50 protein-coding genes (1 of these 50 running past the window's edge) are annotated in these 57,671 nt (G+C 71.6%); 25 read left to right on the top strand and 25 right to left on the bottom strand.

The window, feature by feature from the left end:
* The 5 genes from ABT288_RS26370 to dmpI all read left to right on the top strand — a co-directional run.
* Positions 1-194, top strand: part of the annotated coding region (locus ABT288_RS26370; protein WP_351612381.1) for a GlnX family signal transduction membrane protein (this coding region is incomplete at its 5' end). 856 nt of the annotated region lie to the left of the window's left edge; 194 of its 1,050 annotated nt are in view.
* The gene (locus ABT288_RS26365) at positions 191-1,495 is read left to right on the top strand and encodes an extracellular solute-binding protein (RefSeq protein ID WP_351612378.1); all 1,305 of its coding nucleotides are present in this window, start codon (positions 191-193) and stop codon (positions 1,493-1,495) included. The genes ABT288_RS26370 and ABT288_RS26365, both read left to right, overlap by 4 nt.
* Positions 1,496-1,552: 57 nt before the next feature.
* On the top strand, positions 1,553-2,665 hold the full coding sequence (locus tag ABT288_RS26360; RefSeq protein ID WP_351612375.1) for a winged helix DNA-binding domain-containing protein: 1,113 nt from the start codon (positions 1,553-1,555) through the stop codon (positions 2,663-2,665).
* A 23-nt stretch (positions 2,666-2,688) separates the two neighbouring features.
* Positions 2,689-3,555 carry a LysR family transcriptional regulator gene (locus ABT288_RS26355; RefSeq protein WP_351612372.1) on the top strand — a complete coding sequence of 289 codons (867 nt, stop codon included), beginning with the start codon at positions 2,689-2,691 and terminating at the stop codon, positions 3,553-3,555.
* Between the two features lie 92 nt (positions 3,556-3,647).
* The gene (gene dmpI, locus ABT288_RS26350) at positions 3,648-3,830 is read left to right on the top strand and encodes a 4-oxalocrotonate tautomerase DmpI (protein ID WP_076090755.1); all 183 of its coding nucleotides are present in this window, start codon (positions 3,648-3,650) and stop codon (positions 3,828-3,830) included.
* Positions 3,831-3,944: 114 nt separating this feature from the next.
* On the opposite strand, the gene ABT288_RS26345 is transcribed toward dmpI, so the two are convergent.
* The 3 genes from ABT288_RS26345 to ABT288_RS26335 form a co-directional block, all read right to left on the bottom strand.
* Complete coding sequence (locus ABT288_RS26345) at positions 3,945-4,736, bottom strand: S1 family peptidase (protein WP_351612369.1); 792 nt, start codon at positions 4,734-4,736, stop codon at positions 3,945-3,947.
* Positions 4,737-4,944: 208 nt separating this feature from the next.
* Positions 4,945-7,803 carry an ATP-binding protein gene (locus ABT288_RS26340; protein WP_351612367.1) on the bottom strand — a complete coding sequence of 953 codons (2,859 nt, stop codon included), beginning with the start codon at positions 7,801-7,803 and terminating at the stop codon, positions 4,945-4,947.
* A gap of 152 nt (positions 7,804-7,955) precedes the next feature.
* Entirely contained in the window at positions 7,956-8,786 is an 831-nt protein-coding gene (locus ABT288_RS26335) for a helix-turn-helix transcriptional regulator (RefSeq protein WP_351612364.1), read from the bottom strand.
* A gap of 151 nt (positions 8,787-8,937) precedes the next feature.
* Between ABT288_RS26335 and ABT288_RS26330 the strand changes: the two genes are divergently transcribed.
* Both ABT288_RS26330 and ABT288_RS26325 read left to right on the top strand, forming a co-directional pair.
* Positions 8,938-10,611: an AMP-binding protein gene (locus ABT288_RS26330; protein ID WP_351612363.1), complete on the top strand. Its 1,674-nt coding sequence runs from the start codon at positions 8,938-8,940 to the stop codon at positions 10,609-10,611.
* The gene (locus ABT288_RS26325; protein ID WP_351612360.1) at positions 10,608-12,224 is read left to right on the top strand and encodes an AMP-binding protein; all 1,617 of its coding nucleotides are present in this window, start codon (positions 10,608-10,610) and stop codon (positions 12,222-12,224) included. The genes ABT288_RS26330 and ABT288_RS26325 overlap by 4 nt, the downstream gene beginning before the upstream one ends.
* A 273-nt stretch (positions 12,225-12,497) precedes the next feature.
* Here ABT288_RS26325 and ABT288_RS50305 read toward each other — a convergent pair whose 3' ends face one another.
* Positions 12,498-13,310, bottom strand: coding sequence for a ribosomal eL19 family protein (locus tag ABT288_RS50305; RefSeq protein WP_450860885.1), 813 nt, complete (start codon positions 13,308-13,310; stop codon positions 12,498-12,500).
* Here ABT288_RS50305 and ABT288_RS26315 point away from each other — a divergent pair.
* Positions 13,216-13,425 (top strand): hypothetical protein, encoded by a 210-nt coding sequence (locus ABT288_RS26315; RefSeq protein WP_351612354.1) that lies wholly within the window; start codon positions 13,216-13,218, stop codon positions 13,423-13,425. The genes ABT288_RS50305 and ABT288_RS26315 overlap by 95 nt on opposite strands.
* Before the next feature lie 300 nt (positions 13,426-13,725).
* Positions 13,726-15,513, top strand: coding sequence for a glyoxylate carboligase (gene gcl, locus ABT288_RS26310; protein ID WP_351612352.1), 1,788 nt, complete (start codon positions 13,726-13,728; stop codon positions 15,511-15,513).
* A gap of 244 nt (positions 15,514-15,757) precedes the next feature.
* On the opposite strand, the gene ABT288_RS26305 is transcribed toward gcl, so the two are convergent.
* The 19 genes from ABT288_RS26305 to ABT288_RS26215 all read right to left on the bottom strand — a co-directional run bounded on the left by ABT288_RS26305 (position 15,758) and on the right by ABT288_RS26215 (position 35,658).
* The gene (locus tag ABT288_RS26305) at positions 15,758-15,991 is read right to left on the bottom strand and encodes a hypothetical protein (RefSeq protein WP_351612350.1); all 234 of its coding nucleotides are present in this window, start codon (positions 15,989-15,991) and stop codon (positions 15,758-15,760) included.
* A gap of 421 nt (positions 15,992-16,412) precedes the next feature.
* On the bottom strand, positions 16,413-17,870 hold the full coding sequence (locus tag ABT288_RS26300) for a catalase (protein ID WP_351612349.1): 1,458 nt from the start codon (positions 17,868-17,870) through the stop codon (positions 16,413-16,415).
* Between the two features lie 161 nt (positions 17,871-18,031).
* Positions 18,032-18,925, bottom strand: a complete 894-nt coding sequence (locus ABT288_RS26295) for a 2-hydroxy-3-oxopropionate reductase (protein WP_351612347.1) — start codon at positions 18,923-18,925, stop codon at positions 18,032-18,034.
* A gap of 44 nt (positions 18,926-18,969) precedes the next feature.
* Entirely contained in the window at positions 18,970-19,809 is an 840-nt protein-coding gene (locus ABT288_RS26290; protein WP_351612344.1) for a TIM barrel protein, read from the bottom strand.
* Positions 19,810-19,959: 150 nt separating this feature from the next.
* Positions 19,960-20,748, bottom strand: coding sequence for an Rv1363c family protein (locus tag ABT288_RS26285; RefSeq protein WP_351612341.1), 789 nt, complete (start codon positions 20,746-20,748; stop codon positions 19,960-19,962).
* 34 nt (positions 20,749-20,782) lie between these two features.
* On the bottom strand, positions 20,783-21,256 hold the full coding sequence (locus ABT288_RS26280) for an Rv1363c family protein (protein ID WP_351612338.1): 474 nt from the start codon (positions 21,254-21,256) through the stop codon (positions 20,783-20,785).
* 11 nt (positions 21,257-21,267) lie between these two features.
* Positions 21,268-22,542, bottom strand: a complete 1,275-nt coding sequence (locus ABT288_RS26275; RefSeq protein WP_351612335.1) for an MCE family protein — start codon at positions 22,540-22,542, stop codon at positions 21,268-21,270.
* A complete protein-coding gene (locus ABT288_RS26270) occupies positions 22,539-23,822 on the bottom strand; it encodes an MCE family protein (RefSeq protein WP_351612332.1) in 1,284 nt (427 codons plus the stop codon). Before ABT288_RS26270 ends, ABT288_RS26275 begins: the two co-directional genes overlap by 4 nt.
* Positions 23,819-24,937: an MCE family protein gene (locus ABT288_RS26265; protein ID WP_351612329.1), complete on the bottom strand. Its 1,119-nt coding sequence runs from the start codon at positions 24,935-24,937 to the stop codon at positions 23,819-23,821. Before ABT288_RS26265 ends, ABT288_RS26270 begins: the two co-directional genes overlap by 4 nt.
* Positions 24,934-25,935, bottom strand: coding sequence for an MCE family protein (locus ABT288_RS26260; protein ID WP_450860883.1), 1,002 nt, complete (start codon positions 25,933-25,935; stop codon positions 24,934-24,936). The genes ABT288_RS26265 and ABT288_RS26260 overlap by 4 nt, the downstream gene beginning before the upstream one ends.
* Before the next feature lie 242 nt (positions 25,936-26,177).
* Positions 26,178-27,218, bottom strand: coding sequence for an MCE family protein (locus ABT288_RS26255; protein WP_351612326.1), 1,041 nt, complete (start codon positions 27,216-27,218; stop codon positions 26,178-26,180).
* A complete protein-coding gene (locus ABT288_RS26250) occupies positions 27,215-28,471 on the bottom strand; it encodes an MCE family protein (RefSeq protein WP_351612324.1) in 1,257 nt (418 codons plus the stop codon). Before ABT288_RS26250 ends, ABT288_RS26255 begins: the two co-directional genes overlap by 4 nt.
* A 4-nt stretch (positions 28,472-28,475) precedes the next feature.
* A complete protein-coding gene (locus tag ABT288_RS26245) occupies positions 28,476-29,291 on the bottom strand; it encodes an MlaE family ABC transporter permease (protein WP_031224546.1) in 816 nt (271 codons plus the stop codon).
* A gap of 3 nt (positions 29,292-29,294) precedes the next feature.
* A complete protein-coding gene (locus ABT288_RS26240) occupies positions 29,295-30,065 on the bottom strand; it encodes an MlaE family ABC transporter permease (protein ID WP_351612321.1) in 771 nt (256 codons plus the stop codon).
* A complete protein-coding gene (locus tag ABT288_RS26235) occupies positions 30,062-30,991 on the bottom strand; it encodes an ABC transporter ATP-binding protein (protein ID WP_351612318.1) in 930 nt (309 codons plus the stop codon). Before ABT288_RS26235 ends, ABT288_RS26240 begins: the two co-directional genes overlap by 4 nt.
* A 126-nt stretch (positions 30,992-31,117) precedes the next feature.
* Complete coding sequence (locus ABT288_RS26230) at positions 31,118-32,125, bottom strand: RNA polymerase sigma factor (RefSeq protein ID WP_351612315.1); 1,008 nt, start codon at positions 32,123-32,125, stop codon at positions 31,118-31,120.
* A 53-nt stretch (positions 32,126-32,178) separates the two neighbouring features.
* On the bottom strand, positions 32,179-33,264 hold the full coding sequence (locus ABT288_RS26225) for a lytic transglycosylase domain-containing protein (RefSeq protein WP_351612313.1): 1,086 nt from the start codon (positions 33,262-33,264) through the stop codon (positions 32,179-32,181).
* Between the two features lie 142 nt (positions 33,265-33,406).
* A complete protein-coding gene (locus ABT288_RS26220; RefSeq protein WP_351612310.1) occupies positions 33,407-34,897 on the bottom strand; it encodes a sensor histidine kinase in 1,491 nt (496 codons plus the stop codon).
* Positions 34,894-35,658, bottom strand: coding sequence for a response regulator transcription factor (locus ABT288_RS26215; protein ID WP_351612308.1), 765 nt, complete (start codon positions 35,656-35,658; stop codon positions 34,894-34,896). The genes ABT288_RS26220 and ABT288_RS26215 overlap by 4 nt, the downstream gene beginning before the upstream one ends.
* 407 nt (positions 35,659-36,065) lie before the next feature.
* On the opposite strand from ABT288_RS26215, the gene ABT288_RS26210 reads away from it, so the two are divergent.
* Genes ABT288_RS26210 through ABT288_RS26195 form a run of 4 tightly spaced genes read left to right on the top strand, consistent with a single transcriptional unit; the run spans position 36,066 to position 41,884 of the window.
* Entirely contained in the window at positions 36,066-37,640 is a 1,575-nt protein-coding gene (locus ABT288_RS26210) for an IucA/IucC family protein (RefSeq protein WP_351612306.1), read from the top strand.
* A 37-nt stretch (positions 37,641-37,677) separates the two neighbouring features.
* On the top strand, positions 37,678-39,372 hold the full coding sequence (locus ABT288_RS26205; protein WP_351612304.1) for an IucA/IucC family protein: 1,695 nt from the start codon (positions 37,678-37,680) through the stop codon (positions 39,370-39,372).
* Positions 39,369-40,580: a type III PLP-dependent enzyme gene (locus ABT288_RS26200; protein ID WP_351612301.1), complete on the top strand. Its 1,212-nt coding sequence runs from the start codon at positions 39,369-39,371 to the stop codon at positions 40,578-40,580. Before ABT288_RS26205 ends, ABT288_RS26200 begins: the two co-directional genes overlap by 4 nt.
* A complete protein-coding gene (locus ABT288_RS26195; protein WP_351612298.1) occupies positions 40,577-41,884 on the top strand; it encodes an MFS transporter in 1,308 nt (435 codons plus the stop codon). Before ABT288_RS26200 ends, ABT288_RS26195 begins: the two co-directional genes overlap by 4 nt.
* A 42-nt stretch (positions 41,885-41,926) precedes the next feature.
* Here ABT288_RS26195 and ABT288_RS26190 read toward each other — a convergent pair whose 3' ends face one another.
* Positions 41,927-43,243 (bottom strand): MptA/MptB family glycosyltransferase, encoded by a 1,317-nt coding sequence (locus tag ABT288_RS26190; protein WP_351612295.1) that lies wholly within the window; start codon positions 43,241-43,243, stop codon positions 41,927-41,929.
* Between the two features lie 67 nt (positions 43,244-43,310).
* Positions 43,311-43,529 carry a hypothetical protein gene (locus ABT288_RS26185; protein ID WP_351612292.1) on the bottom strand — a complete coding sequence of 73 codons (219 nt, stop codon included), beginning with the start codon at positions 43,527-43,529 and terminating at the stop codon, positions 43,311-43,313.
* 339 nt (positions 43,530-43,868) lie between these two features.
* Here ABT288_RS26185 and ABT288_RS26180 point away from each other — a divergent pair, with 339 nt between their 5' ends.
* The 12 genes from ABT288_RS26180 (at position 43,869) to ABT288_RS26125 (ending at position 57,530) form a co-directional block, all read left to right on the top strand.
* Entirely contained in the window at positions 43,869-46,373 is a 2,505-nt protein-coding gene (locus ABT288_RS26180; protein ID WP_351612290.1) for a transglycosylase domain-containing protein, read from the top strand.
* 283 nt (positions 46,374-46,656) lie between these two features.
* Entirely contained in the window at positions 46,657-47,505 is an 849-nt protein-coding gene (locus ABT288_RS26175) for an ABC transporter permease (protein WP_351612289.1), read from the top strand.
* Between the two features lie 121 nt (positions 47,506-47,626).
* The gene (locus ABT288_RS26170; RefSeq protein ID WP_502972823.1) at positions 47,627-48,463 is read left to right on the top strand and encodes a COG4705 family protein; all 837 of its coding nucleotides are present in this window, start codon (positions 47,627-47,629) and stop codon (positions 48,461-48,463) included.
* A 648-nt stretch (positions 48,464-49,111) separates the two neighbouring features.
* Complete coding sequence (locus tag ABT288_RS26165) at positions 49,112-50,317, top strand: COG4705 family protein (RefSeq protein WP_351612287.1); 1,206 nt, start codon at positions 49,112-49,114, stop codon at positions 50,315-50,317.
* Positions 50,318-50,613: 296 nt separating this feature from the next.
* A complete protein-coding gene (locus ABT288_RS26160; RefSeq protein WP_351612284.1) occupies positions 50,614-50,862 on the top strand; it encodes a hypothetical protein in 249 nt (82 codons plus the stop codon).
* Entirely contained in the window at positions 50,859-51,227 is a 369-nt protein-coding gene (locus ABT288_RS26155; RefSeq protein WP_351612281.1) for a helix-turn-helix domain-containing protein, read from the top strand. The genes ABT288_RS26160 and ABT288_RS26155 overlap by 4 nt, the downstream gene beginning before the upstream one ends.
* Before the next feature lie 127 nt (positions 51,228-51,354).
* Positions 51,355-51,867: a 2-oxo-4-hydroxy-4-carboxy-5-ureidoimidazoline decarboxylase gene (gene uraD, locus ABT288_RS26150; RefSeq protein ID WP_351612278.1), complete on the top strand. Its 513-nt coding sequence runs from the start codon at positions 51,355-51,357 to the stop codon at positions 51,865-51,867.
* A 4-nt stretch (positions 51,868-51,871) separates the two neighbouring features.
* A complete protein-coding gene (gene uraH / locus ABT288_RS26145; protein ID WP_351612275.1) occupies positions 51,872-52,264 on the top strand; it encodes a hydroxyisourate hydrolase in 393 nt (130 codons plus the stop codon).
* Between the two features lie 7 nt (positions 52,265-52,271).
* Complete coding sequence (gene pucL, locus ABT288_RS26140) at positions 52,272-53,195, top strand: factor-independent urate hydroxylase (protein ID WP_351612272.1); 924 nt, start codon at positions 52,272-52,274, stop codon at positions 53,193-53,195.
* A 64-nt stretch (positions 53,196-53,259) separates the two neighbouring features.
* On the top strand, positions 53,260-53,850 hold the full coding sequence (locus tag ABT288_RS26135) for a solute carrier family 23 protein (RefSeq protein WP_502972822.1): 591 nt from the start codon (positions 53,260-53,262) through the stop codon (positions 53,848-53,850).
* A 67-nt stretch (positions 53,851-53,917) separates the two neighbouring features.
* A complete protein-coding gene (locus ABT288_RS26130) occupies positions 53,918-55,303 on the top strand; it encodes an 8-oxoguanine deaminase (protein ID WP_351612269.1) in 1,386 nt (461 codons plus the stop codon).
* A gap of 859 nt (positions 55,304-56,162) precedes the next feature.
* Complete coding sequence (locus ABT288_RS26125; protein WP_351612266.1) at positions 56,163-57,530, top strand: nucleobase:cation symporter-2 family protein; 1,368 nt, start codon at positions 56,163-56,165, stop codon at positions 57,528-57,530.
* Positions 57,531-57,671: the final 141 nt, after the last annotated feature.

Raw genomic sequence — 57,671 nt, 5'->3', positions numbered from 1 at the left:
GCGAACTGCTCGACCGCCCGCTGACCGGGCGGCTCATCACCGACGCCGGACGGCACACCGCGTCGTACCTGGCGCACACCGGTTTCCGCGCTTCGGCCGCGGTCTGGATCCTGATAGGAGGCATCCTGCTCATGGCCCTCGCCGAGACGGGACTGCGGCGGCACATCGACGACTACCGGTTCAGGCCCCGGTGAGCGCCCCGCAGGGCGGCCCCGCGACGCCGGCCGCCGCCCCTCGTGCCCGCCGCGTCCGCACCCTGACCGTGGTGGCGAGCTGCCTGGTCCTGCTGGCGGCGGCCGTGGTGTTCGCCGTACGCGCCATCGGCCAGGAGCCGACCGTCACGCTGCTCGCCAACTGGACCGACACCGACGAGCGCAACTTCCGGGAGTCGGTCATCGAGCCCTTCGAGCGCAAGCACCACATCCACGTCGACTACCAGGGCAGCTCCGCCGAGAGCCAGGTGCTCGGCGCCGATGTGGAGGCCGGGACACCCCCGGACGTGGTGGTGCTGACCGGTCCCGGCGAACTCGCGGACTACGCCCGGCAGGGACAGCTGAAACCGCTGGACGACCTCGTGCCCCGGGCCGCCTTCGGCGCGTCCTGGACCACGCCGCTGGACGGACACGTGTACTGGTTCCCGCTCAAGGCCGACCTGAAGTCCATCGTCTGGTACCCGGCCGGCACGAGCGAGCGGCAGCGCGCCGAGGCGGCGGGCGAGCCCGGCCAGTGGTGCGTCGGCATGGGCTCCGGTGCGACCAGCGGCTGGCCCGGCACGGACTGGATCGAGGACATCCTGCTCCAGCAGTACGGCCCCGGCACCTATCAGCGCTGGGCGCGCGGCGAACTGCCCTGGACGTCCAGGGAGGTGCGGTCGGCCTGGACCACCTGGGGGCGGCTGATGGGAGCCGGCGGGGACCGCGAGCTGGTCCGGCGCGAGTTGAAGACGCCGTACCAGGACGCGTCGAAACCGGTTACCGGCAACCCGCGTGGCTGCACCCTGGAGCACCAGGCGTCCTTCATCCGCACCCAGGAGCCCTGGAAACAAGCGGACGGCCGTTACGAGCCCTCGGCCCGGCGGATCCCCGGGGCCAGGGCGAGCGACGCCTGGGAGGTCTCCGGTGACCTGGTCGCCCTGCTGCACGACACCCCGGAGGCGAGGACGCTGATCCGTGACCTCGCCTCGGCGGACGCCCAACGCGCCTGGAACGCGAAGGAATCCGGTTTCTCGGTCAGTCCCGAGGCACAGCCGGCCCCCTCCGCCTCCGGCGCGGCCTGGCACCGGTCCCTCGCGGCGACCCTCCTCGACGACCGGGCGGTGCACTGCTTCGACGCCTCCGACGCGATGCCGCCCTCGGTGCGCGACGCGTTCGCCGAGGCGACGATCGAGTTCCTCGCCCACCCCGACCATCTGAACGCCCTGCTGACCTCCCTGGACACCCTCAGCCGCACCCCGGGCCTGACCTGGGTCCCCTCCGTGTGCGACCGGGCACCGTGAAGGGCCGGGCGAGCCTCGCGGACAGAAGCTGTCCGCGATCCCGGTTAGCGTGCCGCCATGACGAAGAGCAGTGCGACGAAGGCCGCCCCCCTCCTGGACGTCCGCGCCCTCAACCGCGCCACGCTGGAACGCCAGCTGCTGCTGCGCCGCTCGGCGCTGTCCCCGCTGGATGCCGTGGGGCATCTGCTCGGTCTCCAGGCGCAGAACGTCAAACCGCCGTACTACGCCCTCGCCGCCCGCCTCGACGGCTTCGCGCCGCAGGAGCTGTCCGCGCTCATGGCCGGCCGCGAGGTCGCCCGGATCGTCACCCTGCGCTCGACCCTGCACACCCACACCGCCGAGGACTGCCTGAGTCTGCGGCCCCTCGTCCAGCCGGCCCGCGTCCGCGAGCTGAACGCGTTCCGGGCGGGCCTGCCCGGCGTCGACCTGGACCTGCTGGCCCGCCTCGCCCGCGAGCTGGTCGAGGCCGAGCCGCGGACCATGGCCCAGCTGCGGCAGGCGCTGAGCGCCCGGTGGCCGGACGCCGACCCGCGGGCCCTCGCCGTCGCCGCCCGCTGCACGCTGCCCCTGGTCCAGGTCACCCCGCGCGGACTGTGGGGTCGCAGCGGCCAGGTCGCCCTCACCACCGCCGAACACTGGCTCGGCCGCCCGTCCGGCCCGGCCCCCGAGCCGGACGCCGTGGTCCTGCGCTATCTCGCCGCCTTCGGCCCGGCGTCCGTCAAGGACATGCAGACCTGGGCCGGGCTCACCCGCCTGAGGGACGCCTTCGAACGGCTCCGCCCCCGGCTGCTCACCTTCCGGGACCCGCACGGAGCCGAGCTCTTCGACCTCCCCGACGCCCCGCGCCCCGCCCCGGACACCCCGGCCCCGCCCCGCTTCCTGCCCGAGTTCGACAACCTCCTGCTCTCCCACGCCGACCGCGGCCGCGTCATACCCGCCGAGCACCGTGGCCGCCACTGGCAGGGGAACCAGGCCCACCGCACCCTGCTGGTGGACGGTTTCCTGGCGGGCCTGTGGAAGCTCGACCCCGACGCCCTGGTCATCGAGCCCTTCGCCGAGCTGACCAGGGCCCAGCGGGACGAGGTCACCGCGGAGGGGGAGCGGATGCTCGCGGTCCTGCACCCGGAGGCGTCGTACGACATCCGCTTCGGGACGGTCGTACGGCCCTGAGACCCAGCCTCTACAGTCGGCCCATGGAACTCCGCCAGCTCAGCTATTTCGTCGCCGTCGCCGAGGAGTTGCACTTCGGGCGGGCGGCCGAGCGGCTGCACATCGTGCAGTCGGCGGTCAGTCAGCAGATACAGCGGCTGGAGCGGGAACTGGGGGCCGAGCTGTTCGACCGGTCGCCGCGCCGGGTGCGGCTGACCGGCGCGGGGGAGCGGCTGCTGCCCGAGGCACGCGCGGTGCTCGCGGCGGCGGAGAGGGCGCGGGCCGCGGTGGCCGCGCCCGCCGGGCTGCGCCTGGGCACCAGCACCGGGCTCGGCGCGCATCTGGACCGGGTGCTGGCCGCGTTCGCCGAGCGGGCACCCGAGGTGCCGGTGGAGCTGGTCTCCCTGCCGGCCGGGGAGCGGCTCGCCCGGGTCGCGGCGGGCCGGCTGGACGCCGCGTTCGTGCGTTCGGCCGACCCCCCGGCGGGCGTCCGCGTGGTGCCGCTGTGGCCGGATCCGCTGGTCGCCGCCGTGCCGGCCGCGCATCCGCTCGCGCGGCAGGCCGAGATCGAGCTCGCCGACCTCGCCGGCCTGCCCCTCGCGCTCGCCCCGCGCAGCGCCAACCCCGCCCTGGTGGACCTGGTTCTCGGCGCCTGTCACGCGGCCGGGTTCGAGCCGGTGCCCGGAAAGGCCGGCGGCACTCTGCACGACACGCTCGCCACGATCGGGGCCCGCCCCCTGTGGACGGTCGTCTTCGCCTCCCACGCGCGCGTGCTGGCCACGCCCCGGGTGGCGTACGTACCCTTCCGCGCACCGGGACTGGCCCTGGAGACCGGTCTCGCCGTACCCGCCGACGCCCCCTCCCCGCACCTGGAGAAACTGCTCCTGGCCTGCGCCGATCACGAAAACTGATCGCTGCGGTCGCGGACTGCTTCTTGGTCGGGGACGCGCGCCGCGATGGACTGGACCCACCGAACAGGAACACCGGTCGAGGGAGTTCAGTCATGCCGATCGTCACCATCCAGCAGGGCCCGCGCGACGTGGAGCTCAAGCGGGAGCTGGTCAAGCGGGTCACCGACGCGTTCGTCGACGCGTACCGGATCCCGGCGGAGACCGTGCAGGTGTGGATCCACGAGGTCCCGGCGGACAGCTGGGGCGCGGCCGGGAAGCTCACGGCCGACAAGTAGCCCCGCGTTCCACGGGGGTGAACGTGGAGAGGGGGGCGCTGCGGGCCGCTCGTGGTGGCTCGCAGCGCCCCCCTGGCATCTACCTGAGGGGTGCTCAGGTGTCCTTCTTCCGGGTTACGAGTTGACCTGCGCGGTCACGAGGTCCGAGAAGGTGGTCAGCCGGGTGTACACACCCGGGTAACCGGCCTCCGCGCACCCCTCTCCCCAGGAAGTGATCCCTGCCAGGACGCCCCCGATGAGCAGGGGACCGCCGCTGTCGCCCTGGCAGGTGTCTACGCCGCCGGTGGTGAGTCCGGCGCACACCATGTCGGACTGGACGAAGTCCGAACCGTAGGAGCTCTTGCAGCTGGAGTCGGACACGATCGGGACGGTCGCGGTCCGCAGCTGGTTGGAGGAGCTGCCGTTCTCCGAGGTGGTCCCCCAGCCGAGGATCCGGGCCGTGGCGCCGGCCGCGTACACGTCCGTCTGGGAGGAGGAGACGTACGACGCCGGTGTGTACGGCATCGACGTCTCCAGGGTCAGCACGGCCACGTCGTCGCCGTTGGTGGCGTCCGTGTAGCCCGGGTTGACCCAGATCTTGCTGACCTTGCTGACCGTGCCGTCGGTGCCGTTGAGATCGGTCCGGCCGCCGACCACGCGGACGTTTCCGGCGGACTCGCCCGCCATGCAGTGCGCGGCCGTCACGACCTTGGTGGCGGCCACCAGCGTGCCGCCGCAGAACTGGTTGCCGGACGCGTCGGTGATCTGCATGACGAACGGGTACGCCGCCGTCGTGGTGGTCGTGCCGCCGACGATGGGCTGCGGGGCGGCGCTCGCCGTGGGGGAGGCGAGCAGCACGGTCGCCGCGGCGGCGGCGCCCGCCGCCAGGGTCGCGGCGGTCTGTCTTGCACGTCTGGGCCCGAACATGAGTCTCCTCAGTGGGGGTTGCACCGGTGGGGGATCGCACGGGTGTGGGGGGTTCGGTACGGGGGTCGCGGGACCGACCCCCGTAGGCCCGGGCGAGCGGCACGCCCTTTACGCTAGGACTCGGAACCCTCGGCTCCCAATGAGGGAACCCCCTAGCGGGTTGGGTGAGGGAAAACCCTCGGTCCGGTTCAGTTAACCGGCCGCGTTCTCACTTCGCGCGGCGAGCCGCCGCCAATCGGACGATGTCGACCCGCGAGCGGATCCCCAGCTTGCGGTAGACCCGGGTCAGGGTCGCCTCCACCGTCTTGACGCTGATGAACAGCCGGGCGGCGATCTCCCGGTTGGTCGCGCCCTCCATGACCAGCGCGGCGACCTGACGCTCCATCGCGGCCAGCACGTCCAGCGCGTCCAGGGCGTCCGGCACGGCGAGCGCGGGTTCCGGAGCGGGGGCGGCGAGGGATTCGTCCACCTGGCGCAGCCAGGGCAGCGCCCGGCAGCGGCGGAACATCCGGGTGGCCTCGTCGTACGCCGAGGAAGCTGTGCCTGTTCGGGCCTCCGGGGCGCCGAGGCCCGTGACCGGGCGGGTGCCGCGCAAGCGGGCCAGCGCGAACGCGGCCCGCGCCTCCTCCAGCCCGTAGCCCAGCTTGCCGAGCCGGTCCTGAGCGGACGTCAGCTGGGCGATCGCGGCCTCCGGGTTCCCCTGGGCGGCCCGCACCAGGGCCTCGGAGCGGTCCAGGACGGCGAGGACGCTGTCCCGGCCGAGCCTCAGGGCGTGCTCGCGGCTCGCGTCGATGACGTCCTGCGCCTCGGCCGGTTCACCGATCCGGACCAGCGCCTCGGCGAGATCGCCCTGCCAGCGGCCGCGCGCCGGGTCGGTGATGCCGAGCCCCAGCTCCAGCGTCCGCACCCGGCGCAGGGAGCGCACGGTGCCCGCCGGGTCCCCGGCCACCAGCTGGGCGTATCCGAGCGCGCCCAGGGCCCGGGAGAGGTACATCTGGTCGCCGTCCTCCTCGGCGTGCTCCACCGCCTCCCGGGCGAGCGCCAGGGCCCGGTCCACGTCGCCGCCGGAGGCCTCGGCGAGCGAGGTGAGCATCGCCGAGGCGGTCTCGCCGATCCCGGAGTCCCGGGCGAGACGCAGGCTCTCGCGGGCCAGCTCCAGGGCGCGCCCGCAGTGCCCGGCGCGCAGCTCGGTCTCCGCGAGGCCGCGCAGGAAGTGCACCTCGCTCTCCACCGAGCCGCGCCGGCGCACCTCGCGCAGCAGCGCGGTGACCGTCGCCCGGGCCTCGGCCAGCTGGTCGCCCATGACCAGCCAGCGGAACCGGGCGCTGCCCGCCCCGTTGTGGTGACAGGCCACCCGGGGGTCCTGAGGCTCCTTCAGGGCGCGTTTGATGGTGCGGGGCGCCTCCGGGTGGCCCATCAGGGTCTCGGTCTGCGCCTGGAAGGCGAGGGAGAGCAGTTCGGTGCGCCGGTCCGTGCCGCGCGCGGCCAGCTCGGCGGCGTGCGCGGCGGCCTCGCGGGCCTCGGTGAAGTCGCCCTCGACGATCAGCGCCCGCCAGGCCAGCTGGTAGTGGACCAGGGCCAGCAGCCGGGGGTCGTCGCCGGCGTCGGCGAGGGCCTGCGGGAAGACGGCGTCGACCTCGGCCATGGTGTGGCCGGCGGTGTCGATGACGATGATCCAGGCCCGCACCCGGTCGGCGGGCACACTCGCCTTGGACAGCACCTCGCGGGCGATGTCCCGGGCCAGGTCGATCTCGCCCGCGGTGATCGCGTCCTCGGCGGCCTGCAGCCTGCGCTCCTCCTGGCTCGGCACACCGTCGGCGGGGGTGTGCCGGGCGGCGAGCAGACCCAGGTGGGCGGCGACCGAGGGGGCGCCGCGGTCCCGGGCGAGGGCGGCGGCCTCGGCGAGCCGGGCGGCCACGTCCGGGTCGGTGCCGGTGGTGGCGAGGGCCAGGTGCCGGGCCCGTTCGATCGGGTCGGAGGCGGCCGTGGACAGGGCCGCGTGCGCGGCGCGCCGCTCGTGCGCGGGCGCCTCCGCGTACAGCGCGGCCGATATCAGCGGGTGGGCGAACCGTACGGCGGGTGCGTCGGGCTCGGTGGCCAGCAGCCCGAGTTCGGCGGCCTGGGCGCATTCGGCCTCGGCGTTGGACCGGCCGGCCGCGTGCAGCAGCGCCGGGGTGGGGCGGGCGCCGGCGCTGGCCACCAGCAGGGTGCGGCGGGCCTCGACGGACAGCATGTCCAGGCGGCTGAGCACCAGGGCCCGCAGGCTGGTCGGCACCGGCAGCGGCTCGCCCGGCCTGGGCGGGGTGGGGCTGTCGGCGAGGGCGCGGCCGAGTTCCAGGGCGAACAGCGGGTTCCCGCCGCTGGTGCGGTGGATCTCGCGGAGGGTGGAGCGGGGCAGGTTGCCGTGGCCGCGGTGGTCGAGCAGCTGGGCGACCCGGGCGCGGGAGAGCGGGCCCAGCCGGACCGCGAGGGTGCCCGGCGGGCAGGCGCGCAGATGCCGGTCGTACTCCTGGCTCTCCTGACCCTCGGTGCGTACCGCGCACAGCAGTTGCACGGGGGTGCCCTCCAGGCGGCGGGCGGCGAAGCCGAGCAGTTCGGCGCTGGCCGGGTCCAGCCACTGCAGGTCGTCGGCGACGACGAGGACGCCGCCGTGCGCGGCGAGTGCGCGCAGCGCGGAGAGCACCGCGAGGCGCAGGGCGAGTCCGTCGCGCTGGAGGCTGGACTCGCCGCGGCCGGTGAGTGCCGACTCCAGGGCGGTGCGCTGGGCGACGGGCAGCCGCGGGGAGACGTCGTCGAGGACCAGGCCGAAGAGGTCGGCGAGGGCCAGGAAGGGGAGATGGGATTCGGACTCGGTGGCGGAGCAGCGCAGGACGGTGCGGGCGGTGGCGCCGTATTCCTCGGCCAATGCCCGCAGGACGGTGGATTTCCCTATTCCGGCGGGACCGTGGAGCAGCACGCTGCCGCCCGAGGCGAGTTGGTCACGGGCGCCGGCGAGCAACTCCTCGCGGCCGATGACCAGGTCGGGGCGGCACCTGGCAGGCTCCTGGAAGTCCCGTCGCACGGTCACCGCTCCCCTCGTGTGTCGTGTCCGGGCCAAATTCTAGGCAACGATCCTTGAAATTCGGACGGAAGCCGTGGTGAGGGAAATAACAAACGGTCAAGCATAGGGAAATTCAAGGCGTCCCCGCTTGAATGAACGGGTTTCCCGGCTGCCCTCCGTCACGGCAGCAGTCCCGCCCTGCGGGCCGCGGTCGCCGCCTCCCCTCGGGTGTGCGCGCCCAGCTTCCGCATCGCCGAGCGCAGATAGCCCTTCACCGTCTCCGCACGCAGCCCCAGCCGCTCGGCCACGGCCGCGTTGGTCGCCCCCGCCGCCACCCAGGACAGCACGTCCAGTTCGCGCGGCGCCAGGGTAACGCCCCCCTTCCGTGGCGGCGCGGTCAGCAGTCCGCAGGCCGCGAGCAGTTCGGCCCGCAGATCCGGATCGCTGATCCGGGAGGCCAGGGCCCTCAGCGCCGCATGCGCCTCCCGCACCTGTTCCCAGGCGGCACCCTGGTCGCCGCCGGCGGGCTCCGGCCGAGCCGCGGCCAGCAGTCCGCGCGCCTGGTCCCGCACCACCAGCGCCTGCTCCAGGTCCCGGGCGACGGCCATGGCCGCGCCGAGCGTGCGGTCGCCGAGGGGCTGGGCCGAGCGCAGCGCGCCGTAGAGCACGCCGCGCACCCGGCGCCGTACCACCACGGGCACCGCGACGACCGAGCGGATCCCCTCCGCGGCCACCGGGACGTCGTACTCGTGGCTGATCTGCCGGGAGCTGGAGTAGTCCGTCACCGCGCACGGCCGGGCCAGGGCCACCGCCTTGCCGCCGAGTCCGTTGCCGGAGGTCACCGCGAGCGAGCGCAGGGCCGTCGTGGTCGTGCCGCTCAGCTCGCTGATCCGGATCTGCGGCCGGCCGGACTCGACCAGGCCGCCGAAGGCGACCGGCAGCCCCGTGAGGTGGCGCAGCCGGGCGAGCGCACCGCCGATCTCCACCGTCCCCGCCGCGTCTGCCGTCACGTCTTCGCCCCTTCTGCCGTCCCCACCCCCGTTCGGGGGTAGTGAGACCTGCATCACGGATTAGACGATGCCAGAGAGCCGCCCGGCAATGGTCGGAACAGCGGGAGTGAGCCGCAGGCCCAGGGCGCGCCGGTGACGCGAGGAGTGTGTGATGACGACGGTGACCGAGTCGTTCCGTGAGGCCCGGGACTTTCTGCTGGCGCACCGGGAGGACTATGCCGCCGCCTGTGAGGGCTTCGCCTGGCCACGGCCGGCGCACTTCAACTGGGCACTGGACTGGTTCGACGTGATCGCCGCCGGCAACGACCGGACCGCGCTGCACATCGTCGAGGAGGACGGCGGCGAGACGCGGGTGTCCTTCGCCGGGATGTCCGAGCGGTCGAACCGGGTCGCGAACCACCTGCGTGCGCGGGGTGTCGCCGCCGAGGACCGGATCCTCGTCATGCTCGGCAACCAGACCGAGCTGTGGGAGACCGCGCTGGCCGCGATGAAGCTGCGCGCGGTGGTCATCCCCGCCACCCCGCTGCTCGGTCCGGCCGACCTGCGCGACCGGGTGGACCGGGGCCGGGTGAAGCACGTGATCGTACGGGCCGAGGACGCCGCGAAGTTCGCCGAGGTGCCCGGCGACTACACCCGGATCTCGGTCGGCGGCCCGCCGCAGGAGGGCTGGGAGCCGTACGAGGACGCGTACACCGCCCCCGCCGAGTTCCTCCCCGACGGCCCCACCCTGGCCGACGACCCGCTGATGCTCTACTTCACCTCCGGTACGACCGCCCGCCCCAAGCTCGTCGAGCACACCCACACCTCGTACCCGATCGGGCATCTGGCCACCATGTACTGGATCGGCCTGAAACCCGGTGACGTGCACCTGAACATCTCCTCGCCGGGCTGGGCCAAGCACGCCTGGTCCAATCTGTTCGCGCCGTGGAACGCCGAGGCGACCGTCTTCCTCTTCAACTACACACGGTTCGACGCGGCCCGGCTGATGGCCGAGATGGACCGGGCCGCAGTGAGCACCTTCTGTGCCCCGCCGACCGTGTGGCGCATGCTCATCCAGGCCGACCTGGGCCTCCTGGCCACCCCGCCCCGCGAGGTGGTGGCCGCCGGCGAGCCGCTCAACCCCGAGGTCATCGAACAGGTCCGGCGGGCCTGGGGCGTGACCATCCGGGACGGCTTCGGGCAGACGGAGACCGCCGTGCAGGTCTCCAACAGCCCCGGCCAGCTGCTGAAGACCGGCTCCATGGGCCGCCCGAGCCCCGGCTACCGCGTCGAGCTCCTCGACCCGGTCTCCGGCGCGCCCGGTGCCACCGAGGGCGAGATCGCCCTCGACCTGTCGGAGCGTCCGGTCGGCCTGATGACCGGCTACCACGGCGACCCGGACCGCACGGCCGAGGCCATGGCGGGCGGCTACTACCGCACCGGGGACATCGCCTCCCGCGACGAGGACGGCTATCTGACGTACGTCGGCCGCGCGGACGACGTCTTCAAGGCCTCCGACTACAAGATCAGCCCGTTCGAGCTGGAGAGCGCGCTGCTGGAGCACGAGGCGGTGGCCGAGGCCGCCGTGGTGCCCGCGCCGGACGAGCTGCGGCTCGCGGTGCCGAAGGCGTACGTCGTGCTCGCCGAAGGCTGGGAGCCCGGACCCGGCACCGCGAAGGTCGTCTTCGAGCACTCCCGCCAGGTGCTCGCCCCCTACAAGCGCATCCGCCGGCTGGAGTTCGGCGCGCTGCCCAAGACCGTCTCCGGCAAGATCCGCCGGATCGAGCTGCGCGAGGCGACGGCCCAGGGCTCGGAGCACGAGTACCGCGAGGAGGACTTCCGGTGACCGCATCGCTGTCGTACCCGCACGGAACATCGCTGTCGTACTCGCACGGAACCGGTTCCACCGCCCTGCTCGGCGACACCATCGGCGCCGGCCTGGACCGGGCCGTGGCCGCCTGGCCGGACCGTGAGGCCCTGGTCGACGTGCCCTCCGGGCGGCGTTGGACGTACGCCGAATTCGGCGCGGCCGTCGAGGAGTTGGCGCAGGCGCTGGTCGCGAGCGGAGTCGTCAAGGGCGACCGGGTGGGCATCTGGGCGGTCAACTGTCCGGAGTGGGTCCTGGTGCAGTACGCCACCGCCCGCGTCGGCGCGATCATGGTGAACATCAACCCGGCCTACCGCACCCACGAGGTCGAGTACGTTCTCAACCAGGCCGGGATCTCGCTGCTGTTCGCCTCCCTGAGCCACAGGACCAGCGACTACCGCGCGATGGTCGAGGAGGTGCGCGGCAGGTGCCCTGCGCTGCGCGACGTCGTGTACATCGGCGACCCGAGCTGGGAGGCACTGCTCGCGCGGGGCACGGGTGACGCCCCGTACGCGGAACTGTCCTGCGACGACCCGATCAACATCCAGTACACCTCGGGGACCACCGGCTTCCCGAAGGGCGCCACCCTGTCCCACCACAACATCCTCAACAACGGTTACTTCGTGGGCGAGTTGATCGCCTACACCGAGCAGGACAGGATCTGCATCCCGGTGCCCTTCTACCACTGCTTCGGCATGGTCATGGGCAACCTCGCGGCCACCTCGCACGGCGCCTGCATGGTCATCCCGGCCCCCTCCTTCGACCCGAAGGCCACCCTGGAGGCGGTGCAGCAGGAGCGCTGCACATCCCTCTACGGCGTCCCGACCATGTTCATCGCCGAGCTCAACCTCCCCGACTTCGCCACGTACGACCTCTCGACCCTGCGCACCGGCATCATGGCGGGCTCGCCGTGCCCGGTGGAGGTGATGAAGCGGGTCGTCGCCGAGATGCACATGGCGGAGGTCTCCATCTGCTACGGCATGACCGAGACCTCCCCGGTGTCGCTGCAGACCCGACGGGACGACGACCTGGAGCACCGCACGGGCACCGTCGGCCGCGTGCTGCCGCACCTGGAGGTCAAGGTCGTCGACCCGGCCACCGGCGTCACCCAACCACGCGGCACGGCGGGGGAGTTGTGCACCCGCGGCTACAGCGTGATGCTCGGCTACTGGAACGAGCCCGAGAAGACCGCCGGGGCCGTGGACGCGGGCCGCTGGATGCACACCGGGGACCTGGCGGTGATGCGCGAGGACGGGTACGTCGAGATCGTCGGCCGGATCAAGGACATGATCATCCGTGGCGGCGAGAACATCTACCCGCGTGAGATCGAGGAGTTCCTCCACGCCCACCCGAAGATCAGGGACGTCCAGGTCGTCGGGGTGCCGCACGAGAAGTACGGCGAGGAGGTCCTGGCCTGTGTGATCCCGTACGACGCGGCCGACCCGCTCACCCTGGAGGAACTGCGCGCCTTCTGCCGGGACCGGCTCGCGCACTACAAGATCCCCAGCCGGCTGCGGATCCTCGACTCCTTCCCGATGACGGTGTCCGGGAAGGTGCGCAAGGTCGAACTGCGGGAGGCGTACGGGGCGTGAGACGGCCGGAACCGGGCATGTGCTACCTGCTCGAGGACGGGCCCCGGAGGAGCGCGCTGTCGGCGGCACACTCGGCCGGGACCCGTCGGCAGGCATGCGAAGCCTGATGACACAGCCGACCGCCGCGCCCACCGTGGCGGGGCTGTCCCGGAGGTGTCGCCGCGTCGGGCGTGCCCGAGAGCAGGCGCGGCGCGGGGAAGTACGCGGGACCCCGCCGTGCTCGTCCGAGCTGAGGCCGGTTCGCCGGTGGTGACAGGGTGGCCCGGGGGCGTGTCAGGTCCGTCGGTTCCGTGGTCGGGGGTCCGGTTCCGGCGCTCCGTCGGTGTTCAGTGTGTCGGCGTGGTCGTTCACCGGCTGCGGGACGCCCGCGAGGTCCAGGACGAAGAGCGGGATGCCCAGGGCGTCCGCGCGGGCCCGGGCGTCGTCGGTGTAACCCGCGAGGGAGAAGTACACACAGTCCGCGGACTCCGTCATCGACGTCAGCCACAGGCACTCCACGTCCCGCGGCGCCGCCGGGCGCACGGTCGGGTCCACCTGGGCCAGCAGCCCGTGCGCGGCGAGCCCGATGCCGTTCGGTGGCCGCTGGTCGGCACGGCGGATGTCCCGGTAGCCGAGCCAGCGCAGATAGAGCGCGGCGACGGTGACGGCGTCGCGGGCGGTGCGGATGGCGCGCGGCGGGAAGGCGGGGCGGTGGGTGGAGTGGCGGTCCGGGAACCCCGGCTCGGCCGCCGCGGACGGCGTGCCGGGGTACGACGAGGGCATCCCGGTCTGACCGGGCGGCATCCCGGACTGTGACGACGGCGTCCCGGCTGCTGCCGACGGCGTCCCGGAAACGGCAGGCGGTGTGCGGGGATCTGCCAGGGGTGCACGGGGGTCTGACCCGGGTGCGCGAGGGTGTGCCGGGCGTGTCCGGGGGGCTGCCGGGGGTGTGGCCCGGCCTTCCGGCGACGTCTGGGCGTCTGCCCGCGGCGTGCCAAGGGCTGTCGGAGGCGTGATCGCCACCGGGACGCGCAGGACCGTGCCGCAGGAGCAGCCCAGCTCCGGGTGGGGCCACTGGCTCAGGCGCCCGCAGGCGGCGCAGGGCACGGAGATCCACTCGTCGTCCCAGGCCCGGTGGGCCGCCACGGCAGGCTCGGTGGCCGGATCCAGCCGCGGGGCGGTGGGCGCGCCGCACACGCACGGATACACCGGCGCGGTGTAGACGTGCTCGCGCCGGCAGGCCGGGCAGCGCACCGGCACGCTCTCGGGCATGGCCCACCCCCAGGCGTCACGTCGGAACAGTCGCGTCGGGACAGCGGCCCCATCGTCCTCCTTCTCGCGCCGCTTGTCCGGCGCTTGGCCCGTCTGCACCTCTCTTGACGACAGTTGGTGTGCGCTTCTACATTGATTCCAGATAGTAGAAGTTAATTTCCGCAATGCGGAAGTTTGACCATCTGGAGACTGTGCTCACCGCGGGGCGCGACGGGAGTACGCATCCGAGAAGCCGAAGCAGGAGTACTCGATGGCTCGTATGACCGCTGCCCGCGCGGCAGTTGAGATCCTCAAGCGCGAGGGCGTCACCGACGCCTTCGGTGTGCCGGGCGCGGCGATCAACCCCTTCTACAAGGCGCTCAAGGAGGGTGGCGGCATCAACCACACCCTCGCCCGCCATGTCGAGGGCGCCTCGCACATGGCCGAGGGGTACACCCGCACCAAGCCGGGCAACATCGGCGTCTGCATCGGCACCTCCGGCCCGGCCGGCACCGACATGATCACCGGCCTGTACTCGGCCATCGGCGACTCCATCCCGATCCTGTGCATCACGGGCCAGGCGCCCACCCACGTGATCCACAAGGAGGACTTCCAGGCCGTCGACATCGCCTCGATCGCCAAGCCGGTCACCAAAATGGCGGTCACCGTGCTGGAGGCCGCGCAGGTCCCCGGCGTCTTCCAGCAGGCCTTCCACCTGATGCGCTCCGGCCGCCCCGGCCCGGTCCTGATCGACCTGCCGATCGACGTCCAGCTCACCGAGATCGAGTTCGACCCGGAGACGTACGAGCCGCTGCCCGTCTACAAGCCGGCCGCGACCCGCGCCCAGATCGAGAAGGCGATCACCTTTCTTCTGGAGTCGGAGCGCCCGGTCATCGTGGCCGGCGGCGGCATCATCGGCGCCGACGCCGTCGACCTCCTGGTGGAGTTCGCCGAGCTGACCCAGACCCCGGTCATCCCCACCCTGATGGGCTGGGGCGCGCTGCCCGACGACCACGAGCTGAACGCCGGCATGGTCGGCGTCCAGACCTCGCACCGGTACGGCAACGCCAACTTCCTGGAGTCGGACTTCGTCCTCGGCATCGGCAACCGCTGGGCCAACCGCCACACCGGCTACAAGCTCGACGTCTACCGCGGCGACCGCACGTTCGTCCACGTCGACATCGAGCCCACCCAGATCGGCAAGATCTTCCCGCCGGACTACGGCGTCGTCTCCGACGCCAAGGCCGCGCTGGAGCTGTTCGTCGAGGTGGCCAAGGAGCTGAAGGCCGCCGGCAAGCTGCCCGACCGCGCCGACTGGGTCGCCTCCACCCAGGAGCGCAAGGCCTCCCTCCTGCGCCGTACGCACTTCGACAATGTGCCGATGAAGCCGCAGCGCGTGTACGAGGAGATGAACAAGGCCTTCGGCCCGGACACCCGGTACGTCACCACCATCGGCCTCTCCCAGATCGCCGGCGCGCAGATGCTGCACGTCTACAAGCCGCGCCACTGGATCAACTGCGGCCAGGCCGGCCCGCTCGGCTGGACCATCCCGGCCGCGATCGGCGTCGCCAAGGCCGACCCGGACAGCCCGGTGGTCGCCCTCTCCGGCGACTACGACTTCCAGTTCCTGATCGAGGAGCTGGCGGTCGCCGCCCAGCACAGGATCCCGTACGTCCACGTGCTGGTGAACAACGCCTACCTCGGCCTGATCCGCCAGGCGCAGATCGGCCTGGACATCAACTTCCAGGTCAACCTGGAGTTCGAGAACATCAACACGCCCGAGATCGGCGTCTACGGCGTCGACCACGTGAAGGTCGCCGAGGGCCTGGGCTGCAAGGCGATCCGGGTCACCGAGCCGGACCAGCTGGGCGCGGCGTTCGAGCAGGCGAAGAAGCTGGCCGCCGAGTACCGGGTGCCGGTCGTCGTCGAGGCGATCCTGGAGCGGATCACCAACATCTCGATGAGCCGCACCATGGACATCAGCGACATCTCCGAGTTCGAGGACCTGGCCACCGAGCCGGGTCACGCGCCGACGTCGATCAAGCCGCTGAAGGTCTGACCCCGCACCGCACACCAAGGGCGGCCCGTCCGGAAGGACGGGCCGCCCTTTCGCGTCCCCCGTGGCACCCCCGTTGCGTCCCCCGTGCTCCCCCGTGGCCGGGGCCCGCCGCCCCCGTGCCGGCGGGCCCCCTGTGCTCCTAATCTGCCCCGCTGCGGGGGCGGTTGAAGCCTGAGCCGCGGGGTTCAGAGGTTGATTTGAGGATGGCGTAGCCCGCCTACGACCGCTGCCGTACGCCGAGCCGCTACAGCTCGTGCTCCGACAGCCCCGGCCAGTCGTCGGGCCCGCCGCCCTGCCACTCGATGAGATCGCTCTCCTCCACCTCGATCCGGTCCAGGTCGGCCAGCCGGAGAATCTCCACGACGTCGTCCAGGTGCGAGGCGATGCCCAGGGTCACGTCCCCCTCGGTCACCCGCCGGGACCCGTCCAGGGCCGGGGAGTGGACCACGATGTGCGGATACTGCGTCGGATTGCCCATGCCCTCAGCGTCCTGCGGATACGGCGGGCCCGCACGCCGGGCCCGGGCCGCGCCCGGACAGCACGAAGCGCTCCCCCTGGCCGGGGGAGCGCTTCGTGTCCGTATGGTGACCGTCCGACGGCGCGAGGCTGGGCGCGACAGGTCGTTCGCGCCGCCGGACGGAGCGGGGTGGCCCCCGGAAAGGGGGGCTGGGTGGGACCGTGGGGGCGTGCGACGGAGCCGGGGCCCCTTCCCTCTGGTCGAGAAGGGGGCTCGGTCCTTCACCACCGCACTGGCTCGCACGCCGCCACGGTCCTCGCCCTGCCCGCGCCCACGGCCGTACGGTCACCCCTCATCCGGGCCGTACGGCGTGCCGCGCGGGCCGCGTGCGGAGATCCTGACCTCCCGTCGGATTCCGTACGCTGCTTGCGGGTTCCTGGTCTCAGTCCTCGCGCAGGGCGCGGACCGCCTCCTCCACGCGCCTGCCGTACTCCGGGTCGGCGGCGTGGAAGTGGGCCAGGTTCTTCTCGATCACGTCGTCGCGGGAGACCTGCGAGAGGCCGCCGGCGATGTTCGCGACGAGGCGGGACTTCTCCTCCGCGGACATCAGGCGGTACAGCTCGCCCGCCTGGTAGAAGTCGTCGTCCTTGGTGTGGAGCGGGGCCTCGTGGTTGCCCGTGTGGCCGGAGACCGCCAGCGGGGCTGACAGCGGGCGGCCGGTCTCCACCGGGCCGTCGTAGGAGTTCGGCTCGTAGTTCTTGGCGTGACGGCCCTGGCCGTTGACCGCCATGAAGCCGTCGCGGCCGTAGTTCTGCGCGGTCGTCGCCTTCGGGGCGTTCACGGCCAGCAGGGTGTGGTTGACGCCCAGGCGGTAGCGGTGCGCGTCGGCGTAGGCGAACAGGCGGCCCTGGAGCATCTTGTCGGGGGAGGCGCCGATGCCCGGAACGAAGTTGTTCGGGGAGAACGCGGCCTGCTCGACCTCGGCGAAGACGTTGTCCGGGTTGCGGTCCAGCACCAGGCGGCCCACCCGCTGCAGCGGGTAGTCCTTGTGCGGCCACACCTTGGTCAGGTCGAACGGGTTGAAGCGGTAGTCCGCCGCCTCGGCCGCCGGCATGAGCTGCACGTACAGGGTCCAGGACGGGTGCACGCCCCGCTCGATCGCCTGCAGCAGGTCCGTCTGGTGGGAGTTGGGGTCCTTGCCCGCGAGCTCCGCGGCCTGCTCGGCGCTCAGGGAGCGGATGCCCTGGTTCGTCTTGAAGTGGTACTTGACGAAGAAGGCCTCGCCCTCGGCGTTCGTCCACTGGTAGGTGTGCGAGCCGTAGCCGTTCATGTGCCGGTACGACGCCGGGATGCCGCGGTCGCCCATCAGCCAGGTCACCTGGTGCGTGGCCTCGGGGGCGTGTGCCCAGAAGTCCCAGACGTTGTCCGGCTCCTGGCGGCCCGTGAAGGGGTCGCGCTTCTGCGAGTGGATGAAGTCGGGGAACTTGATCGGGTCCTTGATGAAGAACACCGGGGTGTTGTTGCCGACGAGGTCGTAGTTGCCCTCCTCGGTGTAGAACTTCACCGCGAAGCCGCGCGGGTCACGCACGGCGTCGGCGCCGCCGAGGGAGTCGGCCACCGTCGAGAAGCGTACGAACACCTCGGTGCGCTTGCCGATCGCGCTCAGGAAGTCGGCGTGGGTGAAGCCGGTGACGTCGTCCGTCACCTCGAAGTGGCCGTACGCACCGGAGCCACGGGCGTGCACCACGCGCTCCGGGATGCGCTCGCGGTTGAAGCGCGCGAGCTTCTCCAGGAGCTGCTGGTCCTGGATCAGGAGCGGGCCGCCGACGCCGGCGGAGGCGGAATTCTGGTTGTCGGCGACCGGGGCGCCGGACTCTGTCGTGAGCACGCGCTTCGACATCGGGGACCTTCCGTGCGGGTGTCAGCGGAAACCTGTTTCCGCTTCGTGGAGCCTAAAAGTTGGTGGTGTGGGCGTCAACAGTTTGTTGAATTCGATTCCGGGCCGCGGCGCCGCCTGGGCGCGACAGGACAGGTGTCAGCGGTGCCGCGGCCCGGAAGTCTCTACAGCTGAGCGCCGGAGAGGCGCTCGACCGCCCGCAGCAGGGCCGAGTGGTCCAGGCCGCCGTCGCCCTGGGCGCGCAGCGAGGCGACCAGCTGGGCGACCACGGCACCGACCGGAAGGGCCGCGCCGACGTTGCGGGCGGCGTCGGTGACGATGCCCATGTCCTTGTGGTGCAGGTCGATGCGGAAGCCCGGCTTGAAGTCGCGGCTGAGGAAGTTGTCCTTCTTCCGTGTCAGCACGGTCGAGCCGGCGAGGCCGCCGTTGAGGACGTCCAGCGCGGCCGCGAGGTCCACGCCCGACTTCTCCAGGAAGACCACGGCCTCGGCGCACGCCTGGATGTTCACGGCGACGATCAGCTGGTTGGCGGCCTTCACGGTCTGGCCGGAGCCGTGCGGGCCGCACAGCACGATGGTCTTGCCCAGCGCCTCGAAGATCGGCTTGGCCTGGTCGAAGTCGGCCTGCTCACCGCCCACCATGATCGACAGTACGGCCTCGACGGCGCCGGCCTCACCGCCGGACACCGGGGCGTCCAGCACCCGGATGCCCTTGTCCTTGGCGGCCTTCGCGAGGTCCACGGAGGTCTGCGGGGTGATCGAGGACATGTCGATCAGCAGGGCGCCCTGCTTCGCGTTCTCCAGGATGCCGTCCGGGCCGTAGGAGATGGCCTCGACCTGCGGGGACGCGGGCACCATCGTGATGACCACGTCGGCGTCGCGCACGGCCTCGGCGATGGAGGAGGCGGCGGTGCCGCCGGCGGCGGCCAGGCGGTCCAGCTTGTCCTGCTCGAGGGTGAAGCCGGTGACCTGGTAACCCGCCTTGATCAGGTTCTCGGACATGGGGGAGCCCATGATGCCGAGGCCGATCCACGCGATCTTGGGAAGGTTGCTGCTCATGATTGGGGGTGCCTCTCTCAACTGCCTTGCAAAGTCAGGGGGGTTCAGCGCGCGGCACGCGCTTCGCGCGGGAGCCAGTCGAAGGCCTCGGCGCTCGGACGGTCGCCCGGCTTGTACTCCAGGCCGACCCAGCCGTCGTATCCGGCCTTCTTCAGCTGGTCGAGCAGCTCCTCCAGCGGGAGCGAACCCGTCCCGGGGGCGCCGCGGCCGGGGTTGTCCGCGATCTGCACATGGCCGGTCTTCGCCGCGTACCGCTCGATGACCGAAGGCAGGTCCTCGCCGTTCATGGACAGGTGGTACAGGTCCATCAGGAACTTCGCGTTCCCGAGTCCCGTCGCCTCGTTGACCTTGTCCACGATCTCGATCGCCTTGGGCGCGCTCACGATCGGGCACTTCGGCGACTCGGGCTGGTTGAGGGCCTCGATCAGGACGGTCCCGCCGACCCGGCCGACGGCCCGGGCCGCGAGGACCAGGTTCTCCAGGGCGAGCGCGTCCTGCTCGGCCGGGACCACGCCGTCGACGCGGTTGCCGTACAGGGCGTTGAACGTCGTGCAGCCCAGGGACCGGGCGAAGGCGATGGCCACGTCGATGTTGGCGCGGAACCTCTCCGACTCCTCGCCCGGGATCGACAGGGCGCCGCGGTCCGGGCCCGGCAGCTGCCCGGCGTAGAAGTTCAGGCCCGTGAGCTGGACGCCCGCGTCCTCGATCGCCTTCTTCAGTGCGTCGAGCTCGGACTGCTCGGGGGTGGGGGAGTCGACCCAGGGCCACCACAGCTCGACCGCCGTGAAGCCCGCCGCGGCGGCGGCCGCGGGACGCTCCAGGAGCGGGAGTTCCGTGAAGAGGATCGACAGGTTGACGTTGAAGCGCTGGTCTGCGAATCCCACGGGGACGGCGCTCCCTTCCCTGTAATTTCCGTATAGCGGAAGTTCGTTTCTGCTGTATGGAAAGATTGCCTGTGGGGGTGGAGGACTGTCAAGAGAGCCCACGAAAAAGTGCCCCCGCGCGATCGCGCGGGGGCACCTGTGAAGGCCTGGTCAGAGGGCGTCGACGCCGCTCACCTTCCAGCCGTCGGAGGTGCGGGTGAGCGTCATCCGCACCCGGTTCAGATCCAGCCGGGGCGCGGGGACCTGGGTGCTCTCGGTCACCTGGTTGACGAAGAGCAGGACGACGGCCCTGTCCGGCGTCGCCGACACGACGGAGGCCGCGGGGGCGCCGCCGTCGGCGGGGGTGGCCACGGTCGCCTTCACCACCCCCTGGTACTTCGTCGCGGTCGGCGCGACCACCGTCTTCGTGGTCCTGCCGTACTCGTCGCGGAAGTGTCCGGTCAGCAGGGCACGGGCCCGGGTGAAGTCGCGGTCCAGGTGCCGGTAGTCGTACGACAGCACGACCGGCGCCGCCTTCCGCGCGGCCGCGAGGGCCTCCCCGCGGGCCTGCTCCGCCTGCCGCCCCTCCTGGTACCGCCAGCCCAGTACGGCGGCCACGACCAGCGCGGCCACGAGTACGGCACCCAGTACCGCGAGGAGCACGGGCCGTCCGGCCAGGCGCGGGGGCGCGCTCTCCTCCGGCGCCCTCTTCTCCGGCTCGCTCTTCTCCGGCTCGTGCTCGGACGACTCGGGTGAGTCGGACGGCTCGGGCTCCGGCGGGTCCTCCCAGCCGTCCGCCGGAGGATCGATGAGCAGCGTGCGCCCGGGGGAAACGTCCTCCTCCTGGCGGGTGGCGCGCTCCGGCCGCCCGGCGCGCTTGGCCGCCGCGCGGGCGGCCGCGGTCAGGGTCCGGCGGGCCGGGGAGCCGCTGCCGCGGGCTCGGGAGGTCGGGTTCGCCATGATGTCTCTCCTCACTGATGGCCTCACCGGCGGGTCAGCCCACGAACGTGACGTCGGAGGTCAGCCAGCGGCCGCCGACCCGCACGAGGTCGAGCTGGAGCCGGTAGGTGCGCGCCTGGCCCTCGGGCGCGGCGGTGTTGGTCACCTTGCTGTCGGCCACGACCAGCACCCGGGCCGAGCGCGCGTCGGACCGCACGATGCCCGCATCGAGCACCTGCCCCTCGGACACCGACCTGTTCTGCGCGACCAGCTTCGTCAACTGGGCGGTCTGCGCCGCGAACTGCTTCTTGAAGTCGCCGGTGGCGCCGTCCAGCACGTTGTGGCTGTCCCGGTCGTAGTGCCGGTAGTCGAGCGAGGTGAAGTTCAGCGCCGACTGGCGGGCCGCCGCCAGGACCTCCTGGCGGCGCTGTTCCACCCCGCGCTGGTCGGCCACTTTCAGGCCCAGCCAGACGGAGAGCACGGTCGTCAGCACGGTCGCGGCGACAAGGCCGGCCGGCACCAGCCGCATGCGCCCCCCTGTCATGCCATCGGTCCCACGAGCAGCCATTGCCACGACTCCTTTCCGAAGACGGTCTGTTCGCCGCCCGTCGAGCCGATCTCGACGGGCCTGCCGTCCGGGCCGGTCAGGGCACCGGTCTCCGGGTCGTACGGGGCCACGAACGCGGCCTGGTTCGCGCCGTGCGCGCCGGGAGTCGCGCCGGGGGCGTTCTGCGCACCGCGCACCGAGGTCTTGCTGCCGCGCGGCGCGGTGCAGCGGGCGTCGGTGTTCGCCGGGCGCGGGGCGGTGTCGGCGGGATCGCGGCGCCGGGTGCCGTAGCCCTGGGTGCAGGCGGGCGGGTCGTCGGCGTTCACGGTCAGCCCGAAGTGGGTGGTGCCGTCGCCGGGGATGACCGTGTAGCTGCCCGCCACGGTGAGCGGGAGCGTGACCAGGGCCTGCTCGACGCCGGGCAGCCGGGCCAGGGTGATCTGGCCGCCGCTGACGAGGTTGGCCAGCAGGACCGGCACCTGCGGCCGGGTGGACTTCAGCAGGGAGTCGAGCTCCTGCGTGGCGGGCACCGTGTTGCCGATCAGCCGGCGCAGATCGCCGTCGCTCGACCTCAACTGCTCGGTGAGCGTCGCCAGATCGCGGGAGAACGACTTGATGGCCGAGCCCTGGTCCGCCTGGGTCTTCAGCACCTTCCGCGAGTCCTCGATCAGCGAGACCGTCTGCGGGAGCGATGCGGACGCCGACTCCACCAGGGAGTTGCCGGAGTCGACCAGGCGGCTCAGGTCCGGCCCGGTGCCGGCGAACGCCTTGCCCAACTCGTCGACGGTGACCCGGAGATCGTCCTTGCCGACCGAGTTGACCAGCCGGTCGAGGCTGAGGACCAGCTCGGTGACCGGCAGCGGGGTCCGGGTGCGGCTGCGCGGGATCGGGCTGCCGTCGATGAGGTACGGCCCGCCGGACCCGCGCGGCTGGAGGTCGACGTACTGCTCGCCCACCGCCGAACGGTCGGCGATCACCGCGAGCGTGTCGGCCGGGATCCTCGGGGCACCGTCCGCGATCTTCAGCGCCACCGAGACCCCGGACCCGGTCAGCCGCAGGTCGCCCACGCGGCCCACCGGCACCCCGCGGTAGGTGACCTCCGCACCGGGGAACACGCCCCCGGACTCGGCGAAGTCGGCGCGCACGGTGTATCCACGGTGCAGCACGTCGTCCACCAGGCCCGTGTACCGGGCGCCGACGTACGACACCCCGAGGGCGGTGACGGTCGCGAAGGCGAGCAGCTGGGCCCTGACCGTACGTGTGATCACGGCAGTATCCCCTTCAGCATCAGCTCGGCCAGGCCGAGGTCCACCCCGGGAGGGAGGCGACGCGCGCCGTCCGCGGTGTCGTAGGCCGCGGTGCACACCGGCGGACACAGCACGGTGCTGCCGTCGGAGGGCTTCGGGGGCACGGTGGGTACGGAGGGCAGGGACGGGGTGGGCGGGAGGGACGGAGTGGCCGGCAGGGACGGCAGGGGGGCCGGCGTGGGGACGCCCGGAAGACGCGGGGTCCCGGGCGTCGGGGCGCTCCCGCCCTTGCCGGGCCTGCCACCGAGGTTGCCGTAGATGCCCGCCAGGTCGAGGTCGGCGGTGATCTTCAGGTTGACGTAGTCGCCCTTGACCGCGTCGGTGGCGTTGCGCGGGAACGGATACGTGGTCAGCAGATCGAGAGAGTTGGGCAGGTCGTCGCCCGCCTTGTTCAGCTCCTGCAGGACGGGCCGCAGACTCTTCAGGTCGGCGACGGTGTCGTCGTGGGAGGCGTTCACCACCTTGGTGCCGGTCGTGCCGAGCCTGGACAGGGCGGTGAGCATCTTCGTCAGGTCGCGGCGCTGGTCGGCGAGGGCCTTCAGGGCCGGCGGCATGGTGTCGACGGCGAGGGCGATCGTCTTGTTCTCCTTCTTCAGCCGCTCGGCGAGCCGGTCCACGCCCTTGAGCGCGCGCACGATCTCGCCGCGCTGGTCGTCGAGGCCGCCGAGGAACGTGTCGAGCTGCTTCAGCAGTGACCTGACCCGGTCCTCACGGCCGTTCAGGGCCTTGTTCAGCTCTACGGTGATCGTCTTCAGCTGGGCCACCCCGCCGCCGTTGAGCAGCGCGGACAGGGCCGACAGCACCTCCTCGACCTCCGCGTTGCGGCCGCTGCGGGAGAGCGGGATGCGGTCGCCGTCGCGGAGCCGTCCGACAGCCGGCGTGCCGGCCGGCGCGGACAGGGCCACGTACTTCTCGCCGAGCATGCTGGTCTGCCTCAGGTCGGCGACCGCGTTGCCGGGCAGCTTCACCGAGTCGGCGATCCTGAGCCGCACCCGCGCGTGCCAGCCGTCCAGCTCCACCTTCTCGACCGCGCCCACGGTGACGTCGTTGACCTTCACCGCCGACTGCGGCACCAGGTCCAGGACGTCCCGGAACTCGACGGTGACGTGGTAGGCGTGGCCGTCCGAGGCTGCGCCGCCGGGGAGGGGGATGTCGTACCAGCCGTTGAACTCGCAGCCGGTCAGCAGCAGTGAGCCGACCGCCGTCCAGGCGGCCACCCGGCCCTTGCGCAGCACACTCATGCCCGTGCCCCCAGGATTCCGCCGAGGGTCTTGTCGACCGTGCCCGTCCCCGAAGGGGCCGACGGCACCTTGGGCAGGGAGCCGAAGAGTTTCCTCAGGTCCGTGCAGTCGGGGTTCTTGCCGCCCTCGTCCCCGGTCGTCCTCAGGATCGAGCAGAGCAGGGACGCCGGGTCCTGGGAGGTCTGTGCGTTGTTGCGGGTGTCGAGGGTGCCGGCCGCGGGGTTGTAGGCGTTCTGCAGGTTCGACAGGCCGGTGGGCGCGACGGTCAACAGCTCCTCCAGTGCGGCCCGTTGGGTGACGAGCACCTGGGTGACCTTGGCCAGGCCCTTGACGTCCGAGGTCAGCGCCTTCTTGTTGCCCTTCACGAAGCCGGACACGTCACCGAGGGCGGCGGCCAGGTACTTCAGCGCGGCCGCGAGATCCTTGCGCTCGCCGGCCAGCTGCCCGGCCACGTCGGCGAGGTCGGTGTCGAAGGACCGCACGCTGGTGTCGTCCGCCGCCAGCGCGGCCGTGAACACCTGCAGGTTCCGCACGGTCCCGAACAGGTCGCCGCGCCCGTCGGACAGCGTGGTGACCGCCTGGGAGAGGTCCCCGACCGTGCGGTTGAGGTTCTCGCCCTGCCCCCGGAGGTTGTCGGCGCTCACCCCGAGCAGCCGGGACAGCGCGCCCTTCTTGTTGGCGCCGTCCGGGCCGAGCGCCTCCGCGGTGGTGTGCAGGCTGTCGAAGATCCGGTCCAGCTCGACGGGGACGGCCGTACGGGACTCGGGGATGACGTCGCCGTCCCGCAGCACGGGTCCCTTCCGGTACACCGGCAGCAGCTGCACATAACGGTCGCTGACCACCGAGGAGTTGATGATGGCGGCCTGCGCGTTCGCGGGCACCTTACGGCCCCGGTCGTACTCCAGCTCCACCCGCACCCGGCCGCCCTCCGGCGTGATCTTCCTGACCTCGCCGATGCGGACACCGAGGACGCGGACGTCCGAGCCGGGGTAGATGCCGACGGTGCGCGGGAAGTACGCCGTGACCCGGACGGGGTCGGGGCCGGGCCACAGGACGGCGGCGAGGCCTGCGACGACCGCGAGCGCGGTGAACAGGGCCAGGAGTCTGCGGGTCATCGGGTGCCTCCCGTCCGGGGTGTGACCGGGGCGGCGACCAGGTTCTGGACGTAGGAGTCGAACCAGCGGCCGTTGCCGAGGGTGTTGGTGAACAGCCGCACGTACGGCGCGAGGAGCTTGACGCTGCGGTCGAGGCTCGCCTGGTTGCGTTCGAGCATGGTCACGAAGGTGTCGAGGTTCTTCAGGGCCGGTCCGATCTGCTTGCCGTTGTCGTCGACCAGGCCGGAGAGCTGGATGCCCAGCAGCGCGGAACTCCTGAGCAGCTGGTGGATGGCCGCGCGCCGCCTGCCGATCTCCTTGAACAGCTCGTCTCCCTCCTTCACCAGTGCGGAGAAGTCCTTCGTGTGGCCGGCCAGCACCTTGGTGACCCCGTTCGCGTGGTCGAGGAGCCCGCGCAGCGCCTTGTCGCGGGAGGCGACGGTCCGGGAGATCCGCGACAGTCCCTTGATCGACGCCCGCACCTCCGCGGGCGAGTCCTGGAAGGTGAGAGAGATCGTGTCCAGCGCCTTCGCGAGCCGGTCCGTGTCGACCTCCTCGGTGGTGGTCGTGAGGTCGCTGAAGGCCTGGACGACGTCGTACGCCGACACCGTCCGCCCGATCGGGATCTCGCTGCCCGGCTTCAACTGCCCGGGCCCGCCGGGGGAGAGGGCCAGGTACTTCGCGCCGAGGATCGTCCTGACCCGGATCGACGCGCCCGTGTCGGTGCCGAACGCCGGGTGTCCCTTCACCTTGAAGGTGACCTTGACGTGGTCGCCGTCCAGGCCGACGTCCTCGACCTTGCCGACCTTGACGCCGGCGATCCGTACCTCGTCACCCGGCTTGAGCCCGCCGGCCTCCGAGAAGGCCGCGCTGTACGTGTCGCCGCCGCCGATCAGCGGCAGACTGTCGGCGTTGAAGGCGGCGACGGTGAGCAGCGCGAGAACGGTGAGACCGACGGCGCCCACGACGACCGGGTTCCGCTCGCGGAAGGGCTTCAGCCGAGGGCGCCGCAGCCGCATCCTGGGCGGCCTCGGCGGCAGGACGCGCACCTTCACCAGGGGCTGGGGGCGGGGCCTGCGCTTCGGGAGCCGGGGTAGGAGCCTCGGCAACCGGGGCGGCAGGACGCGCACTTTCACCAAGGGCTCGGGGCGCGCCTTGCGCCTCGGCAGCCGGGGCAGGAGCCTCGGCAGTCTCGGTGGCAGGACCCGTACCTTCACCAGCGGTTCGGGGCGGCGGACCCTGCGCCGTGGGACACGCATGCTCATCCGCCACACCTCGCCTGTGCCACGTGCAGCTCCGGGCTGATCACCTGCTTCGTCTTCGGCAGCACGATCCGGCCGTCGAAGTCGCAGAGGTAGAAGTTGAACCACGAGCCGTAGGACGCCGTCCCGGTGAGCTTGTCGAGCTTGTTCGGCAGCCGTTTCAGGACGCCCTCCACGGTGTTCTGGTTGTCGTTCAGCGTTCCGGTGAGATCGCCGAGGCCGGCGATGTCGTCCTTCAGCGGTGGACGCGCGTCCTTCAGCAGCCCCGCCGTGGCGTCCGTGAGCTCGCCGATGCCGACCAGGGACTCCCCGATGGGCTTGCGGTCGGCGGACAGCCCCGAGATCACCCGGCGCAGCTGCGTGAGCAGATCGGAGAAGCGGGAGCCGCGCTTGTCGAGCGTCCCCAGGACGGTGTTGAGGTTGTCGATCACCGAGCCGATCAGCCGGTCGCGGTCGGCGAGGGTCGTGGTGAGCGAGGCCGTGTGCGTGAGCAGGCTGTTCACCGTGCCGCCCTCGCCCTGGAGGGTCTGGACGATCTCGGTGGCCAGCTGGTTGACATCGTTCGGGCTGAGCGCCGCGAACAGCGGCTTGAAGCCGTTCAGCAGGGCGTTGAGGTCCAGCGCCGGCTGGGTCCGGGACAGCGGGATGGTGCCGCCCGGCCGCAGTCGCCTGCCGACGTCGCCGGCGCCCTCGGTCAGTGCGATGTACCGCTGCCCGACCAGGTTGCGGTAGCGGACGACCGCGTGGGTGTCGGCGAGCAACGGCCGGTCGGCGGTGACGGTGAACGTGACCTCGGCCAGGGTCCGGTCCTTGATCCGGATGCCCTCGACCTCCCCGACCCGCACTCCGGCCACCCGGATGTCGTCGCCGGTCTCCAGCCCGGTGACGTCGGAGAACACCGCGTGGTAGGTGTCCTGCGGGGTGAAGGAGACGTTGACGATGGTGGCGGCGAGCAATGCCGTCGCCGCGCTGGTGACCAGCGCGAAGAGGCTGAACTTGACCAGTGGTCCGGCGGTCTGCCGGGCTCCTGCCCCGCTCATGCGACACTCACCGCCGTTCCGCGCGCGAGCGGCCCGAACAGCAGGGTCGCGACGGGCGGCACCTGGTCCGCGGGGACGCCCATGACGGGGGCAACGAGCGAGCCGACGGCCCGCTGCTCGGCCGCGGTGGCGGACACGTTGACACCTCCGGGGAGTGGGCCGCCCGAACTCGGGGCGGACGTACCGTCGTTCAGATGGGGCTTGGGCCCGGGCACCGGCGGATCCGGCAGCCCACGGCAGTTCGGGCCGGACCGCTCGCCGTACACCGGCTCCTCACCGGGCCGGTACGCCCCCTGCGGCCGTACGACCTCGAGGGTGATCCGCATCTCCCCGCCCCGGAACGCGTCCTCCGACGCCCTCTCCTGCCGGACCAGGCCCTTCAGCAGGCACGGGTACTCGGGGGAGTAGCGGGCGAAGAGTTCCAGCGTGGGGCGGGAGACCCGGCCCAGGGTGATCAGCCGGTCGCCGTTCTCGGCGAGGAAGTCGTCCGCCGTGCCCGCCACGGCGGCGGTCGAGCGGAGCCCTGCCGCCAGCTGGTCCTGCTTCGCCACGATCGTCCGGCTGGTGGTGACCGTGTTGCGCAGGATCCGCATCAGGTCGGGTGCGGCGTCGCCGTAGACCTCGGCGACGTCCGCGAACCGCGAGATGTCCTCCTTGATGGACGGCAGGTGCGGGTTGAGGCGGCGCAGATAGCCCTCGACGCGGGTGAGGTTGTCGCCGACCCGGTCGCCGCGGCCCTCCAGCGCGGTGGCGAACGCCGAGAGGGTGGCGTTGAGTTCACCCGGCCGGACGGTCCGCAGCAGCGGCAGCAGGTCGTTCATCAGCTGCTGCACCTCGATGCCCACCCGCGTACGGTCCTGGGTGATGACGTCCCCGGCGCGGATGGGCCGAGCCGACGACTGCGCAGAGCGAGGGGGCGCCACGAGGTCGACGTACTTCTCGCCGAACAGTGTCTTGGGCAGCAGCCGCGCGTGCACGTCGGCCGGGATGTACGTGACGTACTGCGGCTTGAGCGCGATGTCGAGCGTGGCCTTCGTGCCGTCGGCGTGCACCTCGCGCACCTCGCCGACCAGCACCCCGCGCAGCTTGACGTCGGCGGCCGGATCGAGCTGGTTGCCGAGGCTGTCGGCCTCCAGGGTGATCGGTACGACGGACGTGAACGCCTGCCGGTAGACGGCCACGGCGAGCGACAGCAGCAACGCGAGGACGGCGAGGAACGCGATGCCGTACAGCCTGAGTCTCAGCGTTCTCACCGGCTCACCCCGAGATCCGTACGGTCGTGTTGGCGCCCCAGATCGCGAGGCTCAGGAAGAAGTCCAGGACGTTGATGGCCACGATGGACGTCCGCACCGCCCGGCCCACCGCGACGCCGACGCCCGCCGGGCCGCCGCTCGCGTGGTAGCCGTAGTAGCAGTGCACCAGGATGATCAGCACGGCGAAGACGATCACCTTGCCGAAGGACCACAGGACGTCCACCGGCGGCAGGTACTGCTGGAAGTAGTGGTCGTAGGTGCCGGTCGACTGCCCGTAGTAGCCGGTGGTGATGGTGCGGGCGGCGAGATACGAGGACAGCAGCCCGATCACGTACAGCGGGATCACCGCGACGAAGCCGGCGATCATCCGCGTCGTCACCAGGAACGGCAGCGACGGGACGCCCATCACCTCCAGCGCGTCGGTCTCCTCGCTGATCCGCATCGCGCCGAGCTGCGCGGTGAATCCGGCGCCGACCGTCGCGGACAGGGCGAGTCCGGCCACCAGCGGGGCGATCTCCCGGGTGTTGAAGTACGCCGACAGGAACGCCACGAAGTTGGAGGTGCCGAGCTGGTTCAGGGCCGCGTAGCCCTGGAGGCCGACCTCGGTGCCGGTGAAGAAGGACAGGAAGGCGATCACGCCGACCGTGCCGCCGACGACGGCGAGCGCACCGCGCCCGAAGCTGACCTCGGCGAGCAGCCGCAGGATCTCCTTCTTGTAGCGGCGCAGGGTGCGGCCGGTCCAGGCGAGCGAGCGGCCGTAGAAGGACAGTTGGGTGCCCAGCTCTTCGAGGGAGCGCAAGGGGCGGTCGAGAAGTCTCATCGGCTAACCCCTCTGCGGGACGACCTGGAAGTACACGGCGGTCATCACGAAGTTGGTCACGAACAGCAACATGAAGGTGATCACCACGGACTGGTTGACGGCATCGCCGACGCCCTTCGGCCCGCCCTTCGCCGACAGTCCCTTGTACGAGGCGACGATCGCCGCGATGGCCCCGAACACCAGCGCCTTGATCTCGGCCGCCCACAGGTCGGACAGCTGGGCGAGGGTGGTGAAGGAGGCCAGATAGGCGCCGGGTGTGCCGTGCTGGAGGACGACGTTGAAGAAATAGCCGCCCGCGACGCCGACGACCGAGACCAGGCCGTTGAGGAGGACGGCCACGACCATCGACGCGAGCACACGCGGTACGACGAGCCGGTGGATCGGGTCGATGCCGAGCACCTGCATCGCGTCGATCTCGTCCCGGATCTTGCGCGCCCCGAGGTCCGCGCAGATCGCCGTACCGCCCGCGCCCGCGATCAGCAGGGCGGTGACGATCGGCGAGGCCTCGCGCAGCACGGCGAGCACGGACGCGGCACCGGAGAACGACTGCGCGCCCAGCTGCCGGGTCAGGCTGCCGATCTGGAGCGCGATGACCGCCCCGAACGGGATCGAGACCAGAGCCGTCGGCAGGATCGTCACGCTCGCCACGAACCACGCCTGCTGGATGAACTCCCGTGCCTGGAACGGCCGTCGGGGCAGGGTGCGGACGACGTCCAGCGCCATCGCGAACAGATTGCCCGAGTGCCTGAGCGCACCCGCCGGGGAGAGGCTCATCCGCCCGTCACCCCCGTCCCGTGCAGCTCGGCCTCCCGTCTCGCGATCGCCTCCCAGCGGGGCGGACGGGTGATGCCCGGGCTCGGCAGCAGTCGGGGAGTGAGGCCCTCGGCCGGGCCGCCCTCGTCGATCTGGGCCAGCTCCTGCTCGACCAGGGCCGCGTCCTTCTCCTCCGCCATGCCGATCGGCCCCTGCATCCGGCCGTTCAGGAACTGCCGTACGACCGGCTCGTCACTGGCCAGCAGCCGCTCACGGGGTCCGAACATCACCAGCTCGCGCCGGAACAGCAGCCCGATGTTGTCGGGCACCTGCCGGGCGGAGGCGATGTCGTGGGTGACGATCAGGAAGGTCGCGTCGATCTGTGCGTTGAGGTCGACGATGAGCTGGTTGAGATACGCCACGCGCACCGGGTCCAGGCCCGAGTCCGGCTCGTCGAACAGGATGATCTCCGGGTCGAGGACCAGGGCACGGGCGAGCCCGGCCCGCTTGCGCATGCCGCCGGAGATCTCGCCGGGCAGCTTGCCCTCGGCGCCGATCAGCCCGACCATCTCCATCTTCTCGAGGACGATGCGCCTGATCTCGGTCTCGGACTTGCGGGTGTGCTCGCGCAGCGGGAAGGCGATGTTGTCGTACAGGTCCATGGAGCCGAACAGGGCGCCGTCCTGGAACAGCACACCGAACAGCTTCCGCACCTCGTACAGGTCGCGTTCGCGCAGTCGGGTGACGTCCCGGCCCGCGACCCTCACCGAGCCGCGCTCCGGTTTCAGCAGCCCGACGAGCGTCTTGAGGAACACCGACTTGCCCGTCCCCGAGGGGCCGAGCAGCACCGAGACCTCCCCGGCGGGCAGCGTCAGCGAGACGTCCTCCCAGATGACCTGGTGACCGAAGGACTTGGTCAGCCCTTCCACACAGATCTCGACACCCATCCGGTTCCACCCTTCGCCCGTGGAGCAGCTCCGACATCTGCTCTACGGGGCGGGGCGGGGCGTCCGTCGCGGCGACCGGGAATTTTTTTCGGACGCGTTTACGGCGTGCTACGGCAGCTTGACCTGCTACGGCAGCGCGGCGCGCGCCGGCCGCTTCACGGACGGCACGCTCGGCGTGGCAACCGGCAGGGAAACGGACGGGAGGGACGGCGCCTTGGGCAGCGGTGGCACCGACGGCACCGACGGCACCGCGGACTCCGCCGGCAGCTCCGGAAGCGAGGGCGAGGAGACCTCCGGCAGGGGCGGCACGGAGAGCGGTACGGCGGGTTCGCCGGAGGGCGGTCGAGTCGTTGCCCGAGTCGGGGCCGCCGACGGCCTGTGCGTCCTGGGAGGGCGCGCCTGCCCGGTGCCGGCGGAGCTGTCGCCGCTGTCGGCCACCCGCACCCCGCTGGACACGGCAGGCCTGGGCACGGAACCGCTTCCGTCTCGGCCCCCGTGGAGCGCGTACGGCAGCACGAATCCCGCGACCGCCAGGGTCGCCACCGTCGAGGTGACGGCGGCCGCCTGAGCCTTGCCGCCCCCGCGCAGCCGGCCGCGCCCGACCAGGAACAGGACCAGCCCGAGCGTGCCGGCCAGCGAGGCCCGCAGCGTCCGCCGGGCCCGGGCGAGCAGCGACTCGACGGTCCGGTAGCTGAGCCCCATCCGCACCGCGACCTGGCTCACGTCCAGGTCCTCGGACTTCAGCCGCAGCGCCTCCGCCTGCCGGGCGGGCAGCTCCCCGCTGCGCACGGCGAGCCACTTCGCCTCGGCCCGGTCGCACACCGCTTCCTCGACCGGCACCGGGCCCGGCGCGACGAGCATGGGGCGGCTGCCCACCTCCGCCTCGCGGTTGACCTGCCGGTACCGGTCGACGCACAACCGCATGGTCACCGTCGTCAGCCAGGCGCCGAGCCGCTCGTCGTCGAGGTCCGGGCGCTCCGCGGCCCGCAGCATCGCCTCGTGCACGGCGTCCTCGGCGTCCTCGAGGCTCATCGAGCGGCGCCGGGCCACCTTGAGCAACTGCTCACGGTGGCTCCACATGCGCCGCCAGCGCTCGTCGGCGGCCGCTGTGTCCGCCGGCATGTCCGTCGCCATGAGGGCCCCTTCGCGCTCACCCGCCGGTCCGGTGCTCCCGGCGGGTGGCGACATTACCGCCGGGTATCAGCGGTTGTGGAGGGGGAGGCGCCCATCGTGTTCGAGCTGTTGCCGGAGGTCAGCGACTCGGCACCGGGCAGCACGCCGCCGGGCAGGGTGAGGGTCGGCTCGGGGACGGGGACCAGCGGCGCCCCGGACTCCTTCGGGGCGCCGGCCGTACGGGACGGGGCGGGGGACGGCGAGGCGGGCGGTGCCGAGGGCGTGCGCGAAGGGCCCGGGCGGCCCGGCCTCCGGTCGTCCGACGGCTTCGGCGAGGGTTTCGGGGCCTTCGGGCGGGACGGCTTCGGCCGGTCCCCGGCCCCGGCGGGCGCGTCCGGCACCACCCGGTGTCCCGTCAGGTAGAACGCGTACCAGGCCTTGACCGTGCGCAGATAGGTGTCCGAGTGGTTGTAGCCGAGGATCGCCCGGTCCAGGTCGGCGGGGTTCGACAGGTCCCGGCCGCCCGCGCACAGATAGCGGCCGGCGGCGAGAGCGGCGTCGTAGACGTTGTCCGGGTCCGCGCGTCCGTCGCCGTTGCCGTCCGCGCCCCAGCGGGCCCAGGTCGACGGGATGAACTGCATCGGGCCGACCGCCCGGTCGTACACCGCGTCCCCGTCGTACGCGCCGCCGTCCGTGTCCGGTACGACGGCGAAGGCGCCGCCGGTCAGCCGGGGGCCGAGGATGGGCGTCACGGTCGTACCGTCCGGGGTCACCCGGCCGCCCCGCGCCTGTCCGGACTCCACCTGGCCGATCGCGGCCAGCAGTTGCCAGCGCAGCCGGCAGCCGGGCGTGCTGCGCGCCAGCTCCTCCTCGGCACGCCGGTACGCGGCGAACACGGTCGCGGGCAGGGCGCCGCCCGGCACGGCCTGTGCCGAGGCCCGCTCGGGGGTGCGCAGCGGGGGCAGATCGGTGCGGTAGGGCGCGTCACCGGACACGCTCGGTCCCTGCTCGGCGGCGGGTGCCGTCTGCCGCGCGGGCTCCGTGGCCTGCGCCGGGACCGCCCCCGGCGCCTGCGACGCGGTCAGCGCGGCCATCGCCGCCACCGCGATCGCCGAACCCCTGGCACCCCGCAACGCTCCTTTGAGCTCACGCGCTGTCATCGTTGCGTCCCCTCCCTGCTTGGATCCGTCGTCCGCTCTACGCGGCCGGACGGCCGGTCCGTCGCACGGAGTGGGAAGAGCGGAAGGAGCCGGGGGACAGCCGGAGGACCTGGAGGACTCCTGCGGCGCACCTCCCGCCCCCTCAAGGGCAGCGAACAGGGCTGCTGTTGGTGGTGTGGCGACGTGGGCCGCCCGCGGAGTCGGCGTCCGCGGGGGTATCCGGGCGTTCCTGGTGAGGGCGGCTCTCGGCGTGCCGAAGGCGGACGACGGCGTCGAGCCCACCGCCGGGGGCCGTCTCCAGGGTGACCTCGCCACCGCTGGCACGGGAGAGCTGCCGGACCATCGGCAGGCCGAGGCCCGTGCCGTCGTGGTCGGCGTCAGCGGCCCGCCAGAACCGGTCGAAGGCCCTGTGCCGTTCGGCCTCGGACATGCCGGGCCCCTGGTCGATCACATGCAGTTCGGCCACGAGCGGGATGCGGCCGGCGGCTCTCGGGGCGGTGGCGGTTGCCAGCGTGATGGCGGTTCCCGGCGGGGACACGCGCAGCGCGTTGGAGAGCAGGTTGTCGATGATCTGCTCCAGTGCTCCCGGGACCGCCCACACGCGAACGGCTGTGGCCCCGGAGACGACGATGTCGACCTGCTGCTCGTCGGCGAACGCCGCCCAGATGGCCGCGCGATCGGCGACGACGGCGTCGAGATCGACCGCCTCCGGCCTGATCGCGGAGTTCTCCAGTCGGGCGAGCGCGAGCAGCCCCTGCACCATACGACTGAGCCGCTCCAGCTCCCCCACGGCCTCCTCGAGGCTGTCGTGGGCACAGGGGGCGAGGTGCGGCTCGAAATTCTCCAGGCGCAGGCGCAGTGAGGTCAGGGGAGTCTTCAGCTGGTGGGATGCCTCGGAGGCGAACGCCTGCTGAGCCTGGAGCAGATGCTGGAGCCGGGTCGCGGTTCTCGTGAACGACGCGGCGAGCCGCCGTAGTTCCGGCGGCCCGTGATCGGCGGCGGGTGGATCGGTGATCCGGCCCTCGGCAAGTTGTGCCGTGGCGCGTTCCAGAGCCTGGACGGGACGGGTGATCGAGCGGGCGAGCGCGAAGCCGATCAGGGAGACGGCGGACAGGACCCCGAGCCCGACCGCGGCGAGGACCAGCCAGGTGGCGTGGACCTTCGCCTTGAGCGCGCCCAGCGCGTACACCGTGCGCACCACACAGGCGACGGTGGCGTTGGAGCCGCCCGGCACGGTGACGAAGAGGACTTCGCCGCCGGTGGACGGGTCGCTGCGGGTGCCGACGGCGGGCTGATCGCGCAGCGCGGCGGAGATGTCCGGCTCGGCGGACAGGTCCCTGCCGACCAGCGGACGGGCAGCGGTGTCGGTGAGGACGGTGCCCGCGTGGCCGGTGACGAGCACGCGGCTGCCGGTGCGCTGCCCGTACGCGCGGGCCAGCTCGGGCAGGTCGGCCGTCAGCCCGTGCTCCATCTTGTCCTCGCAGACCTCGGCGAGCGTCATCGCCCCCTGCTGCGCCGCATGGGAGAAGCGGGACAGCTCGCTGTGCGCGTAGAGGATGCCGAACGGCACTTCGAGCGCGAGCAGGACGAACAGCATGAGGCTCAGATGGCTGAGCAGGAGGCGACGCGTCACCGGGGTCCTCCGCCGTGTCCCGAATCCGCGACGGACGTGGCGTCGACGTGTGCCGGGGGCACCAGCCGGAAGCCGATTCCGCGGATGTTCTCGATCCAGGAGGAGTCACCGAGTTTGCGGCGCAGCGCGGCGATGTGGACGTCCAGGGTCTTGGTGGGGCCGAAGAAGTTCGGTTCCCATGCCGTGTCGAGAATCTGCCGGCGGGAACAGACGGCTCCGGGGTCCTCGGCGAGACAGACGAGGAGGTCGAACTCCTTGGGCGCGAGGGTGACGGGCGCCCGGTGCAGGTGTACCTGCCGGGTGCGGAGGTCGATGGTCAGCGGGCCGACCCGCTGGATGTGGGACGTCCCGGGCCGATGTGCCGGGTCGTCCGGGGTCTGCGGCTCTGCGCGGCGGGTGTCCGGCACGGGGGGTCGGGCGCGGCGGGTGACGGCACGGATCCGGGCGACGAGTTCCCGCACGCCGAACGGTTTGGAGACGTAGTCGTCCGCGCCCAGCTCAAGACCGAGTACCCGGTCCACCTCGTCGTCTCTGGCAGTGATCATGATGATCGGCACGGACGAGCGGGAGCGGAGGGCCCGGCAGACGTCGATGCCGTCCATGTCGGGCAGCCCCAGGTCCAGCAGCACCATCTCCGCCTCCGGCGCGGCGAGGCCGTCGGCCCCGTTTCCGGCGTGTTCGACGGTGAATCCGAAACGGCGCAGTCCCTCCGCCAACGGTCCGGCCACCCGGTCGTCGTCCTCGATCAGCAAGACACGCATGCCGAAAGGCTCACAGACTTCGGCCGAAGGGCGTGGCGCAAACGCCGTAACCTCCCCCGGGCCGGTGATCTTCCACGGTCGGCGTAACCGCTGGAGCGCGGCGCGACGACGACATCCAGGACAGGGACAGCGGGGAGTAAGCCGCGAGTCAAGGCCGCGAACGGCGATGTCCGATCCCGCAGGTGACAGCCGGGAAATGAGGTGGGGCCGGCCCGCATGACAGGACAGCCCTCTCGGTGGAACCGGCCGGAGGCGGGGAAGGAAAAACGCTTCATCGGAGGAATCCGGGATCCGTCCTGTATGTGCTCTGGCATTCCGCTTGATCGTCTTCCCGTAGCGTCGGTCGCCCGGCCGGTGCCGCTGGAGCACCGCGCGACAAGCGCCCCCACGAGCACCTGGGATGCCCCATGCCCATCGATGAACTACGCCGCACGCGCCCGGACCTGGCGGAGCCCTTCATGACCGCGCTGCCGGGAGCACGCGCCACCGTGCTCAGCCGGCTGTGGGGCGCTTTCGTACGAGAACCCCTGCCCGGCGTGACCGGGCATCGCCGGGAGTCCGACGCCGTGGTGGTCGGGCTGCGGCGCGGTGGTTCGCTCGCGGGGGCCGAGTCCAGCGCGCGACCGTTCGCCGAGGTGCCCGACGACTTCGCCGTGTCCGGGCCGGAGGGGCCGGTCCGTGGTCCGGTGGAGCTGCTGGCTCAGCTGGGCCTGCGTACCCCTGCGGCGGACCGACTGGCGGCCGAGCTGGACAACAGCGTGGTCAACCTGGCCCTGGCCCGGGCCGCGAACGCCGGCGCACGGGTCCCGCCGAAGGACTCGGCGGATGCCGAGCAGGCGGTCGTCGACGGTCACCCGCAGCATCCCTGCTGCCGGACACGTACCGGCATGTCGATCGCCGACGTGCTCGCATACGCCCCCGAGCACCACCCGGTCGTCCGGCTGGCGCTGCTCCGTGTCCCGGCCGACCGCTGGCAGGGCGCCGGCACGTGGCCGCGGGTACTGCGTGACGGCGACACGATCCTCCTCCCGCTGCACCCCTGGCAGCGCAACCACCTGCTCGTGCACCACCCCGGCCTGACCGTCGTGGAGGAGACGATCCCGGCCCGGCCGCTGCTGTCGCTGCGTACCCTCGCCCCGCTGGACGTCCTGCCGGGCTGCCACCTCAAGACGGCGCTCGACGTCCAGGTCACCAATTACCGGCGCACCATCTCCCCGGCCGAGGTCGCCGACGGGCCCCCTCTGTCCGACCTGGTCGCGGCCGTCGTCGACAAGGCCGGGTACGGCGGCAGCCTGCGCATCCTGCGGGAGCTGGGCGGCGGCACCGTGCGCGTGGACGGGCGGCCCTGCGAGAGCCTGGCCGCGATGATCCGGGAGTCGACCGAGTGCCACCTCGACGCCGGGGAGATCGCGGTTCCGCTCACGGCCGTCCACGCGACCGGAGCCGCCGTGGTGTCGGGCGACCCGGTGCGCTGGCTGGCGGACTTCGCCGGGCTCGTGCTGCCGCCCGCTCTGACGCTGCTGTCCATGGGGGTGGCGCTGGAGGCGCACGGCCAGAACACCCTGGTCGTGCTGCGGGACGGGCGGCCGGTGCGGGTGCTGTACCGGGATCTGGACGGCGTACGGGTCAGCCCGCGCCGCCTGGCCCGGTGCGGTTTCACGCTGCCGCCGCTGCTCGGCACCCGCGCGGGCGATGACGTGGCCGCGCTGCACACCAAGCTGTTCGGCGGCCTGATCAGCGGAGTCTTCAGCGAGCTGGTCGCCGTCCTCAGCCGGACGCGGGCGGCCGATCCCCGGGCGCTGTGGGGCGTGGTGGCCGAGGCCGGCCGCCGGGTGTACGCCGGTCTGCCGGACCAGGAGGATGCGGCGGCGTTCTTCGCCGACACGATGCCGCTGAAGGCGACCATCGCCATGCGCCTGGCCGAGAACCCGGGCAAGGCCCGGTGGACGCCCGTCCCCAACCCCCTGGCGCTGTGCCGTTGATGCCCTGCACCGACCGCTGTCCCCTCTGGAGGGAAGTATGAACACCGGCACCGCCACCCACGCCACCACGATCGGCGCAAGCACGCCAGTGACGAGGGCCGACACCGTCAGCGCCCACACGCTGCTCAACTGCCTGATCCGCGAGGTGTCGGCCCCCGAACACCAGGTCACGGTCGACGACGACCACCTCCTGCTGCGTCTGCCCCGCCGGGGCGTCCTGCTGCGTTCCCCGCTGCGCAGGGTCTCCCTGATCGGAGCCCACCGCTTCCAGGGCCCGGTGCAGCGGTTCGACGACGACTCCTGGGTGACGGTCGGCTGGAAAGAGCTGGCCGGATACATCCGGGACGAACTGCACCTGCGTACGGGTGTCGCCAACGAGGAGTTCCTGAGCCAGGTCGCCGACAGCCGTGAGACGATCCGCACCGCGCTGGAGCAGCGGGCGGGCGCCTCGCCGCACCCGGATCCGTACGTCGCGTCGGAGCAGTCCCTCGTGTTCGGCCATCGCTTCCACCCCGCTCCCAAGGCTCGCACCGGTGACCCGGCGGACTGGCTGGCGTACGGCCCGGAGACCGGCGCGCGCTTCCGTCTGCGCTACCTGGCCGTGCGCCGCCATCTCGTGTGCGAGGAGGGTGAGTTGGGGGAGCTGGACGCGCTGCGCCCGGCGTGCGATCCGGAATTCGTGACACTGCCGGTGCATCCCTGGCAGTACCGGCTGCTTCAGGGCCACGACCGGCTACGGGAGGCAGCGGCCGCCGGCGATGTCGTCGACACCGGAGTGAGCGGACCCGAACTGGTGCCGACCGCATCGGTGCGCACCCTGTACGACCCCGACAGCGACACCTTCCTCAAGTTCAGCCTGAACGTCCGCCTGACCAACTGCGTCCGTAGACACGCCCGTCACGAGCTGTCCGGTGCCGTCGCCCTCAACCGCCTGCTCCAGCCCGTCTTCGCCGGACTCGCCGGCCGATTCCCCGGGTGTGCGCTCCTGGCCGAACCCGGCTACCGCACCCTCGACACGGCCGGCGACACCGCTCTCCTGGAGGGCCTCGCCGTCATCGTCCGCTCCGGCCTGCGCCACCATCTGCGCCCCGGGGTGACACCCCTGCTCGCCGCCGCGGTGGCGGACGAGTACCCGACCAGTGCGGGCCACGCCTCCCATCTGCTCGCCCGCGGCGACGGGGACGTCCTGGCCTGGTGGGACGCGTACCTGCGACTGCTGCTGCCACCGGTGCTGACCGCCTACTTCGAACACGGCGTCGTCCTGGAACCCCACCTGCAGAACGTCGTCGTCGGTGTGCGCGCCGACGGCACTCCGGCGCAGATGCTCTTCCGCGACCTGGAAGGCACCAAGCTCCTGCCCGGACATCACCACCGCAGCCTCGCCGACCTGCCGGAGGACGTGCGGGGTCCTCTCACCTACGACCCGGAACGCGGCTGGAACCGGGTCGCGTACTGCCTGCTGGTCAACCATGCCGCCGAAGTGCTCAGCGCCCTGGCCGACCTCGACCCGACGCTGGAACCCGCCCTGTGGGGCCTGGTCCGCGACCACCTCGACGCCTACGCCCGCACCGCCGCCGAACCGCCACGCCTGCGCGCCCTGCTGTCCGGCGTACCGCTGCCCGCCAAGGCCAACCTGCTGCTGCGCTGGGCCCGCCAGGCCGACCGGCACGCCACCTACGTCCCGCTGCCCAGCCCGCTCGGCGCGGACTTTCCCCGGGAGGTGGTCCGGTGAGGCCCACGCTGCTCGACCACGTCGGCCGGCTGACCGACGAGGACCTGCCCGCATACGTCTACGACCTCCCGGCCCTGCGCGAGCACGTGCACGCGATCCGGGCCGCACTGCCGGCACGCGTCGAGCTGCTGTACGCGGCCAAGGCCAACTCCGACCCCCGGATCCTGCGGGCCCTGGCCGCGCACATCGACGGATTCGAGGTGGCCTCCGGCGGCGAACTGGACCACGTCCGCGGGCTCATCCCCGATATGCCGCTCGCCTTCGGAGGCCCCGGCAAGACGCAGACGGAGCTGGCCCAGGCACTGGAGGCCGGAGTGGAGCGTCTGCACATCGAGAGCGAACACGAACTGCGTCTCCTCACCACCCTGCTGGGCGACCGGAGCGCCGACGTCCTCCTGCGCGTCAACCTGCCCGTCGACCTGGGCCATGTCGCCCTCGCCATGGGCGGCCGGCCGAGCCCCTTCGGCATGGATCCCGCGCACCTGGACGACTGCCTTGAGCTGATCGCCTCCGACCCGCGCATCCGTCTGCGCGGCCTGCATCTCCACCTGGCCAGCGGTCTCCGGGCCCAGACCCAACTGGCCCTGATCGACGAGGTGCTGACCTGGGCCGAAGGCTGGGCTCAGGAACGCGCGGCGGACCTGGCCGAGGTGAACGTCGGAGGGGGAATGGGCGTCGACTACGCCCACCCCCACGAGGTGTTCGACTGGTCCGCGTTCGGGGCGGGACTGGCCCGGATCCTGACCCGCCGTCCTCGCCTCACGCTGCGGATCGAACCCGGCCGTTCGGTCACCGCGTACTGCGGCTGGTACGTCACCCAGGTCCTGGACATCAAGTTCAGCCGCGGGGAGGCGTTCGCCGTGCTGCGCGGAGGCACCCACCATCTGCGCACCCCTGCCGCGAAACAGCACGACCAGCCCTTCGAGGTGATCCCCGACGAGGTCTGGCTCCGGCCCTGGGACCGACCGGAGGCCCGTGACGAGCCGGTGACGCTGGTCGGACAGCTGTGCACGCCCAAGGACGTGCTGGCCCGCCGCGTCACGGTCGAACGGCTGCGCGTCGGCGACCGCGTCGCCTTCGCCATGGCCGGCGCCTACGCCTGGAACATCTCCCACCACGCGTTCCTCATGCACCCGCACCCGACCTTCCATCACGTCCACGACGTGGAGATGTCCGACCCGGGCACGTACGCCCGTCAGAAGTCATGAGCGCGGGCTCCCGCATGCCGGTGACGGCCACACTCGCCGTCCGGAACTTCCGCCGCTACCTGCTCGGGCAGCTGACCTCCAACATCGGCACGTGGATGCAGCGCGCCGCCCAGGACCTGCTCGTCCTCCACATCACCGGCAACAGCGGCAGTGCGGTCGGCGTCGTGACCGCACTGCAGTTCCTGCCGCAGACCCTGTTCGGCCTGGCCGGAGGCATCCTCGCCGACCGGTACCCCAAGCGACGGATCCTGCTGCTGACCCAGACGGCCATGGGAGCGCAGTCACTCCTGCTCGGACTGCTGACCGTCACCGGCGCGGTGACCCTGCCGTCCGTGTATGTGCTGGCCTTCGCCCTCGGCACCGCCACCGCCGTGGACAGTCCCGCCCGCAACGCCTACATCTCCGAACTGGTCGACCGGGAGCGCCTGGCCACCGCGGTCAGCCTGAACTCCGCGCAGTTCAACGTGGCCCGCGCCCTCGGACCCGCCCTCGCCGGCCTGACCGTCGCCGCCTTCGGCACGGGCCCGGTGTTCCTCGTGAACGCGGCTTCGTACCTGGCCGTCCTCCACGGCCTGTTCATCATCCGTACGGACGACCCGCCGGGCCCCGGCCGCCCCCGACCACCCGGCCGTACGAGACTGCGCGACGCGTTCCGCCACATCACCTCGACCCCGGAACTGCTCCTGCCGATCAGTCTCATCGCCTTCGTCGGCACCTTCGGCCTCAACTTCCAGGTCACCATCTCGCTCGTCGCCGTCACGGCCTTCCACACGGGACCGGCCGCCTTCGGCTGCCTCTCCGCCGCGTACGCCGTGGGCGGCCTCACCGGCGCCGTCTACGGGGCACACCGCGCCAGGCCCCCCACGGCACGCCGTCTGATCTCCACCACGATCGTCTTCGGGGTGCTGGAAGCCGCGCAGGGCCTGATGCCGGACTACGGCTCGTTCATGGCCCTGCTGATCCCCACCGGTTTCGCCGCGGTGATCGTGACCACCACCGCCAACGCACTGACCCAGCTCCACGCCGACCCACAGCTGCGGGGCCGCGCCATGTCGGTCTACTTCCTGGTCCTCCTCGGCGGCACCCCCATCGGCGCCCCGCTGGTCGGCCTGGTGTCGGACTCCCTGGGCGCCCGCTCCACCCTGGTCCTGGGCGGCGTCGTCTCGGCGTCCTCGGCGCTCCTGCTCTCCGCCTTGATCACCGGCCGAGTCCAACGGCGGATCCGCATCACAGGCACGGGCTCCGTGACCGGCTCACCCTTCGCCTCGGCCCAGCCGGCGGGGAACCGGCAGCCCGAGGTCTGAGGCGTCCGCTCCTCCACCGGAGCGCGAGCGTCACGGTCTCTCTCACCATGTCCAGCCGTGGCCGCCGCTGTTGTGGGACAGGGCCAGGACGGCGGTGGCCACGGTGAGGTACCGAGTCGCGCGGCCCTGGCTGCACAGGGCCGCCAGGGCCCAGGCGAGAGCCGTGTACCACGGCATCGACCACGGTGCCGCGAGGACCCAGGCGAAGGCCAGTGCGAACGGCAGGGCGGCGACGGCGGGGGCGTCCGGAGCGGCGTGGCGGCGGATGGCCCACGCCACCGCGAGCATCACCACCGGCCACAGCACGCTGACGATCGCCGCGGTCGCGTGCGGGCCGAGGACCGTGGTGCCGAACTGGTCGACGGCCGCCCACAAGGAGGGCGTGGAGACCAGGCGCGAGGCCGCGGAGAGCGGGGCCAGTGCGTGCGCGCCGTAGGCTCCGTAGAGCGCGGCCAGGGTCAGTGCGGCAGCGCATGCCTGCCGGGCGGCCGGTCGCCAGGCGCCTGAACGCAAGAGCGGCCAGGCCAGCCCCGCACCCAGAAGACAGGCACTGATTTTCGCGCCGCAGGCGAGGCCGACCAGCACTCCCACGATCAGGTCGTGGTGCCACCGCGTCGTCCTGCGGGCGAGGTGGATCGCGCAGACGGCCAGCCCCGCGACGAGGGTGTCGAGGTGCCCGCCCGCGACCAGCACGCCGATCAGCAGCGGGTTGACGCTCCACAGCAGGCCCGCGCGGACCGGATCGTCGGCGGTACGCAGCAACAGATACCCGGTGCCCACGAAGACGGCGGCGTTCGCGAGCATCAGCGCCCATATCGTCAGCCACGGCCGCTCCTGGCCGATGAATGCCGCAGCGCCCTGCCACCACGTCGCCACCGGCCCGTACACGGAAGGTGCGTTCCGCCACCCCTCGCTCACCAGGTGGGCGTACGGGCCGCCCAGCCGGGCGGGGGTCGTCACGTACGGGTCACCGCCGAGCGCGGCGATGCGGCCGTACGCGGCGTAGCTGGCCATGTCGGAGGAGCCGACCGGGGTGAGGTTGGCGACGGTGAGCGCGGTCAGCGCGCCGAGCCGGAACAGGAGCCGGGCATCGGGTCTCCAGCCCCGCTCATGGGCGCTGAGCATGCCCAGCGCGCCCCAGCACGACAGCACGATCGCCGTGACCGTGGCCGTCTGGGAGACGGTGTCGGACATGGCAGGCAGCCGGAGCCAGGTGATCGGTGCCCTGAGCGTGTTGTGGTTGGGCGCGCTCGCGCCGACCAGAGCGAACAGTGCGATACCGGCCCCGGCCAGCCACGCCGCCGGGCGCGGTGCCGACAGGTCGACGACCATCGACTTCAGTGGGGGAATTCTCCGCATCGGGCCCGTGAGACGCAAAGCCGACTTGATGTGGTTGGTCGTCAAAGTCACTCTCCGGGGTGTTGCTTCAGCTCGCGGCGTGGACGGCCGTGACGGTCTTGCCCGCGAACTTGTGGCCCTGGCCGCTGCCGGGCATCACGCTCGCCGCCACATCGTCGCTCCTCGGGCAGACTGCCCAGCCGCTGCCGCAGCACTCTTCGTCCGTGGCGGGCAGCTTGTCGACCAACCGGGCGAGTACGGCCTCGGGGTCCGGGCCGGCACTCCCGTGTCGAGCATGGGACAGCATGGTCGCCATCGTGCCGTAGGTTGGTTTCCTTCCCTCCATTGTCTACAGTCCGTGTAGACGCCAGCGTGCCGCCGAGTGTGTCACGCCCTCCTGTGCACCACGCAACCCGGTGTGCGGCGGGTGTCCGGCAGGCCCCCGCACTCGCGTCCCGCGCGATTGTCCGCCGTGTGATTTTGGGCGGGGGTGGTTGCAGGCGCCTTGCGAGCCGGACTTACTCTTACAACTTGTAGGAGTTGCCAGGAGCGTCAGCCCGCCCCGGTCAGGCCCTCCATGGGGCAGCACGGCGGGGCGGCTTCGCGGCGATGGCGGTGGCGAATGCCTGGCCGAGGAGTGGCGAGTATGAGTGAACACCGGCGCCGATCGTCGGGGAGGACCGGACCGTCCGGCTCGGACGGTATGCCGCACGGCGGCCGGGCAGCGGCGCGCAGGGCTGCCCGGGCCGGGGACGGGCGGGGCCGCCGCGCGGCGGACACGCCCCGTGCGGACGCCAGACGCCCCGGCCGCGCGGACATGCGCCGTGCGCAGGCCGGACGCCCCGCCCGGCGGGGCCTCATCGACTACCCGCGGGCGGGCAGGCGTGGCCTGCGGCGGTGGCTGCCGTCGTGGAAGCTGGTGACCGGCACCTTCCTGCTGTTCCTGGGCGGCCTGCTGGGCCTCTTCGGCTACGCCTACGCCACGACGACGATCCCCAGCGCCAACCCCAGCACCCAGGCGCAGAGCAACACGTACTACTGGTCGGACGGCTCGGTGATGACCACGCAGGGGTCGACCAACCGGCAGAACGTCGACCTCGCCCAGGTCCCGAAGCTGGTGCAGTGGGACTTCCTGGCCGCGGAGAACGCCACTTTCTACACCGACCCCGGCGTCGACACGCAGGGCATGCTCCGCGCCGTCTACCACATGGCGACGGGCGGCGAGGTGCAGTCCGGGTCCACCATCACCCAGCAGTTCGTGAAGAACACCTACCTCAGCCAGGACCAGTCGGTCACCCGCAAGCTCAGGGAGATCATGATCTCCCTGAAGATCGGTGGCCAGATGTCCAAGCAGCAGATACTCCAGGGGTATCTCAACAGCTGCTACTACGGCCGCGACGCGTACGGCATCGAGGCCGCGGCGCGGGCCTACTACCACGAGCACGCCTCCCAGCTGACCGTCAGCCAGGGCGCCTTCATCGCCGCCACGGTCAACGAACCGAGCCTGCTGATGCACGCCGACACCGACCCGCAGGCCAAGGCTCAGGCCGCGGCGCGCTGGAAGTACGTGCTGGACCGCATGGTCAAGATCAACAAGATCACCAGCGCCCAGGAGCAGCAGTACCTCGCCGCAGGGTTCCCCACGCCCAAGCCCTACACGCCGTCGGCGGGGATGTCCGGGCAGACCGGCTACCTGGTGCAGACCGCGGAGAAGTACGTCGAAGCCCACGCCTCCCTCACGGACCAGCAGTTGGGCCACGGCGGCTACCAGATCTACACCACCTTCGACAAGAAGAAGGTGAACGCGCTGTCGGCGTCCGTCGCGGCGATGGAGCACAAGCACCTCGACCCCCGCCGCCGCTCGGCCGACAAGGACGTCCAGGTCGGCGCGGCGTCCATCGACCCGTCCACCGGCGCGGTCCTGGCGCTGTACGGCGGCGCGGGCTGGGACAAGGGCCACTGGACGGACAACGCCGACGCCACCGGTGTGCCGGTCGGCTCCACCTTCAAGCCCATCGACCTGGCCGCCGCCCTCGATCACGGCGCCGTCCTCTCACCCGGGCAGCCTGCCTCGCCGATCACCCCGGCCTCCAAGTTCAACGGTGACGACGGCATCACCATCAAGAACCAGCAGGGCCAGGAGATGCCGGACTCCAGCGACCCCACCGGACTCCTCCACCAGCGCAACGACGTGCCCACGAAGTGGGGTTACATCACCCTGCGCAAGGCGATGGAGCAGTCGGTCAACACCCCCTACGTCCAGCTCGGAGAGGACGTCGGCTACAGCAACGTGGAGGGAGAGGCCCTCAAGGCGGGTCTGCTGCGCAAGAGCCTTCAGTACGACACCCCCGGCTTCTACATCGGCACCTCCACCCCCTCGGCCATCCGCATGGCCGACGCGTACGCCACCTTCGACGACGAGGGTGTCCAGCACGAGCCGTACTCGGTGACCAAGGTCGTCGCCGACGGCCGGGAGCTGCCCGGGTTCGACGCGCCCAAGGGCACCATGGCCATGCCCGCATCGACCGCCGACACCGTCACCGACGTCCTGCAAGGGGTCGTGAAGAGCGGAACCGGCACGAATGCCCAGGCCCTGGGCCGCCCGACGGCCGGCAAGACCGGTACGACCGACGACTACAAGTCCGCCTGGTTCATCGGCTACACCCCGCAGCTGACCACGGCCGTCAGCATGTTCAAGGAGGACCCGAAGAACGCGGGCCTGCAGTCGATGCAGGGCGTCGGCGGCTACTCCAAGGTCTTCGGCGCCGACATGCCCACCGAGGTGTGGACGGGTTACATGACCGCCGCCCTCGAGGGACAGCCCGTACGGCAGTTCCCGCCCGCACCCCAACTGGGCCAGAGCACCGACGAATACGGCGCACCCTCACCCACCCCTTCGGCCACCGTCACCCAGAGCACGCCCACGCCCACCCCGAGCGCACCGGTCACACCGAGCCACACCACCGGACCGTGTCACGGGCAGAAGAAGCATTGCGTCAGCCCGAGTCCCACCGACACCTCCGGCACCACGACCGGCGGTACGGGCGACGGCGGGCTGCTCGGCGGCACCACCGGTGGTGGCACCTCACCCACACCCACGCCCACGACCGGCCCACCGTCCCCGGCCGGCATCCGCAGGGCGGCGCGCTGATGCCCCGGCAGGCAGGTGGAGAGGCCTGAGAGCCGTCCCGGTGACCCTCGGCTGCTGCCCAGCCCGTCGGGCGTGCCGCAGCCGGGGTGTCGCCGGGGGAGCATCGGCGCCGGCCAGGCTTGCGCTGCGGCGGTCACGAGCCCGCCGGATCGCCGGCGAGCGCGAGACCGGTGCCCGTTCCCGGACCCGGGGCCCGTAGACTGCGCTGTCGGCCGCCGCGGCCAGTCAGGTCGGGGCCCACGCACCCCATCGGCCCGTACAGCAGCTTCTCGAGGCGGACATCGTGACGTCGTGTGCGGCATCTCTTGTACCGGTCAACCCCACCCTCGGCATCCTGCTCGCCGCTCTGCTGCTGGTGGCGGCGGCCGTGGCGGGCTGGTTCCGTCTCGATCCGCACCCGTACAGGAGCCGGGCCCGGGAGATCCTCCTCGCCGGCTTCCGCGCCGCCGTCCAGCTGGCCCTCGTCTCGGTGGTCGTCACATGGGCCGTCAAGTCGGTGCTGGGGCTCCTGGCGTTCCTCGTGGTCATGTTCGCGGTGGCCGTGCGCACGGCCGGGCGGAGAATCACCGGCAACCACACGTGGTGGCTGACGACTGCCCCGATCGCCGCGGGTGTGGTACCGGTCGTCGTGGCGCTCCTTGCCACCGGGCTCGTCCCTCTGAAGGGTGTCGCCCTGATTCCGGTCACGGGCATCCTCATCGGTGGCGCACTCACCGTGACCGTACTCGCCGGACGCCGTGCCCTGGACGAACTGTCCCAGCGTCGCGGAGAGGTGGAAGCCGCGATGGCGCTGGGATTCCCGGACCGCGACGCGCGCATGGAGATCGCACGTCCCGCGGCCTCCGAGGCTCTGCTGCCCGGTCTGGATCAGACGCGTACGGTCGGGCTCGTCACGCTCCCCGGTGCGTTCGTCGGCATGCTCCTCGGAGGGGCGAGCCCCGTGCTGGCCGGAGTGGTGCAACTGTTCGTCCTCATCGCGCTCATGGCCGTGCAGGCCATCGCGGTGGCGGTGACCCTTGAGCTCGTCGCCCGGCACCGTCTGTATCGCCCAGGACCGGACACCCGCCCGGGTTCCCCTCGCAAGGCCAGAAGGTTTCTCCGGGTACCGGCGCCGAGCCGGCCCTCCGAGTAGGGGGACGAGTGGCCCCGGCGGCAGGGCATGCCTGCGGCGCAGCCGGCGGCCGGGACCCGGCACGGGCAGAGCACGTCCCGGTCAGGATGCGTTCAGGTGCCCGGTGGCATGGTCGGCCAGTGTGACCGATGAAGCGTCTGAGAGTCAGGTGGTCCCGGTGGCCGGTCAGGCCCCCGCTTCTCGGGGCCGGCCGCGCCGGAACAAGGTGCCCGGGGTCACCGTCCACTTCTGGATCATCAAGGTGCTGTGCACGACGGTCGGCGAGACCGCGGCGGACCTGCTGAACGAGAAGGCCGGTCTCGGGCTGACCGGTGTGTCCGTGCTGATGAGTGCCCTGCTGGCCGTCGTGCTGCTGGTCCAGTTCCGCTCCAGCGCCTACCGGCCGGGCGTGTACTGGCCGGCGGTGGCGCTGATCAGCGTCGTCGGCACGCTGATCAGCGACCACCTCACCGACGCCATGGGCGTGCCGCCGGAGACGAGCGGCACGGTCTTCGCGCTCGTGCTCGCGGTCGTCTTCGTCCTCTGGTACCGGCGCGAGCGGACCCTGTCCCTCCACCACGTCGACACCGCCGGCCGCGAGTCCTTCTACTGGCTGGCGGTCCTGTTCACCTTCGCCCTGGGGACCGCGGCCGGTGACCTGGTGTCCGAGCGCATAGACGTCGGCTACTGGCTGTCCGCCGTCCTGTTCGCGGCGGCCATCGCCGCGGTGGCCATCGCGCACTTCGCGCTGGACCTGGACGCGGTGTGGAGCTTCTGGATCGCCTACGTCCTGACCCGCCCGCTGGGCGCCTCGATCGGCGACTACCTCTCCCGGCCCACCGGCGACGGCGGCCTCGCCCTGGGCACCGTGGTGACCGGCGCTCTGTTCCTGGCGGTCATCCTCGCCCTGGTCGTCCACCTCTCCGTCACCCGCCGGGATGCCATCGAACCGGAGCGCGCGTGGGGTCGTGCGGCCTGAGCCACGAGCCGGGCCGGTCGCTCCCGGCAGAGCCGTGGGGCCGGTTCCGGCCCGTGTTTCTCGTGCCGCACGAGTCAGGCGAGTGATACAGGGTGGCAGTCAGGATGTGTTCAGGTTCCCGGTGGCACAGTCGGGCGGTATGACTCATGAAACGTCCGGCCGAGTCGGGCCCCCACCGCCTCTCTCCGGCACTGGATGGGGGAGTGACGGGAGAGCCTCTGTCCGGCGGGGAGGGAAAGCCGCACGAGAGAGCGGCCGAGCCGAATTCACGCGCTCCGCAGGTTGAATTCCGGGACGAAGTTCCCTGAATTCCGGCCGACTCCGCCGGCCGGCGCTCGAATCGGCTCCGCGAATTCCTCAGGAGAGTCTCTCCTGCTCGGCGGCTCCCATGAGAGGCACCAGTGCCTTCCCGCCGCCTCCCTGCCGGGCTGAGCAGGCAGTAAGGCGTGTCCTGCAGCACGCAGGATCATCTCAAGATCCCGCCTGACAAGGGCTGCTGCCCCAGGGTCATCACAGGTCTACGCAATTCGTGGACAGGTACCGTTCCGCAGACGTGAGGGACGCCCCTCCGTACTGCCGCCCGTTCTATGCGAGGGTTACATGACAACTGCGACGACGTCTGAAAGTCTTCGGGCGCCTGCCAGGCACATGCTGAACAAGGTTCCCGAGGTCACGATCTGGTTCTGGATCATCAAGATCCTGTGCACCACGGTCGGTGAGAGCTTCGCCGACTGGATCAACATGAACCTCGGCGTCGGCCTGATCAACACCGCATTGATCTTCACCGTCGTTCTGGCGGGCGTCCTGGGCTGGCAGCTCAGCGCCAAGCGCTACATCCCGTTCGTGTACTGGCTCACCGTCGTGGTGGTGAGTGTGACCGGTACCCTCTACACCGACATCCTCACCGACAGCCAGGGCGTTCCCCTCGCGCTGAGCAGCAGTGTGTTCGCCGTCGTCCTGGCCGTTGTCTTCGGGATCTGGTACGCCCGCGAGCGGACCCTGTCGGTCCACACCATCACCACCCGTCCGCGTGAACTGTTCTACTGGCTCGCGGTCCTGGTCACGTTCGCCCTCGGCACCGCGACCGGCGACTGGACCCTGGACCTGACCGGCTGGACCCCGGGCGTCTCCGTGCTCCTGCCGCTCGGGCTGATCGTCTCGATCGTCCTGGCCTGGCGCGTCGGCGCCAACGCGGTGCTCTCCTTCTGGCTGGCCTACATCCTCACCCGCCCGCTCGGCGCCAACCTCGGCGACTGGCTCGGCTCGCCCAGCGGCGACGGCGGCCTGGGCCTCGGCACCGCGATGACCAGCGTGATCTTCCTGGCCGCGATCCTCGCAACGGTCGTGTACCTCACGCTCAGCCGCAGCGATGTCATCGAGACCCATGACCTGACCCACACCCCGCGGACGCCGAACCCGGCGCGCGAGCGGATCATGCTCGGTTACTACGCCGTCGTAGCGGTCGCCACCGCGGCGCTTCTCGTCTGGGCACACCACCAGCCCCACGCGGCCGCGGCCAGCGAGTCCGACACCCCCGCACCTGTGACCGCGCACCTCACCCCGAAGCAGGCGACGTCGCCGTTCCCTCCGGCTGAGATCGCGAAGTTCCGCACGATCGCGGCCGACACCCTCGCAAAGGTCAACTCGGGCAAGCAGTCCGCCGCGACCACCCGCGTGACCGACCTCGAGACCGCTTGGGACGACGACCAGACCACCCTTGAGCCCAAGAGTGAGCAGTCCTGGCACTTCCTCGACAACGAGATCGACCACGTCCTGAAGGCGCTGCGCGCCCCGAGCCCCGACAAGGCCACCGAGGTCAAGGCACTCAACACCCTCCTCACCTCGCTCGGCTGACCCATCACGCCGACGGACTGCCCCGACGCACCTCCCGCGCCGGGGCAGTCGGCGTGCCTCGGGCCGAGGCGGCCCTGGCCGCCGGGCCGAGTCCTTGGCGAGCGCGGAGGCGGGTGCGGGTCGGCTAGGGTCGCCTCGTGACGGGCGAAGAGGCTCCGTCGCCGTGAAATTGATCGGCCTGCGGTGCATCGCGGCTGTAGAGCAGTCGATCGGTGTCTCCACAGTGTTCCCCGATGTGCCCTCGTGAGGGATGATCGGGGTAAAGGTGCAGGTCGGAGCGATGCCATGGGGGCATAGTGCGATTGAGAGTGGAGTTCACGACCGAGCCCTTCGACCTGGACGAGGCGCCCGCGCACGCGCTGGCGGCCCGCGAGGTGATCGAGGCCGCGGAGCTGGACGCGGTGGACGTCGGTCCGTTCGGCAACACGGCGGAGGGTGGCGCCGGCGCGGTGCTGTCCGCCGTGGACGCGCTGCTGCGCAAGTCCCTGGAAGCCGGTGCCACCCGGATCTCGCTGCAGGTCAACGTGATCGGAGCGGGGGAATGACCGGCGCCGGCGACGAGCCCTTCATCACGGCCGTGAAACGGCTGGTCGACGCCATGGGCGGGGAGATGATCCCGCCCGACGAGGCCGGCCCCGAGGACGTCGTCCTCGCCTGGGAGGGCGTCGACGTCGTCGCCGTGCGCCTGCCCCAGCTCGCGGACTCCCTGGACCACATCCTGGCCGCCATGGAGCGCAAGGAGGGCCGCCCGCTGGCCGACCTGGACCGCAAGGCGAAACAGGAGGTCGTCCGGATACTGGAGGCGCGCGGCGCCTTCGCCGTCCGGCACGGCGTGGAAACCGTGGCCGGAGCGCTCGGGGTGAGCCGCTTCACGGTCTACAACTACCTCAACCGGGAGAAGGGTGCCTGAGCCGGCGCCACGGGTTCCGTGGCGTTGCGGCCGAATTTTCAACAAAGTGTTGACGTTGTGTTTCGGAGGGCGTTAGCTGTTCGCAGCCCGTTCAGCACGAAGGCCGAATCCGGCCACGGAGGCTCCCGTGACTTCGACTTCCACGCCCCCGGGCCTGGCCCGGTTCAACGACCTGGAGGAGCGCGCGGCCCTCGCCGCCCTCCACGAGGCGTGTGCCTCCACCGCGTGGGCCCGGCGACTGCTCGCCGCCCGCCCCTACGCCACCCCCGAGGCGCTCTACGCCGCCAGTGACGCCGCCATGGCCGAGCTCGGCACCGCGGACCTGGAGGAGGCGATGGCCGGGCACCCGCCCATCGGGCGCCCCAGGCCCGGGGACCCGACCTCCGCACGGGAACAGGCCGGCATGGCCGGCGCCGCCGAGGAGCTCAGGGCGGAGATGCTCGAACTCAACCTGGCCTACCAGGAGAAGTTCGGCCATGTGTTCCTGATCTGCGCCACCGGCCGCACCGGTGAGCAGATGCGCGACGCGGTCAAGGAGCGGAGCGGGAACTCGCCGGAGCAGGAGCGGGAGATCGTCCGCACCGAGCTGGGCAAGATCAACCGCATCCGACTGGCCCGACTCGTCGAAGAGGACGCCTGACACCATGAGCACCAGCACCACCGCCTCCGTGTCCACCCACATCCTGGACACCTCGATCGGCCGCCCCGCCGAGGGCGTCGCCGTCCGGCTCTCCGCCCGCTCCGGGCAGGGAGGGGACTGGCAGGCGCTCGGCGGCAGCGCGACCGATGCCGACGGCCGGTGCAAGGACCTGCCGGCACTGCCGGAGGGGACCACCCACGTACGGCTCGACTTCGCCGTCGAACCGTATTTCGAGAAAAAGCAAGCCGATGCGCAGCAGGACGCCCCCGCGAATCGGGACAGCGGTGTCGTGTTCTTCCCCGAGGTGGCGATCACTTTCGCCGTGAAGCCCGGGGAGCACTACCACGTACCGCTGCTGCTCAACCCGTTCGGCTACTCCGTTTACCGAGGGAGCTAGCAGAAACATGCCCACGATCCTGGGACAGAACCAGTACGGCAAGGCCGAGAACCGAGTCGTAAAGATCACGCGGGACGGCGCCACCCACCACATCAAGGACCTCAACGTCTCCGTCGCGCTGAGCGGCGACATGGACGAGGTCCACTACTCCGGCTCCAACGCCAACGTCCTGCCGACCGACACCACCAAGAACACGGTGTACGCGAAGGCCAAGGAGCACGGCATCGAGTCCGCCGAGCAGTTCGGCATCCACCTCGCCCGCCACTTCGTCACCTCGCAGGAGCCGATCCACCGCGCCCGGATCCGGATCGAGGAGTACGCCTGGGAGCGGATCGAGACCTCCGACGCCAACTCCAGGTTCATCGGCGCGGACGAGGTCAAGCACTCCTTCGTCCGCAAGGGCCAGGAGATCCGCGTCACCCAGGTCACCTACGACGGTGAGAAGTGGGAGGTCGTCTCCGGCCTGAAGGACCTGGTCGTGATGAACTCGACGAACTCGGAGTTCTGGGGTTACGTCAAGGACAAGTACACCACCCTGCAGGAGGCGTACGACCGCATCCTGGCGACCCAGGTCTCCGGCCGCTGGCGGTTCAACTGGACCGACGACGAGCAGAAGATGCCCAACTGGGAGAAGTCCTACGAGCAGGTCAAGAAGCACATGCTCCAGGCCTTCGCCGAGACCTACTCCCTCTCCCTGCAGCAGACGCTGTACCAGATGGGTGCGCGCATCATCAACAACCGCAGCGAGATCGACGAGGTCCGCTTCTCGCTGCCGAACAAGCACCACTTCCTGGTCGACCTGGAGCCCTTCGGGCTCAAGAACGACAACGAGGTCTACTTCGCCGCCGACCGGCCCTACGGCCTGATCGAGGCGACCATCCTCCGGGACGGCTGTGAGCCGCGGATCCCGGTGGACCTCACCAACCTCTGACGCGGGACGCGTGTCCCCGGACCCGCCCACCGGGCCGGGGGCACGCCACACCGGAGGGAACACCATGGCACAGCCTGCGAAGGGGTCGGCCCACACCCCTTGTTCCACCCCGCCGGTGCACACCGAGGACACCGCCACGTCCGTGCACCCGGTGGACGAGAAGCTCCGCCCCGCGCGGCTCGTCCCCGCCGCGCTCCAGCACATCGCCGCCATGTACGCAGGCGTCGTCACTCCTCCGCTCATCATCGGCCAGGCCTGCGGACTCGACATCGCGGCCCGCACCCGGCTGATCGCCGCGAGCCTGATCGTCGCGGGCGTCGCCACCCTCCTGCAGACCATCGGCGTCAGGGGTCTCGTCGGCAACCGGCTGCCCTTCGTCAACGCCGCCTCCTCCGCCGGCATCGCCCCGATCCTCGCGATCGCCGAGACCAACGGCAGGGGCCACCAACTCCCCGCGATCTACGGCGCGGTGCTGGTCGCCGGCATCATCCCGCCGGCCGCGCCGGACTTCTACGCCGGCTTCCCCGCCTGGGCGCGGACCGTGCTCGGCTCCGGGATCAGCGCCGGCGCGCTCGCCGCGGTCCTGCTCAACCTGTTCTTCCATCACCTCGGCACCCGGAGCCGCCTACCGGCTCCGGCACTCAAATCCTCCTAGGGTCCTGCCGTGCCCTCCCGTGGACACTCCCCCTCCACGGGCCGCCACCGATAGACAAGGAAGCACGATGGCACCATCGGCAGCCCAGCGCATCGTCATCGAGAACTGCGCGATCGCGACCGTGGACGCGGGCGACACCGAGTACGCCTCCGGACACCTCGTCCTCGCCGGCAACCGCATCGAGTCCGTCGGCGCGGGCCGGGCCCCCGAGGGCCTTCAGAACGTGGTGCGCCGGATCGACGCGAGCGGCCATCTGGCCACGCCCGGTCTGGTCAACACCCACCACCACTTCTACCAGTGGATCACCCGGGGCCTGGCCACCGACCACAACCTGTTCAACTGGCTCGTCGCGCTCTACCCCACCTGGGCGCGCATCGACGAGGAGATGACCTACACGGCCGCGCAGGGCTCCCTCGCCATGATGGCCCGCGGCGGTGTCACCACCGCCATGGACCACCACTACGTCTTCCCGCACGGCTCCGGCGACCTGTCCGGCTCGATCATCCGGGCCGCCGCCGAGATGGGCGTCCGCTTCACGCTGGCCCGTGGCTCGATGGACCGCAGCGAGAAGGACGGCGGCCTGCCGCCGGACTTCGCCGTGGAGACGCTGGAGGGCGCGCTCGCGGCGACCGAGGAGACGGTGCGGAAGCATCACGACGCCTCCTTCGACGCCATGACCCAGGTGGCCGTGGCCCCCTGCTCCCCGTTCTCGGTGTCGACCGAACTCCTCAAGCAGGGAGCGCAGTTGGCGCGCCGGCTGGGCGTACGGCTGCACACCCACGGCTCGGAGACCGTGGAGGAGGAGAAGTTCTGCCACGAGCTGTTCGGCATGGGCCCGACCGACTACTTCGAGTCGACCGGCTGGCTCGGCGAGGACGTGTGGATGGCGCACTGCGTCCACATGAACGACTCCGACATCGCCGCGTTCGCCCGGACGAGGACCGGTGTGGCCCACTGCCCGTCCTCCAACGCCCGCCTCGCCGCCGGTATCGCCCGCGTCCCCGACATGCTGAAGGCCGGCGTCCCGGTCGGCCTCGGCGTCGACGGCACCGCCTCCAACGAGTCCGGCGAACTCCACACCGAGCTGCGCAACGCCCTGCTGATCAACCGGCTCGGCGCCCACCGCGAGGCCGCGCTGAACGCCCGTCAGGCGCTGCGGCTCGGCACCTACGGCGGCGCGCAGGTCCTCGGCCGGGACGGCCAGATCGGCTCGCTGGAGCCGGGCAAGCTGGCCGACGTGGTGCTGTGGAGGATGGACACCCTCGCCCACGCCTCCATCGCCGACCCGGTGACCGCGCTGGTCTTCGGCGCGGCGGCCCCGGTCACCGCGTCCTTCGTCAACGGCGAGCAGATCGTCGACAACGGCCGCCTGACCACCGTCGACGAGGACGCCATCGCCCGCACCACCCGCGAGGAGGCCCAGCGCCTCGCCCGGATCAGCGCCCAGGCCTGATCCCCACGCATACGCCGGTGGGCCGGCCCTGCCTGCGCCCGGCCCACCGGACACTTCGGCGAAGCCGCGGGACACGCCGAAGCGTCCGGCGACCGCCACCAGCGGCCGGCCGGCAAACCTGGCGGTCGCCCCGTACGGGCGGTTCGCCGGAGACCTCGGCAAGTGGCCCTGTGGCGCGCTTGCCAGGAGCCTCGGTGGTCGCCCCACAAGGGTCCGTCGCCGGAGCATCGGGCGAGCCGGATCACGCGGCCGGCCTGCCGGACAACTCGGCGGTCACCTGGCGGGTGGCGGGCCGGAAGATGTGGCGGTCGCCTTGTGCGGGCGTTCGCCGGAGGAGTTGGCAGGCCGATGCATTCGGCCGGTCTGCCGGACAACTCGGCGGTCGTCCCTCGCGGGTGGCGGGCCGCAGGACTTGGCGGTCGTCCCGTAAGGGTGCCCGTCGGAGGTTTTGGCAGGCCGGATCATGCGGCCGGCTTGCCGGAGGACGTGGCGGTCGCCCCTCGTGGGTGACTCGTCAGGAGACTTGGCAGGCCGCCCCGTACGGGCGGCGTGCCGCAGGACGCGGTGGTCGCCCGGTGCGGGCGTTCGCCGGAGGTCTCGGCAGGATGGCCCGGACGGGCCGCCTGCCGGAACGCTCCGGCCGGGAGGGACGGCTCCCGGCCGGGGTCCGTGGACCCGAGCGGGGTCCACGGCAGCCGTCTCCGGGGCGCGTGTGCACGCACGCGCCCCGGAACGGTCACCGCTCGACCCGCTCGAGCAGCGCCCCCGTCCCGGTCCCGCACGACCACACGCACCACCTCCATGAAACCCACGTCGACCCACGTCGACGGCGACGTGTCACCCGACCGGAGGAGCCGCCGTGGCCGCCCACCCTGTTGACGAAAAACTCCCCGCCCTCAAAATGGCGACCAGCGGCCTGCAGCACGTGGCCGCCATGTACGCGGGAGTCGTCGCCCCGCCCCTGATCGTCGGCGCGGCCGTAGGCCTGTCCGGCAAAGAGCTCACCTTCCTCACCGGAGCCTGTCTGTTCACCGCCGGGCTCGCAACCTTCCTGCAGACCCTCGGCTTCTGGAAGATCGGCGCCCGCCTGCCCTTCGTCAACGGCGTGACCTTCGCCGGAGTCGCCCCCATGACGGCGATCGCGGCGTCCGCCAAGGACAAGTCCGACGCCCTGCCGATGATCTTCGGCGCGGTCATCGTCGCCGGCCTCCTCGGCTTCATAGCGGCCCCCTTCTTCAGCAGGGCGGTCCGCTTCTTCCCGCCCGTCGTCACCGGCTCGGTCATCACCCTGATCGGTGTCTCCCTGCTCCCGGTCGCCTTCGGCTGGGCCCAGGGACCGAACCCCGCCGCGCACGACTACGGCTCGACGACCAACCTCACCCTGGCCGCCGTCACCCTCCTGATCGTCCTGCTGCTGCGCCGGTTCACCCGCGGCTTCGTCAAGCAGATCGCGGTCCTGCTCGGCCTGGTCATCGGCACGCTCCTCGCGATCCCCTTCGGCGTCACCGACTTCAGCCCCGTCGCGCACTCCGCCGTCGTCGGCTTCCCGACCCCCTTCCACTTCGGCGCCCCCACCTTCCACATCGCGGCGATCCTGTCGATGTGCGTGGTGATGGTCGTCTCCATGACGGAGTCCACCGCCGACATGCTGGCGCTCGGCGAGATCGTCGAACGCCCCGCGGACGAGAGGACCATCGCGGCCGGCCTGCGCGCCGACACCCTCGGCTCCGCCCTCAGCCCGCTGTTCAACGGCTTCATGTGCAGCGCCTTCGCCCAGAACATCGGCCTCGTCGCCATGACGAGGATCCGCAGCCGCTTCGTCGTCGCGGTCGGCGGCGGCTTCCTCGTGCTGATGGGCCTGTGCCCGATGGCCGCCTCCCTCATCGCGGTCGTCCCGCGCCCGGTCCTCGGCGGCGCCGGCGTCGTCCTGTTCGGCTCGGTCGCCGCGAGCGGCATCCAGACCCTGGTCCGGGCCGGCCTGGAGAAGGACAACAACGTCCTGATCGTCGCCGTCTCCCTCGCGGTCGGCATCATCCCGATCACCGTGCCGGGCTTCTACCACGCCTTCCCCGAGACGGCGAGGATCGTCCTGGACTCCGGCATCTCCACCGGCTGTGTCGCGGCCGTCGTCCTCAACCTCCTCTTCAACCACATCGGCAGGGGCAGGGAGGCCGAGGACGTCACGCACCCGATGGAGGCGGGGCAGGAACTCACACCCGCCCACTGAACACCCGCTGAACACCCGCGCGGGGCACGGCGATCGCCGTGCCCCCCCGCGGGGGGCGCTACGGATAGTGGGGCGTGAAAGGGAGGCGCGCGTTCGGGGCGGAAGGGAGCGGGGGGTGGGAAAAGCGCAAAAACACGCACG

The sequence above is a fragment of the Streptomyces sp. NPDC001093 genome (genome assembly GCF_040298985.1).
Lineage (GTDB): Bacteria > Actinomycetota > Actinomycetes > Streptomycetales > Streptomycetaceae > Streptomyces.
Note: the sequence above shows the minus strand (reverse complement) of the source record. Positions and strands in the feature narration are given on the sequence as shown.

Bases quoted from the DNA above. Each gene is read 5' to 3' on its own strand.
- ABT288_RS26360 (WP_351612375.1), top strand. From the start codon at position 1,553: ATGACGAAGAGCAGTGCGACGAAGGCCGCCCCCCTCCTGGACGTCCGC.
- ABT288_RS26355 (WP_351612372.1), top strand. From the start codon at position 2,689: ATGGAACTCCGCCAGCTCAGCTATTTCGTCGCCGTCGCCGAGGAGTTG.
- dmpI (WP_076090755.1), top strand. From the start codon at position 3,648: ATGCCGATCGTCACCATCCAGCAGGGCCCGCGCGACGTGGAGCTCAAG.
- ABT288_RS26345 (WP_351612369.1), bottom strand. From the start codon at position 4,736: ATGTTCGGGCCCAGACGTGCAAGACAGACCGCCGCGACCCTGGCGGCG.
- ABT288_RS26330 (WP_351612363.1), top strand. From the start codon at position 8,938: ATGACGACGGTGACCGAGTCGTTCCGTGAGGCCCGGGACTTTCTGCTG.
- gcl (WP_351612352.1), top strand. From the start codon at position 13,726: ATGGCTCGTATGACCGCTGCCCGCGCGGCAGTTGAGATCCTCAAGCGC.
- ABT288_RS26305 (WP_351612350.1), bottom strand. From the start codon at position 15,991: ATGGGCAATCCGACGCAGTATCCGCACATCGTGGTCCACTCCCCGGCC.
- ABT288_RS26300 (WP_351612349.1), bottom strand. From the start codon at position 17,870: ATGTCGAAGCGCGTGCTCACGACAGAGTCCGGCGCCCCGGTCGCCGAC.
- ABT288_RS26295 (WP_351612347.1), bottom strand. From the start codon at position 18,925: ATGAGCAGCAACCTTCCCAAGATCGCGTGGATCGGCCTCGGCATCATG.
- ABT288_RS26285 (WP_351612341.1), bottom strand. From the start codon at position 20,748: ATGGCGAACCCGACCTCCCGAGCCCGCGGCAGCGGCTCCCCGGCCCGC.
- ABT288_RS26280 (WP_351612338.1), bottom strand. From the start codon at position 21,256: ATGCGGCTGGTGCCGGCCGGCCTTGTCGCCGCGACCGTGCTGACGACC.
- ABT288_RS26270 (WP_351612332.1), bottom strand. From the start codon at position 23,822: ATGAGTGTGCTGCGCAAGGGCCGGGTGGCCGCCTGGACGGCGGTCGGC.
- ABT288_RS26265 (WP_351612329.1), bottom strand. From the start codon at position 24,937: ATGACCCGCAGACTCCTGGCCCTGTTCACCGCGCTCGCGGTCGTCGCA.
- ABT288_RS26260 (WP_450860883.1), bottom strand. From the start codon at position 25,935: ATGCGGCTGCGGCGCCCTCGGCTGAAGCCCTTCCGCGAGCGGAACCCG.
- ABT288_RS26255 (WP_351612326.1), bottom strand. From the start codon at position 27,218: ATGAGCGGGGCAGGAGCCCGGCAGACCGCCGGACCACTGGTCAAGTTC.
- ABT288_RS26245 (WP_031224546.1), bottom strand. From the start codon at position 29,291: ATGAGACTTCTCGACCGCCCCTTGCGCTCCCTCGAAGAGCTGGGCACC.
- ABT288_RS26240 (WP_351612321.1), bottom strand. From the start codon at position 30,065: ATGAGCCTCTCCCCGGCGGGTGCGCTCAGGCACTCGGGCAATCTGTTC.
- ABT288_RS26235 (WP_351612318.1), bottom strand. From the start codon at position 30,991: ATGGGTGTCGAGATCTGTGTGGAAGGGCTGACCAAGTCCTTCGGTCAC.
- ABT288_RS26230 (WP_351612315.1), bottom strand. From the start codon at position 32,125: ATGGCGACGGACATGCCGGCGGACACAGCGGCCGCCGACGAGCGCTGG.
- ABT288_RS26225 (WP_351612313.1), bottom strand. From the start codon at position 33,264: ATGACAGCGCGTGAGCTCAAAGGAGCGTTGCGGGGTGCCAGGGGTTCG.
- ABT288_RS26215 (WP_351612308.1), bottom strand. From the start codon at position 35,658: ATGCGTGTCTTGCTGATCGAGGACGACGACCGGGTGGCCGGACCGTTG.
- ABT288_RS26210 (WP_351612306.1), top strand. From the start codon at position 36,066: ATGCCCATCGATGAACTACGCCGCACGCGCCCGGACCTGGCGGAGCCC.
- ABT288_RS26205 (WP_351612304.1), top strand. From the start codon at position 37,678: ATGAACACCGGCACCGCCACCCACGCCACCACGATCGGCGCAAGCACG.
- ABT288_RS26195 (WP_351612298.1), top strand. From the start codon at position 40,577: ATGAGCGCGGGCTCCCGCATGCCGGTGACGGCCACACTCGCCGTCCGG.
- ABT288_RS26190 (WP_351612295.1), bottom strand. From the start codon at position 43,243: ATGCGGAGAATTCCCCCACTGAAGTCGATGGTCGTCGACCTGTCGGCA.
- ABT288_RS26185 (WP_351612292.1), bottom strand. From the start codon at position 43,529: ATGCTGTCCCATGCTCGACACGGGAGTGCCGGCCCGGACCCCGAGGCC.
- ABT288_RS26180 (WP_351612290.1), top strand. From the start codon at position 43,869: ATGAGTGAACACCGGCGCCGATCGTCGGGGAGGACCGGACCGTCCGGC.
- ABT288_RS26165 (WP_351612287.1), top strand. From the start codon at position 49,112: ATGCTGAACAAGGTTCCCGAGGTCACGATCTGGTTCTGGATCATCAAG.
- ABT288_RS26155 (WP_351612281.1), top strand. From the start codon at position 50,859: ATGACCGGCGCCGGCGACGAGCCCTTCATCACGGCCGTGAAACGGCTG.
- uraH (WP_351612275.1), top strand. From the start codon at position 51,872: ATGAGCACCAGCACCACCGCCTCCGTGTCCACCCACATCCTGGACACC.
- pucL (WP_351612272.1), top strand. From the start codon at position 52,272: ATGCCCACGATCCTGGGACAGAACCAGTACGGCAAGGCCGAGAACCGA.
- ABT288_RS26135 (WP_502972822.1), top strand. From the start codon at position 53,260: ATGGCACAGCCTGCGAAGGGGTCGGCCCACACCCCTTGTTCCACCCCG.
- ABT288_RS26130 (WP_351612269.1), top strand. From the start codon at position 53,918: ATGGCACCATCGGCAGCCCAGCGCATCGTCATCGAGAACTGCGCGATC.